Annotated in this window: 53 protein-coding genes and 1 riboswitch (2 of these 54 cut by a window edge); of the genes, 13 read left to right on the top strand and 40 right to left on the bottom strand. The window is 74.3% G+C overall.

Annotated features, from left to right (window positions below):
- A protein-coding gene (locus tag ACFUC1_RS00270; protein WP_379115873.1) for an Hsp70 family protein crosses the window boundary here: on the bottom strand, positions 1-1,090 show its 5' portion. It extends 461 nt beyond the left edge of the window; only the first 1,090 of its 1,551 coding nucleotides appear in the window; the start codon lies at positions 1,088-1,090; its stop codon lies beyond the left edge, outside the window.
- 107 nt (positions 1,091-1,197) lie between these two features.
- Here ACFUC1_RS00270 and ACFUC1_RS00275 point away from each other — a divergent pair, with 107 nt between their 5' ends.
- Positions 1,198-1,665 (top strand): nuclear transport factor 2 family protein, encoded by a 468-nt coding sequence (locus tag ACFUC1_RS00275; protein WP_379115874.1) that lies wholly within the window; start codon positions 1,198-1,200, stop codon positions 1,663-1,665.
- A gap of 62 nt (positions 1,666-1,727) precedes the next feature.
- Here the strand turns inward: ACFUC1_RS00275 and ACFUC1_RS00280 are convergent, their stop codons facing one another.
- The 9 genes from ACFUC1_RS00280 to ACFUC1_RS00320 all read right to left on the bottom strand — a co-directional run bounded on the left by ACFUC1_RS00280 (position 1,728) and on the right by ACFUC1_RS00320 (position 14,747).
- Positions 1,728-2,816, bottom strand: a complete 1,089-nt coding sequence (locus ACFUC1_RS00280; RefSeq protein WP_379115958.1) for a uroporphyrinogen-III synthase — start codon at positions 2,814-2,816, stop codon at positions 1,728-1,730.
- 23 nt (positions 2,817-2,839) lie between these two features.
- On the bottom strand, positions 2,840-4,060 hold the full coding sequence (cobA, locus tag ACFUC1_RS00285; RefSeq protein WP_379115875.1) for a uroporphyrinogen-III C-methyltransferase: 1,221 nt from the start codon (positions 4,058-4,060) through the stop codon (positions 2,840-2,842).
- A complete protein-coding gene (gene nirD, locus ACFUC1_RS00290) occupies positions 4,057-4,440 on the bottom strand; it encodes a nitrite reductase small subunit NirD (RefSeq protein WP_379115959.1) in 384 nt (127 codons plus the stop codon). Before nirD ends, cobA begins: the two co-directional genes overlap by 4 nt.
- A 23-nt stretch (positions 4,441-4,463) precedes the next feature.
- The gene (gene nirB, locus ACFUC1_RS00295) at positions 4,464-7,043 is read right to left on the bottom strand and encodes a nitrite reductase large subunit NirB (protein ID WP_379115876.1); all 2,580 of its coding nucleotides are present in this window, start codon (positions 7,041-7,043) and stop codon (positions 4,464-4,466) included.
- Between the two features lie 57 nt (positions 7,044-7,100).
- The gene (locus ACFUC1_RS00300) at positions 7,101-8,636 is read right to left on the bottom strand and encodes an FAD-dependent oxidoreductase (protein WP_379115877.1); all 1,536 of its coding nucleotides are present in this window, start codon (positions 8,634-8,636) and stop codon (positions 7,101-7,103) included.
- Positions 8,633-10,876: a molybdopterin oxidoreductase family protein gene (locus ACFUC1_RS00305; protein ID WP_379115878.1), complete on the bottom strand. Its 2,244-nt coding sequence runs from the start codon at positions 10,874-10,876 to the stop codon at positions 8,633-8,635. The genes ACFUC1_RS00300 and ACFUC1_RS00305 overlap by 4 nt, the downstream gene beginning before the upstream one ends.
- Before the next feature lie 9 nt (positions 10,877-10,885).
- The gene (locus ACFUC1_RS00310) at positions 10,886-12,292 is read right to left on the bottom strand and encodes an MFS transporter (RefSeq protein ID WP_379115879.1); all 1,407 of its coding nucleotides are present in this window, start codon (positions 12,290-12,292) and stop codon (positions 10,886-10,888) included.
- A gap of 167 nt (positions 12,293-12,459) precedes the next feature.
- Complete coding sequence (gene glpK, locus ACFUC1_RS00315) at positions 12,460-13,980, bottom strand: glycerol kinase GlpK (RefSeq protein WP_379115880.1); 1,521 nt, start codon at positions 13,978-13,980, stop codon at positions 12,460-12,462.
- Positions 13,977-14,747 carry an IclR family transcriptional regulator gene (locus tag ACFUC1_RS00320; RefSeq protein ID WP_379115881.1) on the bottom strand — a complete coding sequence of 257 codons (771 nt, stop codon included), beginning with the start codon at positions 14,745-14,747 and terminating at the stop codon, positions 13,977-13,979. Before ACFUC1_RS00320 ends, glpK (ACFUC1_RS00315) begins: the two co-directional genes overlap by 4 nt.
- Positions 14,748-14,915: 168 nt before the next feature.
- Between ACFUC1_RS00320 and ACFUC1_RS00325 the strand changes: the two genes are divergently transcribed.
- Genes ACFUC1_RS00325 through ACFUC1_RS00335 form a run of 3 tightly spaced genes read left to right on the top strand, consistent with a single transcriptional unit; the run spans position 14,916 to position 19,099 of the window.
- Positions 14,916-15,776: an MIP/aquaporin family protein gene (locus tag ACFUC1_RS00325; protein WP_379115882.1), complete on the top strand. Its 861-nt coding sequence runs from the start codon at positions 14,916-14,918 to the stop codon at positions 15,774-15,776.
- Between the two features lie 51 nt (positions 15,777-15,827).
- Positions 15,828-17,342 carry a glycerol kinase GlpK gene (gene glpK, locus ACFUC1_RS00330; protein ID WP_379115883.1) on the top strand — a complete coding sequence of 505 codons (1,515 nt, stop codon included), beginning with the start codon at positions 15,828-15,830 and terminating at the stop codon, positions 17,340-17,342.
- Between the two features lie 2 nt (positions 17,343-17,344).
- On the top strand, positions 17,345-19,099 hold the full coding sequence (locus tag ACFUC1_RS00335) for a glycerol-3-phosphate dehydrogenase/oxidase (protein WP_379115884.1): 1,755 nt from the start codon (positions 17,345-17,347) through the stop codon (positions 19,097-19,099).
- 38 nt (positions 19,100-19,137) lie between these two features.
- Here the strand turns inward: ACFUC1_RS00335 and ACFUC1_RS00340 are convergent, their stop codons facing one another.
- The 5 genes from ACFUC1_RS00340 to ACFUC1_RS00360 form a co-directional block, all read right to left on the bottom strand.
- Complete coding sequence (locus ACFUC1_RS00340) at positions 19,138-19,644, bottom strand: SRPBCC family protein (protein WP_379115885.1); 507 nt, start codon at positions 19,642-19,644, stop codon at positions 19,138-19,140.
- Positions 19,641-20,129, bottom strand: a complete 489-nt coding sequence (locus ACFUC1_RS00345; protein ID WP_379115886.1) for a heme-degrading domain-containing protein — start codon at positions 20,127-20,129, stop codon at positions 19,641-19,643. Before ACFUC1_RS00345 ends, ACFUC1_RS00340 begins: the two co-directional genes overlap by 4 nt.
- A gap of 150 nt (positions 20,130-20,279) precedes the next feature.
- Complete coding sequence (locus ACFUC1_RS00350; RefSeq protein ID WP_379115887.1) at positions 20,280-21,389, bottom strand: TIGR03118 family protein; 1,110 nt, start codon at positions 21,387-21,389, stop codon at positions 20,280-20,282.
- A gap of 101 nt (positions 21,390-21,490) precedes the next feature.
- Positions 21,491-21,976, bottom strand: coding sequence for a hypothetical protein (locus ACFUC1_RS00355; protein WP_379115888.1), 486 nt, complete (start codon positions 21,974-21,976; stop codon positions 21,491-21,493).
- Positions 21,973-24,063: a CARDB domain-containing protein gene (locus ACFUC1_RS00360; RefSeq protein ID WP_379115889.1), complete on the bottom strand. Its 2,091-nt coding sequence runs from the start codon at positions 24,061-24,063 to the stop codon at positions 21,973-21,975. The genes ACFUC1_RS00355 and ACFUC1_RS00360 overlap by 4 nt, the downstream gene beginning before the upstream one ends.
- 255 nt (positions 24,064-24,318) lie before the next feature.
- Between ACFUC1_RS00360 and ACFUC1_RS00365 the strand changes: the two genes are divergently transcribed.
- The 3 genes from ACFUC1_RS00365 (at position 24,319) to ACFUC1_RS00375 (ending at position 27,188) form a co-directional block, all read left to right on the top strand.
- A complete protein-coding gene (locus tag ACFUC1_RS00365; protein WP_379115890.1) occupies positions 24,319-25,008 on the top strand; it encodes a hypothetical protein in 690 nt (229 codons plus the stop codon).
- Positions 25,009-25,149: 141 nt separating this feature from the next.
- Positions 25,150-25,899 carry a trimeric intracellular cation channel family protein gene (locus ACFUC1_RS00370; RefSeq protein ID WP_379115891.1) on the top strand — a complete coding sequence of 250 codons (750 nt, stop codon included), beginning with the start codon at positions 25,150-25,152 and terminating at the stop codon, positions 25,897-25,899.
- On the top strand, positions 25,896-27,188 hold the full coding sequence (locus tag ACFUC1_RS00375; RefSeq protein ID WP_379115892.1) for an amidohydrolase: 1,293 nt from the start codon (positions 25,896-25,898) through the stop codon (positions 27,186-27,188). The genes ACFUC1_RS00370 and ACFUC1_RS00375 overlap by 4 nt, the downstream gene beginning before the upstream one ends.
- A gap of 91 nt (positions 27,189-27,279) precedes the next feature.
- On the opposite strand, the gene ACFUC1_RS00380 is transcribed toward ACFUC1_RS00375, so the two are convergent.
- The 4 genes from ACFUC1_RS00380 to ACFUC1_RS00395 all read right to left on the bottom strand — a co-directional run bounded on the left by ACFUC1_RS00380 (position 27,280) and on the right by ACFUC1_RS00395 (position 31,974).
- Positions 27,280-27,597: a hypothetical protein gene (locus ACFUC1_RS00380; RefSeq protein ID WP_379115893.1), complete on the bottom strand. Its 318-nt coding sequence runs from the start codon at positions 27,595-27,597 to the stop codon at positions 27,280-27,282.
- Positions 27,598-27,644: 47 nt separating this feature from the next.
- A complete protein-coding gene (locus tag ACFUC1_RS00385; protein WP_379115894.1) occupies positions 27,645-28,172 on the bottom strand; it encodes a hypothetical protein in 528 nt (175 codons plus the stop codon).
- Between the two features lie 197 nt (positions 28,173-28,369).
- Positions 28,370-30,151, bottom strand: a complete 1,782-nt coding sequence (locus ACFUC1_RS00390; protein WP_379115895.1) for an ABC transporter ATP-binding protein — start codon at positions 30,149-30,151, stop codon at positions 28,370-28,372.
- Entirely contained in the window at positions 30,148-31,974 is a 1,827-nt protein-coding gene (locus ACFUC1_RS00395) for an ABC transporter ATP-binding protein (protein WP_379115896.1), read from the bottom strand. The genes ACFUC1_RS00390 and ACFUC1_RS00395 overlap by 4 nt, the downstream gene beginning before the upstream one ends.
- A 68-nt stretch (positions 31,975-32,042) precedes the next feature.
- Here ACFUC1_RS00395 and ACFUC1_RS00400 point away from each other — a divergent pair, with 68 nt between their 5' ends.
- Positions 32,043-32,687 carry a TIGR03085 family metal-binding protein gene (locus ACFUC1_RS00400; protein WP_379115897.1) on the top strand — a complete coding sequence of 215 codons (645 nt, stop codon included), beginning with the start codon at positions 32,043-32,045 and terminating at the stop codon, positions 32,685-32,687.
- 121 nt (positions 32,688-32,808) lie between these two features.
- Here the strand turns inward: ACFUC1_RS00400 and ACFUC1_RS00405 are convergent, their stop codons facing one another.
- The 4 genes from ACFUC1_RS00405 to hisF form a co-directional block, all read right to left on the bottom strand.
- On the bottom strand, positions 32,809-33,423 hold the full coding sequence (locus tag ACFUC1_RS00405) for a maleylpyruvate isomerase family mycothiol-dependent enzyme (RefSeq protein WP_379115898.1): 615 nt from the start codon (positions 33,421-33,423) through the stop codon (positions 32,809-32,811).
- A complete protein-coding gene (locus ACFUC1_RS00410) occupies positions 33,420-33,860 on the bottom strand; it encodes an SRPBCC domain-containing protein (RefSeq protein ID WP_379115899.1) in 441 nt (146 codons plus the stop codon). The genes ACFUC1_RS00405 and ACFUC1_RS00410 overlap by 4 nt, the downstream gene beginning before the upstream one ends.
- On the bottom strand, positions 33,857-34,198 hold the full coding sequence (locus tag ACFUC1_RS00415; RefSeq protein WP_379115900.1) for an ArsR/SmtB family transcription factor: 342 nt from the start codon (positions 34,196-34,198) through the stop codon (positions 33,857-33,859). The genes ACFUC1_RS00410 and ACFUC1_RS00415 overlap by 4 nt, the downstream gene beginning before the upstream one ends.
- Before the next feature lie 110 nt (positions 34,199-34,308).
- The gene (gene hisF, locus ACFUC1_RS00420; protein ID WP_379115901.1) at positions 34,309-35,094 is read right to left on the bottom strand and encodes an imidazole glycerol phosphate synthase subunit HisF; all 786 of its coding nucleotides are present in this window, start codon (positions 35,092-35,094) and stop codon (positions 34,309-34,311) included.
- Between the two features lie 31 nt (positions 35,095-35,125).
- Here hisF and ACFUC1_RS00425 point away from each other — a divergent pair, with 31 nt between their 5' ends.
- From ACFUC1_RS00425 to ACFUC1_RS00445, 5 genes are all read left to right on the top strand, one after another.
- Entirely contained in the window at positions 35,126-35,692 is a 567-nt protein-coding gene (locus ACFUC1_RS00425) for a uridine kinase (RefSeq protein WP_379115902.1), read from the top strand.
- Between the two features lie 48 nt (positions 35,693-35,740).
- Complete coding sequence (locus tag ACFUC1_RS00430; protein ID WP_379115903.1) at positions 35,741-36,214, top strand: hypothetical protein; 474 nt, start codon at positions 35,741-35,743, stop codon at positions 36,212-36,214.
- On the top strand, positions 36,214-37,377 hold the full coding sequence (locus tag ACFUC1_RS00435; RefSeq protein WP_379115904.1) for an aromatic acid exporter family protein: 1,164 nt from the start codon (positions 36,214-36,216) through the stop codon (positions 37,375-37,377). The genes ACFUC1_RS00430 and ACFUC1_RS00435 overlap by 1 nt, the downstream gene beginning before the upstream one ends.
- Before the next feature lie 22 nt (positions 37,378-37,399).
- On the top strand, positions 37,400-38,608 hold the full coding sequence (locus tag ACFUC1_RS00440) for a CynX/NimT family MFS transporter (protein WP_379115905.1): 1,209 nt from the start codon (positions 37,400-37,402) through the stop codon (positions 38,606-38,608).
- A gap of 91 nt (positions 38,609-38,699) precedes the next feature.
- The gene (locus ACFUC1_RS00445; RefSeq protein WP_379115906.1) at positions 38,700-39,032 is read left to right on the top strand and encodes a TfoX/Sxy family protein; all 333 of its coding nucleotides are present in this window, start codon (positions 38,700-38,702) and stop codon (positions 39,030-39,032) included.
- 197 nt (positions 39,033-39,229) lie between these two features.
- On the opposite strand, the gene ACFUC1_RS00450 is transcribed toward ACFUC1_RS00445, so the two are convergent.
- From ACFUC1_RS00450 to ACFUC1_RS00530, 17 genes are all read right to left on the bottom strand, one after another.
- Positions 39,230-39,733: a PH domain-containing protein gene (locus ACFUC1_RS00450; RefSeq protein WP_379115907.1), complete on the bottom strand. Its 504-nt coding sequence runs from the start codon at positions 39,731-39,733 to the stop codon at positions 39,230-39,232.
- A gap of 2 nt (positions 39,734-39,735) precedes the next feature.
- A complete protein-coding gene (hisG, locus tag ACFUC1_RS00455) occupies positions 39,736-40,581 on the bottom strand; it encodes an ATP phosphoribosyltransferase (protein WP_379115908.1) in 846 nt (281 codons plus the stop codon).
- A gap of 27 nt (positions 40,582-40,608) precedes the next feature.
- Positions 40,609-40,872 carry a phosphoribosyl-ATP diphosphatase gene (locus tag ACFUC1_RS00460; RefSeq protein WP_379115909.1) on the bottom strand — a complete coding sequence of 88 codons (264 nt, stop codon included), beginning with the start codon at positions 40,870-40,872 and terminating at the stop codon, positions 40,609-40,611.
- Positions 40,869-41,354: a 6,7-dimethyl-8-ribityllumazine synthase gene (gene ribH / locus ACFUC1_RS00465; protein WP_379115910.1), complete on the bottom strand. Its 486-nt coding sequence runs from the start codon at positions 41,352-41,354 to the stop codon at positions 40,869-40,871. The genes ACFUC1_RS00460 and ribH overlap by 4 nt, the downstream gene beginning before the upstream one ends.
- Positions 41,355-41,364: 10 nt before the next feature.
- Complete coding sequence (gene ribB, locus ACFUC1_RS00470) at positions 41,365-42,591, bottom strand: 3,4-dihydroxy-2-butanone-4-phosphate synthase (protein ID WP_379115911.1); 1,227 nt, start codon at positions 42,589-42,591, stop codon at positions 41,365-41,367.
- Positions 42,588-43,295 carry a nicotinamide riboside transporter PnuC gene (locus ACFUC1_RS00475; RefSeq protein WP_379115912.1) on the bottom strand — a complete coding sequence of 236 codons (708 nt, stop codon included), beginning with the start codon at positions 43,293-43,295 and terminating at the stop codon, positions 42,588-42,590. Before ACFUC1_RS00475 ends, ribB begins: the two co-directional genes overlap by 4 nt.
- Positions 43,292-43,936, bottom strand: a complete 645-nt coding sequence (locus ACFUC1_RS00480; protein ID WP_379115913.1) for a riboflavin synthase — start codon at positions 43,934-43,936, stop codon at positions 43,292-43,294. The genes ACFUC1_RS00475 and ACFUC1_RS00480 overlap by 4 nt, the downstream gene beginning before the upstream one ends.
- Positions 43,936-44,958, bottom strand: coding sequence for a bifunctional diaminohydroxyphosphoribosylaminopyrimidine deaminase/5-amino-6-(5-phosphoribosylamino)uracil reductase RibD (ribD, locus tag ACFUC1_RS00485; RefSeq protein ID WP_379115914.1), 1,023 nt, complete (start codon positions 44,956-44,958; stop codon positions 43,936-43,938). The genes ACFUC1_RS00480 and ribD overlap by 1 nt, the downstream gene beginning before the upstream one ends.
- Positions 44,959-45,075: 117 nt before the next feature.
- Positions 45,076-45,206, bottom strand: a riboswitch (FMN riboswitch).
- 155 nt (positions 45,207-45,361) lie between these two features.
- Positions 45,362-46,024 (bottom strand): ribulose-phosphate 3-epimerase, encoded by a 663-nt coding sequence (rpe, locus tag ACFUC1_RS00490; RefSeq protein WP_379115915.1) that lies wholly within the window; start codon positions 46,022-46,024, stop codon positions 45,362-45,364.
- A gap of 73 nt (positions 46,025-46,097) precedes the next feature.
- On the bottom strand, positions 46,098-47,591 hold the full coding sequence (locus tag ACFUC1_RS00495) for an RsmB/NOP family class I SAM-dependent RNA methyltransferase (protein ID WP_379115916.1): 1,494 nt from the start codon (positions 47,589-47,591) through the stop codon (positions 46,098-46,100).
- Complete coding sequence (gene fmt / locus ACFUC1_RS00500) at positions 47,584-48,519, bottom strand: methionyl-tRNA formyltransferase (RefSeq protein ID WP_379115917.1); 936 nt, start codon at positions 48,517-48,519, stop codon at positions 47,584-47,586. Before fmt ends, ACFUC1_RS00495 begins: the two co-directional genes overlap by 8 nt.
- Positions 48,519-49,064, bottom strand: a complete 546-nt coding sequence (gene def, locus ACFUC1_RS00505; protein ID WP_379115918.1) for a peptide deformylase — start codon at positions 49,062-49,064, stop codon at positions 48,519-48,521. Before def ends, fmt begins: the two co-directional genes overlap by 1 nt.
- Positions 49,065-49,073: 9 nt before the next feature.
- On the bottom strand, positions 49,074-49,742 hold the full coding sequence (locus ACFUC1_RS00510) for an HAD family hydrolase (RefSeq protein WP_379115919.1): 669 nt from the start codon (positions 49,740-49,742) through the stop codon (positions 49,074-49,076).
- Between the two features lie 14 nt (positions 49,743-49,756).
- On the bottom strand, positions 49,757-50,824 hold the full coding sequence (locus ACFUC1_RS00515; protein ID WP_379115920.1) for an alpha/beta fold hydrolase: 1,068 nt from the start codon (positions 50,822-50,824) through the stop codon (positions 49,757-49,759).
- 95 nt (positions 50,825-50,919) lie between these two features.
- A complete protein-coding gene (locus ACFUC1_RS00520; protein WP_379115921.1) occupies positions 50,920-52,983 on the bottom strand; it encodes a primosome assembly protein PriA in 2,064 nt (687 codons plus the stop codon).
- Between the two features lie 81 nt (positions 52,984-53,064).
- Positions 53,065-54,285: a methionine adenosyltransferase gene (metK, locus tag ACFUC1_RS00525; RefSeq protein WP_379115922.1), complete on the bottom strand. Its 1,221-nt coding sequence runs from the start codon at positions 54,283-54,285 to the stop codon at positions 53,065-53,067.
- A gap of 77 nt (positions 54,286-54,362) precedes the next feature.
- Positions 54,363-55,562: the 3' portion of a bifunctional phosphopantothenoylcysteine decarboxylase/phosphopantothenate synthase gene (locus ACFUC1_RS00530; RefSeq protein WP_379115923.1), read on the bottom strand. The gene runs 90 nt beyond the window's last position; 1,200 of the gene's 1,290 nt are visible here — the last part of the coding sequence; its start codon lies beyond the right edge, outside the window; its stop codon occupies positions 54,363-54,365.

Consider the following 55,562-nt stretch of genomic DNA (forward strand, 5'->3'; position numbering starts at 1 on the left):
CGGCGGCGATGGCCAGGCCGACCGCGGACGACGCGCTGGGCAGTGGCGCCCGGTGCACCCGGCGCCCGAACCGCTCGCGCAGCAACCTGGGCACCAGCGGCAGCCCGCTCGCACCGCCCACGAGGTAGATGCCGGCCACGCCCTCGAGCCCCATCGGGTCGTCGCCGGGCGGGAGGGTCGCCACGAGCGGCTCCATGGCCGCCACGGACTGCTCGACCAGGGGTGTGACGGCGGCGTAGTAGTCGGCGACGTCGACGCTGACCAGCCCGGCGTCCGAGCCCGGCACCTCGAGGGGCACGCGCCGCGACTGCGGGGTCAGGCGCTCCTTGGCCTCGCGGCACTGGTCGACGAGGACCGCCCAGTCGCCCGCGTCCAGGTCGCCGCGGCCCACTCCGGCCGCCTCCAGCGCCAGGTCGGCCAGGGCCTCGTCGAAGTCGTCGCCGCCCAGGCGGTTCACCCCGCGGGAGTCGAGGACCTCGTGGGTCGTGCCGTCGAGCTGGACGAGGGAGGTGTCGAACGTGCCGCCGCCGAGGTCGTAGACCACGACGACGTTGCGGCGCGAGGTGATGGAGCGGGCCTGGCGGTGGGCGAACTCGAGGCTGGCCGCGGACGGCTCGTTGACCATGCCGGCGACCGTGAACCCGCCGCGGCGGCAGGCCTCGAGGGTGAGGAACCGCTGGGCGCTGTGGGCCTGCGCGGGGACGCCGAGCACGACCCGGACGTCGTCACCGGACCCCGGCACCGCCTCGACGCTGGAAGCCTCCCGCAGGGCCCGGCGCAGCGCGGCGAAGAAACCGGTCAGGAGGTCGAGGAGGGGCACCTCCCGGCCACCGACCGCGAAGGACGCGCCGGGCGCCGTGCCGGGCTCGGCCAGCGCCCGCTTGAACGACCGCACCACCGGTGCACCCCGGCGACCCGCCGCCAGCGCCTCGAAGCCGAAGACGAGGTCGTCGCCGTCGAGCGCGGCGACCGACGGGAAGTGGTCGTGGGCGTCCCCGTCCGCGTCGAGGAACGACACGACCGGGTAGTTGCCCCGGTCCGCGTGCGCGACGACCGTGTGCGTGGTGCCGAAGTCCAGCCCGAGATCCATGCCGCAAGGCTAGGTGCACCCCGGACCCCCAGCGCGACCCGCGTCCGAGGAGTAGGAAGGACCGCGAGGGCACAGGAGGCCGCGAGGCCACGGGAGAGGATGGAGCCATGACCGAGGGACGTCCGCCGTTCCCGCCGTTCGACGAGCAGAGCGCCCGGCAGAAGGTGCAGGCCGCCGAGGACGCCTGGAACACGAGGGACCCAGATCGCGTGAGCCTGGCGTACACACCCGACTCGGTGTGGCGGAACCGCGACGCCTTCCTGCAGGGGCGCGAGCAGATCGTCGAGTTCCTCACGGCGAAGTGGGAGCGCGAGCTCGACTACGCCCTGCGCAAGAGCCTGTGGGGCTTCACCGGCAACCGCATCGCCGTTCGCTTCCAGTACGAGTGCCACGACCGCGACGGCCAGTGGTTCCGCAGCTACGGCAACGAGCTGTGGGAGTTCGACGACGCCGGGCTGATGCGACGGCGCGAGGCCTCGATCAACGACCTCGCGATCGCCGAGGACGAGCGGCGCATCTTCGGGCCGCGTCCGGAGGACGAGCGCACCCCGGAGCACGACATCCCCCTGCGCTGACGCCTGTGCCCCGGGCGCCGACCCGCATCCGGCGCACCCGGCGTCCGGGACGTCGGCGGGAGTCACGGCACGGCAAGCCGGTACCCCCGCTTGACGACCGTCTGCACGACGGAGCGGCCGCAGACCTCGCGCAGCCGGGCGATCGCCACCTCCGCCGCGTGCGGGTCGGTCGACTCCCCGGGCAGTGCGGCGAGCACCTGGCCCCGGGTCACGATGCCGCCGGCCGCGTCGGCCAGGACCCGAAGCACCTCCAGGCCGCTCGGCGAGACCGGCAGCACGTGGCCGTCGAGCAGGGCCACGGTGCGCCGCACCTGCAGGGGCCCGAGCACCGTGGACACGGCGGAGGTCTGCGCCCGCTCGTAGTGGCCGACCAGCGCGCGCACGAGGGCTCCCAGCCGGCCGCGCTCCGGCACGATGGGTTCGATCCGGCGCTCGCGCAGTGGCGCGGCGGTCACCGGGCCGACGGCCGCCATGACCATGCAGCCGGTCGCGCAGCGGTGCACCACGGAGGCCAGCACCCCCTCCCGGTCGGCTGCGTCGAGCCAGGCACGGACTCCCGGGGCCGACGTGAAGACGACCGCGTCGACCTCGCCGGCCGCCGCGGCGCGGACCGACGCGGCGAGGGCGTCGGGGTCCGGCGGCGGCCCCCAGCGGTAGACCACGAGGCTGGCGACGTCGGCTCCGGCGGCCGCCAGCTCGACGTCCAGGCCGTCGGCGCCGGCGCCGTGGTGCTGCACGGCGACCCGCAGGCCGGCCACGCCCTCGGCGAGCAGCAGGTCGAGGATCTCCGCCGAGGTCTCGGACTCGGCCACCCAGTCGGCCTGCAGCCCCGCGGCCTGGATGGCGCCGCGCGCCTTGGGACCGCGGGCGACGATGCGCGCCTGCGCGAGCACCTCGACCAGGTCGTCGGCGAGGCCGGCCGCGTCGGCCGCCTCCACCCAGCCGCGGAAGCCGATGCCCGTCGTGACGACGACCGTGTCGGGCGGCTCGTCCACCAGCGCCCTGGTCGCGGCGAGCAGCTCCTCGTCGTGCACGTGCGGCACGATCGACAGCGCCGGGGCGTGCCGCACCTGCGCACCCCGCCGGGTCAGCGCGGAGCCGAGCTCGGACGAGCGCCGGTCGGCGGTGACGAGCACGACGCAGCCCGCCATCACCTGTCCCAGGGCCGGTGCGCTCACGCCGGCGCCTCCAGCAGGCCGGGAGCCGCGACGTCGCCGACCACCACGACCGCCGGCGCGGCGACGCCCACCTCCAGGCACCGGTGCACGAGGCCGTCGAGCGGCGCGGTGGTGACCCGCTGGTCCGGCAGGCTCGCCCGCTCCACCACCGCGGCGGGGGTGCCCGGGTCGGCCCCCGCCGCGAGGAGCCGGTCGACGTGCTCGGCGAGGAGTGAGACCCCCATGAGCAGCACGAGGGTGGCGCTCCGCTCGACCACGCAGGCGACGGCGGTGGGCTCGAGCGCGCGGTGGCCGTGCGCCACGTGCACCGAGCCGACGGTGCCGCGATGGGTGAGGGGTATGCCGGCCAGCCCCGGCCCGCTGAGCGCCGAGCTCACGCCGGGCACCACCTCGACGGGTATGCCGTGCGCGCGGCACGCCCGCACCTCCTCGCCCCCGCGCCCGTAGACGAAGGGGTCGCCGCCCTTGAGGCGGACGACCGTGCGGCCAAGCTGCGCCTGCTCGACGAGGATCCGGTTGATCTCCTCCTGCGGCACGGCGTGCAGCCCGGGTGTCTTGCCCACGTCGACCACCTCGACGTCCTGCGGCAGGTTCGCCAGCAGCCCCGTGGGGCCGAGCCGGTCGGTCACGACGACGTCGGCCTCCGACAGGGCACGCCGGCCGCGGACCGTCAGCAGGTCCTCGGCGCCCGGACCGCCCCCGACGAGCACCACCCGGCCCGGCCCCGGCCGGGCCGCACGACGACGAGGTCGCAGGTCGACCGGTCCGCAGGTGAGCTGGGCCGCGAGCGCGTCCCGGACCGCCGCCGCGCGGGCGGGGTCCGGGGAGCCGTCCTGCGAGAGCACCCCGACGACGAGACCGGCATGCGTCGTCGTGGCAGGGGTCCGGGCCGAGCCGGCACCGGCCTCCCCCGCGTTGACGCTGAAGACGCGCCGCTGGTCGGCCCAGCGGCACAGGTCCGCGTTCGCGCGGGGGTCGTCCGTCGCGGCCTGCACGAGCCATGCCCCGTCGACGTCGTGCTCGGCGACGTCGCGCTGCTCCCAGCGCACCGAGCCGGCCGCCACGAGGTCGCTCAGGTCCTCGCACACGTGCGGGGCGACGACGGTGACGACGGCGCCGTCCGCCACCCACGCGGCCGCTCGGCGCGCGGCCACCGGTCCACCACCGGCGACCAGCACGCGGCGACCCCGCAGGTCCAGACCCAGGAGCGTCGTCACGCCGGGCCGTCCTCGTCCGGCGCGCCGACGTGCACGGTGCCGTCGCGCACCTCGACCGGCCAGGTCCGCAGCGCCCGGGGCTCCCTGCCGACGGGGTCGAGGCAGTCTCCGGTCCGCAGGTCGAAGACCTGCTTGTACATGGGTGAGGCCACCGTGGGCACGTCACCACGCGTGCCGACGATCCCCCGGGACATCACGGCCGCGCCGCTGTACGGGTCGTGCTGCTGCACGGCATACAGGGCGTCGTCGTAGGTGCGGAACAGCGCGACCTGGACGCCGGCGACGAGGGCGGCCGTGCCGCGCTCGGGTGGAAGGTCCGCGAGGCGGCACACCGGCACCCAGGTGTCCACGACGGTGCCGCCGCTCACGCCGGCGTCCACGCCCGCGACGTCCACGTGGGCGGTCACCGCCGCACCTCCAGCGTCGTCCCGGCGACGAGCACGCCCTGGCGCCGCTCGTCCGGGGTCGCGGGGCGCGGCTGGCCGCGCTCGGCGACATACGCCAGCGTGTCGTCCACCGCGTCGGGTGCGTTGACGAAGGCGGAGAAGCGCCGCAGCTTCTCGGGGTCGGCGAGGACCGCCGCCCACTCGTCCTCGTAGGACTCGACGTGGCCGGCCATGGCCGCGTCGAGGTCGGCGCAGATGCCGAGGCTGTCGTCGAGGACGACGGCCCGGATCGCCCCGAGGCCGCCCTCGTGGTCCTCGACCCAGGAGGCGGTCCGCTGGAGCCGGTCGGCGGTCCGCACGTAGTAGAGGAGGAACCGGTCGATCGTGCGCACCAGCGTCTCGGTGTCGAGGTCCTCCGCCAGCAGCTGCGCGTGCCGGGGCGTGAACCCGCCGTTGCCGCCGACGTAGAGGTTCCAGCCGTTGTCCGTGGCGATGACGCCGACGTCCTTGCCGCGGGCCTCGGCGCACTCGCGGGCGCAGCCGGAGACCCCCAGCTTGAGCTTGTGCGGGCTGCGCAGGCCGCGGTAGCGCAGCTCGAGGGCGATGGCGAGGCCGACGGAGTCCTGCACGCCGTAGCGGCACCAGGTCGAGCCGACACAGGACTTCACCGTCCGCAGCGACTTGCCGTACGCGTGGCCGGACTCGAAACCCGCGTCCACCAGCCGCTTCCAGATCGCCGGGAGCTGGTCGATGCGCGCCCCGAACAGGTCGATCCGCTGGCCGCCTGTGATCTTGGTGTAGAGGCCGAAGTCCTTGGCCACCTGGCCGATCGCGAGCAGCCCCTCCGGCGTCACCTCGCCCCCGGGGATCCTCGGCACGACCGAGTAGGAGCCGTCCTTCTGCAGGTTCGCCATGACGTGGTCGTTGGTGTCCTGCAGGGTCGCCCGCTCGCCCTCGAGAATGTGCCCGGTGCCGAGCGAGGCGAGGATCGAGCCGATGACCGGCTTGCAGATGTCGCACCCGCGGCCGCGGCCGTGCCGGGCGACGATCTCGCTGAACGTCGTCAGCCCCTGCACACGCACCACGTCGAACAGCTGGGCCCGGGACAGCTCGAAGTGCTCGCAGAGGGCGTTCCCCACGGCCACGCCGGCCCTCTCGAGCTCGGTCGTCACGAGCTTCTTGACCAGTGGCAGGCACGACCCGCAGCTGGTGCCTGCGCGCGTGCACGCCTTGACGCCGCCGAGGTCGGTGCACCCTCCCTCGGTCACGGCGCAGCGGATCGCGCCCGCCGCCACGTTGTTGCACGAGCACACGGGGGCGTCGTCCGGCAGGTCACCCGAGGGTGCGGGCGCGCCGCCCTCGGGGAGCAGGTATGCCGCCGGGTCGCCGCCGAGCTCGCGGCCCACCATCGGGCGCAGGGCGGCATACGCCCCGGCGTCACCGACGAGGATGCCGCCGCGCAGCGTCCGGGCGTCGTCGGACATGACGAGCTTCTTGTAGACCCCGGCCACGGGGTCGGAGACGACGACCTCGAGCGCCCCGGGCTCGGTGGCGAACGCGTCGCCGAAGCTCGCGACGTCGACACCGAGCAGCTTGAGCTTGGTCGACAGGTCGGCCCCGGGGAACGCACCCCGGCCACCGAGCAACCGGTCCACCACGACCTCGGCCATGGTGTACCCGGGTCCCACGAGACCGAGGCAGCGCCCGTCGATGCAGGCCACCTCGCCGACCGCCCACACGTGCGGGTCGGCGGTCCGGCACGACTCGTCCACGACGACCCCGCCGCGCTCCCCCACCTCGAGGCCGGCGTCGCGGGCCAGCTCGTCGCGCGGGCGAACCCCGACGGCGAAGACGACGACGTCGACCGGCAGGGACGGCCCCTCGGTGAACTCCATCCGCGAGACCTGGCCCAGGTGGCCCACGATGCGGGCCGTCGCCGTCGAGGTGCGGACGTCGACCCCGAGGCCGGTGATGAGGCGCTTGAGGGCCTCCCCGCCGCCCTCGTCGACCTGCAGCGGCATCAGCCGCGGTGCGAACTCCACGACGGTCGCCTCGCACTCCAGGGCGCGCAGGGCTCCCGCCGCCTCGAGCCCGAGCAGGCCGCCGCCGACGACGGCGCCCCGCACGGGGCGGTCGAGCTCGTCCCGCAGCCGCTCGACGTGGGCGCGCAGGGCGGCGACGTCGTCGATGGTGCGGTAGACGAACGCACCGCGCAGGTCCCGGCCCGGGACGGGCGGCACCGCGGCATACGAGCCGGTGGCCAGGACGAGGTCGTCGTAGGCGAGCGTGCGCCCGTCGGAGGCGGTGACCGTGCGGGCGGCCCGGTCGACCGCCTCGACGCGCACGCCGCGGCGCAGGGTGACCAGGGGGTCGTCCCAGATCTCCTGGCCTCCGAGCGCCAGGTCCTCGGGGTCGCGGCCGGTGAAGTACGACGTCAGCGCGACGCGGTCGTAGGGCGCCCGCGGCTCCTCGGCGAGGACGGTGACCGCCCAGGCGCCGGCCGCGTCGCGGGAGCGGAGCGCGTCGACGACGCGCCGCGCCACCATCCCGCCGCCGACGACCACGAGGTGTCGGGGGGTCTGCGGTGTGCTCTCCATGGCCGTGAACCTAGGCAGCCGTGGTTTCGGTGCTGTGGAACATGTGTTTCCCCTTCGTTAAACGGTTTTCACCGGCTCGGAACGGACGCGGTGAGGTGCGAGGGCATCGACCAGGGCGCACACGTCGTCGGTGCACCCGCCGCACCCGGTCGTCGCCCGGGTGCCCCGGGCGACCTCGTCGAGCGACTGCGCGCCGTCGCGCACCGCCCTGGTGATGGCGCCCTTGCTGACGCCGTTGCAGCGGCACACCGTGGCGTCGTCGGGCAGCGACGCGGGGTCCGCGGCGGAGGTGTGGCTGCGCGCGGGTGCGAGGGTCGGCAGGAGGAGGTGTGCCGGGTCGGCCGGCAGTGGCGTACGCCGGGTGTACGCCGCGACGAGGTCGGCCGCGACCTGCCCGGCACCGACGCACGTGGCGCCGACCAGCCGGTCGCCGGACACGACGACCTCCACGTGGCGGCCGGCACCGGGGTCGCTCAGGCGCAGGCTGCGCAGCGCCGGGTCGTCGGGTCGGGCACTGCCGCAGACGCCCATGGCGACGACGTCGAGGCCGTGCGCCTTGAGCCGGACGACGTCCGTGCCCGAGGCCGACGTCCCGGCGGTGGGCACAGCGGTGGGCACGGCGGTGGGCACGGCGGGGACCGGTGGGCCGGCCACCGCCTCGCCCGTCCCGGCCGTGAGGGCCGCTGCAAGGCGGCGCGCCTGCTCCCACCCCTGGGCGACGAGCCCGGTCCCGCCCTCCGGGGGCTGGGCGCAGTCCCCGATCGCGAACACCCTGCGGTCCGCGGGGCTGGCCAGGTCGGCCCCGACCAGCACGCCGCGACCGGTCGGGAGGCCGGCGGCCGATGCCAGCGACGTGTCGACGACGGTGCCCGTCGCGACCACCAGGAGGTCGGCGGGCAGGACCTCGCCGCCGGCGAGGTGCACGCCACGGAGACGGCCACGCTCGATGCGGACGCCGTCGGCGCCGACGCCGACCCGGTGGGCGATCCCCAGCCGGCTCATCGCCCCTTCGAGGGCATGGCTGGCCGCGCCGTCGAGCTGGCGCTCCATCATCGCCGGGGCCGGGTGCACGACGGTGACCTCGCAGCCGCGCCGGGCCAGGCCGCACGCGACCTCCAGGCCCAGGACACCGGCACCGAGCACGACGGCGCTCGTCGCGTTGCACGTCGCGGCCACGATCTCGCGGGCGTCGTCGATGGTCCGCAGGGCGTGCACGCCCGGGACGAGCGAGCGGGGGTCCGTGCCGAGCCCGGCGAGCGGCGGGATGCGGGCCACCGCACCGGTCGCCAGCACCAGCTGGTCGTAGCGGTGCCGGAGCCCGTCGGAGTCCACCACCACCCGGTCCTCGCGGTCGAGGGAGACGGCGGCACTTCCGCGTCGCACGGTGAGGCGCGGGTGCGCGGGCGTCGGGAGGGTGAGGGCGGCGAGGTCGTACGCACCCGCGACGACCTCGCTGAGCAGGACACGGTTGTACGGCTCGCACGCCTCCGCGCCCAGCACCGTGACCTCGTACTTGCCGGCGTGGTCGGCCGCGAGCAGGTCCTCGACGAAGCGAGACCCGACCATGCCGTGGCCCACGACGACGAGCCTCATCGCAGCGCTCCCTGGCGGGCGTCCCTGGGGCCGCCCGCTGCAGCCGCACCGTCGCCCTGCGCGGCGGCGGCCCCACCGCCCGCGCCGGCGGCCCCACCGCCCGCGCCGGCGGCCCCGCCGGCCGCGTCGTGGGCGGTCACGTCCACCGCGCACACCTTGAGCTCGGGCATCCCGGACACCGGGTCGGTGGCGGCCGACGTGACGCGGTTGACGCTGCCGGGTCCGCTCCAGTGGAACGGCATGAAGACGGTGTCGGGCCGCACCCTGTCGGTGACCCGTGCCTGCGCGGTGGCGACGCCCCGGGCGCTCGCGACCCGCAGGAGCGCGCCGGGCTCGACGCCGAGCCGCGCGGCGAGGAGCGGGTGCACCTCGACGAACGGATGTGGCACGGCGGAGCGCAGCTCGGGCACCCGGCGGGTCTGGGCCCCGGACTGGTAGTGCTGCAGGACCCGGCCCGTGACCAGGTACACGGGGGCGTCGGGGCGCAGGTCGTCGGAGGGCCCCACGTGGTCGACCGCGACCATGCGCGCCCGCCCGTCCGACGTCGGGAAGCCGTCGAGGAACAGCCTGGGCGTGCCCGGGTGGACCGTGTCCCCACCGGGACCGGTCGGCACCGGCCAGTGCAGCGCCTCCTCGCGGTCGAGCCGCTCGTGGCTCAGGCCGCCGTAGTCCGCTCGGCCCCCGGCGGAGGCCCGGGCCAGCTCGTCGAACACCTCGGCGGCATCCGTGCTCCAGCGTCCCGGCGACCCGAGGCGCCGGGCCAGCTCGGCCCACACCCAGAGCTCTGACCGCACGCCGGGTGGCGGCTCGACAGCCTTGCGCCGGCGCAGCACCCTGCCCTCCAGGGACGTCATGGTCCCCTCCTCCTCGGCCCACTGGGTCACCGGCAGCACGACGTCGGCGAGGCGCGCGGTCTCCGACGGCACGACGTCGCAGACGACCAGCAGGTCGAGGGCCGCCAGCCGCTCGCGCACCCGGGTCGCGTCCGGCGCGCTGACCACCGGGTTGGCACCGTGGACGAGCAGGGCCCGGGGCCCACCGGGACGCCCCAGCGAGTCGAGCAGCTCCACCGCCGCGACGCCCTTGCCGGGCAGCGACGCGGGGTCCACACCCCACACCGCGGCCACGTGGGCGCGCGCGGCGAGGTCCTCGATGCTCCGGTACCCCGGCAGCTGGTCGGCCTTCTGGCCGTGCTCGCGCCCGCCCTGCCCGTTCCCCTGGCCGGTCAGCGCGCCGTACCCGCTGCCGACGCGCCCCGGCAGGCCGAGCGCGAGGGCGAGGTTGAGGGCCGCGGTGACCGTGTCCGTGCCCTGCCGGGACTGCTCCACGCCACGGCCGGTGAGCACGTAGGCGCCCGCCCCGCCCCGCGACGGACTCGCTGCGGCAAGCAGGCGCGCGGTGTGGCGCAGGTGGGCCGCGGGAACGCCGCAGACCTGCTCGGCCCGCTCCGGCCACCACAGGGCGGCGCCGCGCCGCACCCCCTCGAGGCCGGAGACCCGCGAGGCGAGGTATGCCGTGTCGGCGAGTCCCTCGCCGAGGACGACGTGCAGGAGCGCGAGCAGGACGACGAGGTCCGTCCCGGGCAGCGGCTGCAGGTGCAGGCCCTGCCCGTCAGCCGCCAGGTCGGCGGTGGCGCTGCGCCGGGGGTCCACGACGACGAGACCGCCGCGGGACCGGACGCCCGCGAGGTGGCCGACGGCAGGGGGCATGGTCTCGGCGAGGTTGCTGCCGAGCAGCAGCACGGCCTCCGCTCCCCCGAGGTCGGCCAGCGGGAACGGGAGGCCGCGGTCCAGCCCCAGCGACCGGTTGGCGGCCGCCGCGGCGCTGCTCATGCAGAACCTGCCGTTGTAGTCGATGTTCCTCGTCCCGAGGGCCACGCGCGCGAACTTGCCCAGCTGGTAGGCCTTCTCGTTCGTGAGGCCCCCGCCACCGAAGACGGCCACGGCGTCGGGGCCGTCCTCGGCGCGGAGCCGGGCGAGCCGCGCGGCGACGAGGTCGAGCGCCTCGGCCCAGTCGGTGGGGACGAGCTCACCGTCCGCGCCACGCACCAGCGGCGTCACCAGCCGGTCGGGCGCGGTGAGCAGGCTCGCGCTCGTCCAGCCCTTCTGGCACAGCCCGCCCCGGTTGGTGGGGAACTCGCGTCCGGCGACCTCGACGGTGGAACCGGTCGGCGTGAGGGACTGCGCGCACTGCAGGGCGCAGTAGGGGCAGTGGGTGGCGACGGGTGTCGCGGCAGGCACGGCGCTCCCTCAGATCGACTCGCGGGCCAGGGCCGAGCCCCGGCGCTGGTAGACCGCCCACGTGGCGGCGGCCATCACGGCATACGCGGCGACGAAGACCCACAGCGCGGGCACGAGCGAGCCGTAGGCGGCCTTGGCCACGGCGAAGCCGCGCGGGATGAGGAACCCGCCGTAGGCACCCACCGCACCGGCGATGCCGATGCAACCGGCGGCGGCCTTGCGGGCGGCACCGAGCTGCTCCGCACCGTCGGCACCGGCCCGGAACACCGCCGGGATCATCCGGTATGTCGCGCCGTTGCCGACCCCGGCGCCGGCGAACAGCACCATGAAGGCGGCGAAGAACAGGGCGAAGTCGTGCGTGCGAAGCGCGACCACCGCGCCCACGGCACCGGCGGCCAGCACGGCGAACGACGCGATGGTGATGCGCGCACCACCGAGCCGGTCGGCGACGACTCCCCCGAGCGGGCGTGCCAGGGCACCCACGAGCGCCCCGAGGAACGCCAACTGCAGCGGGGCACCCGGGAACTGGGTCTTGAGGAGCGTGGGGAAGGCACCGGCATACCCGATGAAGGAGCCGAACGTCCCGATGTAGAGGAAGGAGATGAGCCAGGTGTGGCGGTTGCGCAGGGCGACGGCGAAGCTGCGGTAGTCGGCGCGGACGCCGGTGAGGTTGTCCATGTACCGCCACGCCCCGACGGCCGCGAGCACGGCCAGCGGCACGAACAGCAGCCCGGCCCGCTCCAGGTGCACCCCTGCCCCGACGGCGACGACTGCAGGGACGACCAGCTGCACCACCCCGGTCCCGAGGTTGCCGCCGGCGGCGTTGAGCCCCAACGCCTTTCCCTTCTCCGCCTCGGGGAAGAAGAACGAGATGTTCGTCATCGACGAGGCGAAGTTGCCACCGCCGAATCCGGCGAGCGCGGCGCAGGCGAGCAGCACGCCGAACGGCGTCCCCGGCTGGGTGACGACCCAGGCCAAGGTGCTCGCGGGGACCAGCAGGAGCAGCGCGCTGGCGACCGTCCAGTTGCGGCCGCCGAAGGCGGGCACGGCGAAGGTGTAGGGGATGCGCAGCGTCGCGCCGACCAGGCTGGGCACGGCGATCAGCCAGAACTGCTGGTCCAGGCTGAGGTCGAAGCCGGCCGCCGGCAGCAGGGGCACGACCACGCTCCACAGCGCCCAGACGCAGAACCCCAGGAGCTCCGCGAGCACCGAGAAGGCCAGGTTCCGCCGGGCGATGCGGCGACCGCCGCCACGCCAGAAGGTGGCGTCCTCGGGGTCCCAGTGGTCGATCCACCGACCGGCCCGGTGGACCGGCTGCGGGGTCCGGCTCACGTCGGGCCCGGGGGCGCCGGGCAGGACCTCGACGGCCGCCGGGACCTGCGGCGCGTTGAGGTGCTCGCTGGTGGGAGAGGACATCGGTGCCTCCTTGTCGGGAGGGCCGGAGGTCTCCGGCCGACTGTCCCGCCAGGATGGGGAGCCGGTGTTTCACGTCTCGCCGGACGCCGTAAAGCATCCGTAACAAGTCCCTCTCAGCGCGGCGCCGTGGCTGTGAGGAGCGGGCGTCCGCCGATGGCCCGGATGGGTCAGTTGTCGTCGTGGGTGCCCGAGCGACCCCACTGGAGGGCGAGCTGCACGGCCTCGCACCAGCGCCGGTACTCGCGGTCGACGGCGTGGCGGTCCATCTGGGCCCGCCACTCCGCCGCCTGGTGCCAGTTGGACCGCAGGACCCGCTTGTCCGGCCAGAACCCCACCGCCAGGCCGGCGGCATAAGCGGCACCCAGCGCCACGGTCTCGGCCATCATGGGACGCACGACCGGGACGTCCAGCACGTCGCTGACGTACTGCATGAGCAGGTTGTTCGCTGTCATGCCCCCGTCGACGGCCAGTGAGGTCAGCGGCACCTCGGCATCACTGTTCATGGCGTCGACGACCTCACGCGTCTGCCAGGCCGTCGCCTCCAGCACCGCACGCGCGAGGTGACCCTTGGTCGCGTACGACGTCAGGCCGACCACGAGCCCACGGGCCCGTGCCTCCCAGTGTGGCGCGAACAGACCCGAGAACGCCGGCACCAGGTAACAGCCGCCGTTGTCCGGCACCGAGAGGGCGAGTGTCTCGATCTCGGCCGGCGAGCGGATGAGCCCCAGGTTGTCGCGACACCACTGCACGAGCGCGCCCGCCACCGCCACGGCGCCCTCCAGCGCGTAGACGACTGGTTCGCCGTCGATCTTGTGGGCGACGGTGCTGATGAGGCCGTGGCGCGACCGCACCAGCTCCGTGCCGGTGTTGAGCAGCAGGAAGCTACCCGTGCCGAAGGTGCACTTGGCCTCGCCGGGGTCGAAGGCCGTCTGCCCGAACAGGGAGGCCTGCTGGTCGCCGATGACCGCCGCCACAGGGATTCCTGCCACGGGGTCGACCGTGTCCCCGAGCACCCCCAACGAAGGGACGATCCGTGGCAGTGCGGCCCGGGGCACGCCCATGACGGCGAGGAGCTCGTCGTCCCAGTCGAGGGTGGTGAGGTTCATCAGCATGGTCCGGCTGGCGTTGGTCACGTCGGTGACGTGCACCCCGCCGGACGTCCCCCCGGTGAGGTTCCACAGGATCCAGGTGTCCATCGTCCCCACGAGCACCTGTCCCGCGTCCATCTGCTCGCGCAGCCCTGGGACCTCCTGCGCCAGCCAGCGCAGCTTGGAGCCGGAGAAGTACGTGACGAGGGGCAGGCCGGAGCGGGCGACGATCTCCGACTCGGGCAGCTCGTCCCGGATCTGCGCCAGCAGCCCGGCGGTCCGGGTGTCCTGCCACACGATCGCGCGGTGGAGTGGCTGCCCTGTGTGCCTGTCCCAGACCACGACGGTCTCGCGCTGGTTCGTGACGCCGAGGGCGACGACGTCGTGGGGGTCGGCGCCGGCCTGCTGCAGCGCCTCCGGCACGACGGCGCGGGTGATGTCCCATATCTCCGCCGCGTCGTGCTCGACCCACCCCGGGTGCGGGTAGTACTGGTGGTGCGGCCGTTGCGCCACCGCCACGAGGCGCCCCTGACGGTCGTAGAGGATGCAGCGCGTGGAGGTCGTTCCCTGGTCGATGGCGGCGACGTAGCGCGCGGTCACGGCTCGCGCCCGTGGCCGAGCTCCCGGGAGATGGAGCGGCCCGCCGCGAGCACCTCGTCCACAAGCTCCTGCCGGGGTCGCAGCAGTCCGTCGCAGACGGAGTCGACCCGGCCGACCACGCCCACGGCGGCGACGGCGTAGCCACCCCGGTCGCGCACCACCGCGGCCACCTCCGCCACCCCCGGCACGTGCTCGTCGACGGTTGCCGACCAGCCGGTGTCCCGGACGTCGGCGAGCTGCCGCAGCAACGCGGAGCGGTCGGTGCCTGTGCGGTACGTGTACGCCTCGAGGTCACGTCCCGGCAGCGCACGGACGGCGCTGGGGTCGAACGCGAGCAGCACCTTCCCGAGGGCCGTGGCGTGCAACGGCAGACGTGCCCCCGTCTCGATGACCTGACCGGGGGTGTCGGCCCGGAAGACGTGGTGCACCACCAGCACCGAGCTGCGTGACAGTGCCCCGAGGCGGACGGCCTCACCGGTCCGTGCAGCCAGCGCGTCGGTCCAGTTGAGGGCGCGCGAGCGCAGCTCGTTCGGGTCGATACGCTGCGACCCCATCAGGACGACCTCCGGGCTCAGTGTGTAGCCGCCCGTGGACTCGTCCTGCTCCACCAGCCCCGACGAGCACAGCGTGCGCAGCAGCCCGTGCGTCGTGGGCTTGGGAAGGTCCACGGCGAGCGCGACCTCCGACAGCGCCGCGGGCTCGGCCTCCATGGCCAGTGCCCGCAGGATGGCGGCGGCTCGTTCCACCGACTGGATGGTGCCCGACACAATCGGCAGGTTACGTCCGCCCGGACATGTCCGACACAGGACGACGTTCGGCGATATCGAACGGCTTGCCGTTCGACGATGCCGAACGTCCGCAATTGTCCGGCTGCTCTCCCGCTCCTACCGTCCCGACCCATCCGAACCCGGGATGGACCCGATCAAGGAGTGGACATGGACCTCAAGGACGAGGCTTCGATCACCGGCGAGCTTTTCGCCGAGTTCGCCGGAACCTGCATTCTCATTCTCTTCGGTGTGGGCGTCGTCGCCCAGGTCGTGACGGGCCATGGCGCCCTCGGCGACCACGACTCGATCGCGTGGGCCTGGGGCCTGGGCGTGACCTTCGGCGTCTACACCGCCGCGCGGATCAGCGGGGCCCACCTCAACCCGGCGGTCACGGTTGCCCTCGCCGCCTTCGCTGGCTTCAGCTGGCGCAAGGTGCTTCCCTACTCCATCGCCCAGGTCGCGGGCGCCTTCGTCGCGGCGCTCGTCGTGCGGTTCGTGTATGCCGACGCCATCTCGGCCGTGGACCCCGGCTTCACCCTCAAGACCCAGGGCATCTTCTCGACCCTGCCCGGCAACGGCGCGCTCGACGTGAGCCTGCAGACCGCCCTCATCGACCAGGTCGTCGGAACGGCGATCCTGCTCTTCCTCATCATGGCCGTCACCGACGCCCGCAACGACGCACCCGTGTCCTGGATCGCGCCGGTGGTCGTCGGACTGCTCGTCGTGGGGATCGGCATGGCCTGGGGCACCAATGCCGGCTACGCCATCAACCCGGCCCGTGACTTCGGGCCCCGACTCGCGTCGTTCCTGACCGGCTACGGCACGGCGTTCTCCGACCAGCGTGGCGAGCTCTACTTCTGGGTGCCCATCGTCGGCCCGCTCGTCGGCGGCCTGCTCGGCGCGGGCGCGTACCGCCTGCTCATCGGCCGCTTCCTCCCCGTCGAGGGCCCGCAGGAGCCGGGCGAGATCCCCGCCGAGGCGACCGCTCCCCAGCCGGCCGTCGCTGCCGGCTCGCAGAGGCTGTCCTGACCCCGGCTCTCAGAGCCCAAACCCACATCCCAGCGTTCAAAGGAGAACACCATGGCTGACTTCGTCGGAGCCGTCGACCAGGGCACCACCAGCACCCGCTTCATGATCTTCGACCACTCGGGCAACGAGGTGGGGCGCCACCAGCTCGAGCACGAGCAGATCATGCCGAAGCCGGGCTGGGTCGAGCACAACCCCGTGGAGATCTGGGACCGGACGGCGTCGGTGATCCAGACCGCCCTCGGCCGGCACGGGCTCTGTGCCGGGGACCTCGCTGCCCTCGGCATCACCAACCAGCGTGAGACCACGGTCGTGTGGAACCGCCGAACCGGGCGGCCTTACTACAACGCGATCGTGTGGCAGGACACGCGCACCGACCACATCGCTGCCGCGCTCGACCGCGACGGCCGTGGCGACGTCATCCGGCGCAAGGCCGGACTGCCCCCGGCCACCTACTTCTCCGGCGGCAAGATCCAGTGGATCCTCGAGAACGTCCCCGGGGTTCGCGAGGCCGCCGAGAAGGGGGATGCCCTCTTCGGCACCACCGATTGCTGGCTCATGTGGAACCTCACGGGTGGTACCCGCGGAGGCGTCCACGTGACCGACGTGACCAACGCGAGCCGGACCATGCTGATGGACCTCGAGACACTCGACTGGGACGACGAGCTGCTCGAGATGTTCGGCATCCCCCGGCAGATGCTGCCCGAGATCCGGCCGTCGTCGGACCCGGACCTCTACGGCCGGACCGTCGAGGCGGGCCCCCTGGGCGGGGCCGTACCGCTCTCGGCCATTCTCGGCGACCAGCAGGCTGCGATGGTCGGCCAGGTCTGCCTGCGGGCCGGCGAGGCGAAGAACACCTACGGCACCGGCAACTTCCTGCTCCTCAACACCGGCCACGAGCTGGTGCGGTCCCGGAACGGCCTGCTGACCACGGTCTGCTACCAGTTCGGCAAGGAGCGCCCCGTCTACGCGCTGGAGGGCTCGATCGCAGTCACCGGCTCCGCCGTGCAGTGGCTTCGTGACCAGCTGGGCATCATCTCCGGCGCAGCCCAGAGCGAGATGCTCGCCCGGGAGGTCGAGGACAACGGCGGTATGTACTTCGTGCCCGCGTTCTCCGGGCTGTTCGCGCCGTACTGGCGCAGCGACGCCCGCGGCGCGATCGTCGGCCTCTCCCGCTACAACACCAACGCGCACCTGGCGCGGGCCACGCTCGAGTCGATCTGCTACCAGAGCCGCGACGTCGCCGACGCCATGGAGAAGGACTCGGGGGTCAAGCTCGAGGTCCTCAAGGTCGACGGCGGCGTGACCGCGAACAACCTCTGCATGCAGATCCAGGCCGACGTGCTGGGCGTGCCGGTCAGCCGTCCTGTGGTCGCCGAGACGACCGCGCTCGGCGCGGCGTACGGCGCCGGCCTCGCGGTCGGGTTCTGGAAGGACCCCGAGGAGCTGCGCAAGAACTGGAACGAGAGCCGTCGATGGACGCCACAGTGGTCGGAAGAGCAGCGCGAGGAGGGGTACCGCGGCTGGCGCAAGGCCGTCACCCGGACCTTCGACTGGGTGGAGGTCTGACGATGGCCTCGGTCGCACGACTCTCGCCGGACCGGCGGGCCCACGACCTGGAGGCCATGGCCTCCGAGGAGCTCGACGTCCTGGTCATCGGCGGTGGCGTGGTCGGGGCGGGCGCCGCCCTCGACGCCACGACCAGGGGCCTTCGGGTCGGACTGGTCGAGGCCCGCGACTACGCCGCCGGGACGTCGAGCCGGTCGAGCAAGCTGGTCCACGGCGGCCTGCGCTACCTCGAGCAGCTGGACTTCGGGCTGGTGCGCGAGGCGTTGCGGGAGCGCGCCCTGATCCTGCACCACCTCGCGCCGCACCTCGCCCGACCCGTGCCGTTCCTCTACCCGTTGCGGCACCGGGTCTGGGAACGCCTGTACGTCGGCGTGGGGGTCGCCCTGTACGACACCCTCGGCGGGAGGCACGGTGTCCCGGCTCATCGGCACCTGACCCGCCGGGGGGCGCTGGCACTGTTCCCGTCGCTGAAGCGCGACTCGCTGATCGGTGCGGTGCAGTACCACGACGGACAGGTCGACGACGCGCGCCACACGATGATGCTGGCCCGGACGGCGGCCGAGCACGGCGCCCTGCTGGCGACGAGTGCGCGGGTCACGGGCTTCCTGCGGGAGGGTGACCGGGTCGTGGGCGCCGTCGTGACCGACCTGGAGACCGGCCGGGAGCACCAGGTCCGTGCCCGGCGGACCATCAACGCCGCCGGCGTCTGGAGCTCCGAGCTCCAGACGCTGGCGGGCACCACATCCGGCCTGACGGTCCGGGCCTCCAAGGGCGTGCACCTCGTCGTCCCGAGGGACCGCATCCGGGCGGAGAGCGGCATCATCACCCGCACTGCCACCTCGGTGCTGTTCATCATCCCGTGGGACGACCACTGGGTGATCGGGACGACCGACACGGACTGGTCGCTCGACCGGGCGCACCCGGCTGCGAGCCGGTCGGACATCGACTACCTCCTGGAGCAGGCGAACCGCGTGCTCTCGTCGCCGCTGCGCCTCGAGGACGTCGTGGGCGTGTATGCCGGTCTGCGGCCCCTGCTCTCCGGCGAGTCCGACGAGACCAGCAAGCTGTCCCGGGAGCACGCGGTCGTCTCCCCGGTTCCCGGCCTGGTCATGGTCGCGGGCGGCAAGTACACCACCTACCGCGTGATGGCGAGGGACGCGGTGGACGCCGCCGTCGACGGTCTCGGTACCCCGGTCCCGCCGTCGTGCACCGAGCGCGTCCCGCTCATCGGAGCCGACGGCTTCGAGGCGGCGTGGAACAGACGACACGTCACCGCGCGCGAGCTCGGGCTCGAGGTCGCGCGGGTGGAGCACCTGCTCCGCCGTTACGGCACGCTGCTCACCGAGCTCGCGGCGGCGCTGCGGGAGCACCCCGAGCTGGGCGAACCGGTCGACGGCGCGCCGTCGTACCTCCGCGTGGAGGCCTGGTACGCAGCGGCGGCCGAGGGCGCGCTGCACCTCGACGACATCCTCACCCGACGCACGCGCATCTCGATCCTGACCGAGGACCGGGGGGTCGCCGCGGCCCGGGACGTCGCCCGGGTCGTCGGGCCCGTCCTCGGCTGGGACGGCGCGGACGCGGAACGGGAGGTGCTGCACTACCGCGCGCGGGTGGAGGCCGAGAGGCAGTCCCAGGCCGAGCCGGACGACCTGACGGCGGACGCGGCGCGGCTCGGGGCGGCCGACGTCCGTGGCGGGGCACGACAGCCGCTGGCCGAGGCAGGACTGGAGGACGGACAGGTCGCCCAAGCTTCGTGAGCCTGAGCCGAGGACGCAGGGCGGGTGGTCGCGGGCGCTCAGGACGAGGCGCCGGCCTCCGCTCGGGCCTTGAGGTTGATCAGCTGCCGCCGCGCCATGACGAGGTCCCCGGCGGACAGGAGCGGCGCCAGCACGGGGCTCGTGTCCATGACGACCTTGAGCAGGAGCCGGGTGCCACGCTCCCCCACCGGGACCAGCAGGTAGGAGAGGTATGCGCCGAGGACCTCACCGGTCAGCTGGCGACCCGGGTCCACCGCGACCACGCGCCCGAGCGGCCGGCCGCCGGACCGGGTGAACGGTTCCCCGACCCGTGGCTCCGGCAGTCCCGCGAGGTGGCGCGGGGACCGGCGGCCGAGGTTGTCCAGCCAGTCGTAGGAGTACCGCGCGACACGGACCTGCCCCACCCAGGGCCACACCACCGCCGGCGGTGCGTCGACGGTGACGCCGCGCCACGCCTCGAGCGCGGGACGGCGGCCGACCAGGTCGTCGCAGGCGAAGGGCAGCCGCGCCTCGGCCTCGGTGACGCCCCACCGGGCGCCGATCACGCGGACGGGCCGCCGGACAGGTGCTCGAGCAGGACCTGGACCACAAACCGGTGGTCCTCCACCTGCGGCAGTCCCGACGCCCCCATCCAGCCGACGACCCCGGCGCCCCGGACGCGCAGCGGCACCGCGCCACCGGCCGCAGCATACCGGGACGCGGGCAGGGCGAACTTCTCGGCGAGGGTGGTCCCCTGCTCACGCACCAGGCGCGACAGGTGCAGCGAGGATCGCTCGAAGTGCATCACGACCCGCCCCTTGCGCCGCAGCCACGCGTCGTTGTCGCCGGTCGAGCCGGGCAGGCCGCAGTGGAACAGCTGGTGCCGGCCACGCCAGATGCCGATGGCGACGGGCAGCGACCGCTCGCGGGCCGCGTCCACGGCGCGGCACCCGAGGGCCCAGGCGTCGTCCTCGGTCAGCGAGGGCAGGACGAGTCGCTCCTCCTCCTGCACCAGCTCGTCCAGGGTCGGCCAGGAGTCGTGTGCCGGCATGCCGTGCCTTCCCGTCGTCGCGTCGCGGGCCGGCTGCCGGTCGAGGCGCGTGTGTGCGCCACCGGGTGCCGCGGCCCCGCTCGCGGAGCGTAACCACCCGGTGCCCCACGGGCAACGGGCCGCGGCACCCGCGAACGGGGCCTGGGCAGGTCAGGGCATGGCGTGCAGCAGGCCGAGCAGGCCGTGCGCCTCGTCCTGCGGGCCGGCCGTGAACAGCACGTCGTGCGTCGACGCCTCGGTGCCGTTCCCCGGCAGGAGCGCCCACAACCCGTCGATGGTGACCGCGTGGCCTGCGGCGTCGCGGACGGTCCCGGCGAAGGTGAGCGTCGCGGGGTCGAAGGCGTGGATCCGGCCGTCGCCGAAGTTGCCCACGAGCAGGTCACCGGAGAGCGACCCGAACCCCTCGGGCGCGATCGTCAGGCCCCACGGGGCGTCGAGCACCCCGTGCCCGGGCAGCCTGTGCAGGAGCACGCCGTCGAGGCTGAAGACGTCCACGCGCCCACGGCCCTGGCCTGCCACCTCGTCGTGCCGCGCGCTGTCCTGCTTCGCGAAGGACACGTAGACCCTGTCCCCCGCGACCATGACGTTGAACGGGCCGTAACCGCTCGGCAGCTGGGGGTCGGCGAAGCCACCGGTGGTGGCGACGCGCTGGAAGGTCCCGTCGTAGACGTCGACGGTGCCGGCGGAGAAGTCGGCCACGTACAGCCGCGGCCCCTGCGCCGTCTGGCCCATGGCCATCCCCTTGTCGACCGCCCCGGGCGTGACCACGGCGTCGACGGCATGGGTCGACGGCGGTGCCCCGGTGCCGCCGACGGCCGGGTTCCACCCGCTCAGGTGGCCGGTCTCGCCGACGAAGAGGAACCGGGCCGGCGCCGAGTGCCCGGCCGCGTCGTGGACGACGAAGGACGTGGTCGGGTTCGACACCTGCCCGGTCGGGGCGCCGCCGGGGACGCTGACGACCAGGGGTGCGACCACCTGCGGGCTGCCGTCGACCCCGCCGGTGTAGAGCGTGGTGAGGTCGGCTCCGTTGTCGGAGACCCACAGCGGGCTGGCGCCGAGGTACGAGGCGCCCCAGGCGTTGACGAGGTGCGGGTCGGTGACCTGCGCCAGGCCCGGGACGTCCGAGACGAGGTTCACCTGCTGGTATGCCGTGGGCGCGCCGGCGTCGGCGGGGGCGCCGGCGGCGAGCAGCCCGACCGCGGCACCGACGGCGGCGCCGAGGGCGAGCAGGGGGGTGGGACGACGGACGATGCGTGGCATGGGCTACCTCCCGGGTCGGTGGCGCCCCACGGGACGCGGGGCGCCACCCGGTACACGAGGCCCGCTACCGCCCGGTTCACCGGTCCCGGTGAGCCATCGGGCTACGTGCCGATCAGCACGCTCACGGCGGTGTTCGACGGGCACGCCGGGATCTCCCGGATGGCCCAGCGACCCCGCAGCCCGTTGCCGGCGAAGTTCGACTCGGCGTCGCGCGCCTCGACCTCACCCTCCGACGGCCTCCAGCCGCGGCTGGAGTAGGCCTGCTGCATCTCGGCCAGGGTCTGCTTGAACGGCTTGGGCGACACCGCGGTGACGACCGTGCGGCCGGCGCTGCGTGCCTCGGTCCCGGTCACCACGTAGCCGTCCGGGACCCTCGCCTCGGCCGGGAAGCTCGACGGGAGGTCCACCCCCTTCGCGTCCTTCGCGCAGACGGGAGCGGCCTTCGTGCTGCCGCTGGCAGCCGGCTCCTTCATCGCGACGTCCATCTCGTCCGTCCCGCAGGCCGCGACGCCGAGCACCGCCACCACGGCCAGCGCGGCGGCTGCGGGACGGTGACCCGACCGCAGCCGCCGCACCGGCTCGGTCATCGCGTGACCTGCGTCTGCCGGCTGTTGTCGGTCTCGTCGGACTCCTTGACGACGTTCGCGGGGTCGACGACGACCTCGACGGTGTGGGTCCCCTTGCCCAGCCGCACGCCCGGGAAGGCCACCGTGGTCGACTGCCCTGCGGCCAGGTCGACCGCGGACGACGTCGCCACGTTGACCCCGTCGACCAGCAGCCGGGTCGTGACACCCGACGCAGCCGCCTTGCCCGTGTTCGCGACGGTCGTCGTCGCGGCATAGAGCCCCGAGACCTTGGCCACCGACAGCGTGGTCGGGGTCAGGTTCGGCAGGGCGTCGTACGCGGCGTACAGGGTGTTGCCGGACTGCTGGCGCGCGATGGTGGCGTACGCGTCGAAGTTCTGCGTCCCTCCGGGCTGGGCGCAGGCGCCGGTGCACCCGTCGGCGTAGCCGACCTCGACGCGCCCGGTCCGGTCCACCGTGGCGTCGATGAAGTCGAGCAGGTTGCGGTCGTTGCCGCAGGTCGTGCCGCCGGTGCAGATGGAACCGCGCTGCACCGGGTCGTCCGGCGTCGTGTCGACCGTGACCCAGCTCTTGCCACCGTCGTAGGTGGTGGCGACGTAGAGGTGCCAGACGCCCTTGAAGTTGGTGGCGTCCTGGTAGTTGCCGCCGGTCGTCGTGCCGATGAAGGCGAACGAGGCGCGGTCGTCGTCCCCGGCCACGACCGCCGGGAAGACGGTGTTGTGGATGCCGAGGCTCGCGCCGACGTTCTGGTCGTCGGTCCAGGTCTTGCCCTTGTCGCGGCTCACGGCGACACGCGGGGTGCCGTCGGCGGCCTGGTACCCCATGTAGACCGTGCCCTTGGAGCCGATGCCGACGCTGGGGTCGGAGTCGCCGGCGGTGCTGGCCGGGTCCTTGCGGACCGACCACGTGGTGCCGCCGTCCTCGGAGACGGCAACGGCCTGGTTGCCGCCACACGACTTGTTCGGGACGTAGACCGTGCCGTCGGGGGCGACCTTGACGTGGCCGTGCAGTCCACCGCAGTCGAGCAGGGAGTACATCGGGACGGCCGGCCCGAAGGTGGTGCCGCCGTCGTGGCTCGAGGCACAGCTCGCGTCGGCGATGTCCTGGCTGCAGTAGTAGACCGCGTTGGGGTACGTGGAGGTCGGCAGGGCGCCGACCCCGTTGGGCGAGTAGGGGCCCCCGCCGACCGTCTGGTGGTCGACACCCGAGTTGATGCCGCCGCCCTGGCTCGGCGACCACGTCTTGCCCTCGTCGTCGGAGTAGCACATCAGCGAGGTCTTGCCGGCCAGCTGGCTCTCGAAGACGCGACCCGTCGTGGGGTCGGTGAACCCGATCGGGTCGAGGGAGGTCGAGCCGCCGGTCAGGCAGCCGTTGGTGGGCGTGGCCGACACGTCCGTCCAGGTGACCTTCGACGGGGTGGTGCTGTCGTCCCACGTCGCCTTGTACGTGTCGTAGAGCGCCTGGTAGAAGGTCGAGCCGGTCTTGTGGCTGCTGCCGATCGACGGCTCACCCGCGTTGTGGGCCTGGGCGAAGGACTGGGGCGCCCCGTACTGGCTGTAGGTCGGCGGCGTGGCCGTGCTCGGCGCCGGGTTCGGCGCGATGTCGGTGAGCGTGGCGGTCCCGGTGACCGACTCCCCCAGCGGGGCGTACGGGACGACGCGCACGGTGTAGTCGCCGCTCGTCGGCGGGACCACCATGACCTCGGGGTCGGCACTCGACGCGGACGACGCGACGACGGCCCCGCTGGAGTCGAGCAGGTAGATGTCGAAGTCGGCGGCGGCGTTGGCCCAGCCCACCTTGACCGTCAGCTGGTGGCTGTCGCCGTACCCGCTGGGGGTCGAGACGTGCAGGGCGAAGTCGTCACAGAGCTGCGGGCCGCAGGTCACCGAGCCCGTCGTCCCGGCGACGTTCGCCAGTGCGAACGGGCCGGCGGTCCACTGGGTGCTGGTGCTCGTGTCCGAGACGGTCCCCGAGGCGGGGGTCGCGGCGAGCGCCGGCGCGGCGGCGACGAGGCCACCCACGACGCAAGCGACGGCCAGGGCCGCGAGCCGTGGGCGTGGGCGGAGGCGGGCGAAGACGGATGACACCATGCGTGCGGCTCCTCGGTCTTGGGGGACGAGCCCCGGGGGGTGGGCTCGCGCGTGGGTGCGACGCCGGGGACACACAGCTCCGTGGCCTCACCCGACCGCTCAACGAGGCAGCCCCCCTCCGGGGTACGGGTCTGCCGGCAGCGAAGTTGGGGGGCACACGTTTCGCCCTGGCCCCGAGCGGGCAGGTACACCGGTGACGCGGCGCTCGCGGCATACGTCCGACGACCGTCCGCGCCCCCACGGGAGGTGCACGGCATGAGCGACATTCGGGACGAGAGGAGCGGCGTGCGCGACGAGCGGCTCGCGCGCCGCGAGGACGTAGTGGACGACGGGCGGTACGCCCGCCGCGACGAGGTGGTGCGGGACGACCGGGGGTATGCCGTCGACGACGGGCTCGCGCCAGGCGCCAGCCGGTACGGCGGCGTCAAGGCGGGCTCGGCCTTCTTCGGCTGGCTCAGCGCGATGGGCCTGGCGGTGCTCCTCACCGCGGTGCTGGCCGCCGCGGGCACCGCCGTCGGGCTCGAGACGGGCACGAACGCGACGACGGCGGCCGACCAGGCTGCAGGCAACGCCAGGACGGTGGGCATCGCCGGCGCGGTCGCCATTGCTGTCATCCTGCTCGTGAGCTACTACTGCGGCGGATACGTGGCCGGTCGCATGGCCCGCTTCAACGGAGCACGTCAGGGAGTTGCCGTCTGGCTGTGGTCGGTCGTGGTCGCCGTGGTCGTGGGTGTCATCGGTGCGGTGGCTGGGAGCAGGTACGACGTCCTCGGGCGGCTCAACAGCTTCCCGCGGCTGCCCATGCACGTCAGCACCCTGACGACCGCCGGTGCCGTGGCACTGGTGGTGGCCCTGCTGATCGCCCTCGTCGGTGCCGTCCTCGGCGGCATCGCCGGCATGCGGTTCCACCGCCGGGTGGACCGCGTCGTCCGCGAGCCGTACTGACGCACCCACCCGCAGCGCGTCTCCGCCCGGGGCTCGTCGCACAGGGCGGGGTGAGTCGTCGCGCACGGATCGGCGCCCGGGTGCAGGATGAGGGCATGCGGAGCGGGACGGCGCCCCGGTGAGCAGCGCGGGCGGCTAGCGGTGCCGCTCGAGGGGGTCGACGACGTCTTCCGCGTGCTGGACCTCGCGGGCGTCTTCGCCAACGCCGTCCTCGGCGGGGTCATCGCCCGTCGTGAGCGCCTCGACCCCATCGGCTTCGCCACCCTGGCCGTCCTGTCCGGGCTCGGGGGCGGGATCATCCGCGACGTCCTGCTCCAGCACGGGCCGCCCGTGGCCCTCACCGACTACGCCTACCTGGCGACGGCGTTCGCGGGGGCGGCGGCGACCTACCTCGTCACGGTGGAGGGCCGCCTGTGGGACCGCGCGTGGCCGGTGGTCGACGCCGTCGCCCTCGGCTGCTGGGCCAGCGCGGGCGCGACCAAGACCCTCGCGGTCGGCCTGGGCTGGCTGCCCGCGGTCCTGCTCGGGGTGGTGACCGCCGTCGGCGGCGGTGCGGTGCGGGACATCGTGCTGCGCCGGGTCCCGGGCGTCCTGGGTGGCAACACGCTGTATGCCACGGCCGCCCTCGCCGGTGCTGGTGTGCTCGTCCTCCTGCGGCAGGCGGGGCTCCCGACCGCGGGCTCCCTCGCCGGGCTCGCTGTCGGTGCCGGCGTGTGCCTGCTCGCCCGGTGGCGCGGGTGGATCCTGCCCAGCGCCGACGCCTGGTCGCCCGCACGGGTCGTCCCCCAGCGCTACCGCGGGCGGCTGCGGCGCAGGGGCGTGGGTCGGGGACGTCCCCGGTCCCGGCACGCCGAGGCCACCACCCCATCCCACCCCACGGAGGAGCCATGACCGAACAGCCGGCCACAGGCACGACCGCGGCGACCGTCCTCGCCGACCTGCCACGGACCCGCGGGTGGCAGGAGGACTTCTACCGCGACGTGCACCGGCACCCCGAGCTGTCCCACCAGGAGCAGCGCACCGCCGCGGCGGGGGCCGCCCGTCTCCGCGACGCCGGGTACGCCGTCACCGAGGGCGTCGGCGGGACCGGGGTGGTGGGCGTGCTGGAGCACGGCGACGGCCCGACGGTGCTGCTCCGTGCGGACATGGACGCCCTGCCCGTGCGTGAGGCGACCGGTCTGGCATACGCGAGCACGGTGACCGCAACCGACCCCACCGGCGTCGAGGTCCCGGTCATGCACGCCTGCGGGCACGACGTCCACGTCACGTGCCTGCTCGGGGCGGCCGACCTGCTCGCCACCCACCGCGACCGCTGGTCGGGGCGCCTCGTCGTGGTCCTGCAGCCCGCGGAGGAGCTCGGTGACGGCGCACGGCGGATGGTCGAGGACTCCCTCTCCGCGATCGCCGGGCACGTGGACGTGGCCCTCGCCCAGCACGTCCTCCCGATGCCGGCGGGCACCGTCGGGACCCGTGCGGGCGCGGTGCTGTCCGCAGCCGACAGCATGCGTGTCACGGTCCACGGCCGCGGCGCCCACGGGTCGATGCCGCAGGCGTCGGTCGACCCGGTCGTCCTGGCCGCGATGATCGTCGTCCGGCTGCAGACCGTCGTGTCGCGGGAGGTGGCGCCGACGGATCCCGCGGTCCTCACGGTCGGGAGCATCCGCTCGGGCAGCAAGAGCAACGTCATCGACGACGTGGCGGTCCTCGAGCTCAACGTGCGCACCTACGACGAGGCGACCCGCACGACGGTGCTCGACGCCATCCGGCGCATCGTGGTCGCCGAGTGCCAGGCCTCCGGGTCGCCCCGCGAGCCGGAGTTCGAGCTCTTCGACCGGTTCCCGCCGACGGTCAACGACGCCGAGGTCACCGAGCGGGTGCGCTCTGCCTTCGCGACGCACTTCGGCGATGCAGCTGGCGAGCTGCCCCTGCAGAGCGCCAGCGAGGACTTCAGCGACCTGCCGGTCGCGCTGGGGGCGCCGTACAGCTACTGGGGCATCGGTGGGGTGGAGCCGCAGGCGTATGCCGCGGCGCAGGCCGCCGGGCGCGTCGCCTCGGACATCCCCGTCAACCACTCCCCCTACTTCGCCCCGGTGCTGCAACCGACCCTCGACACCGGCACGAGCGCCCTGGTCGTCGCCGCCCTCGAGTGGCTCGCTCCCCACGGCAGTTCCCGCTCCTGAGGGCAGGCCACCCAGGACCCGCACCGGTCGCGGAGGCGGGCGCGCCACGAGCAGCCGCCCCGGGCCCGCCGGGCAACCCCGGCGTGGCACCTCACCGCACCGGGTTGAACTCCAGGGCTCGGGCGCGCGCCGCGAGCACCGAGCCGTGGCAGTCGAGGCGGACACCCAGGGCCTCGACGGGCGGCAGCTCTGCAGGCAACGGACCGCACGGAGAGCGCGCCGGCAGGTGGGCCGACCACACGGCGCTGGCAGCATCGCCGACGCTCGGCACCGTGAGGTCGGACGGCTGCACGGGCGCCGCGACCACGACCGCGGCGAGGGCGACGGGCACCAGGACGAGCAGCACCGCGCGTGAGGGACCACGGACGGTGGCGGTGCGTGGTGCCGTGGCGACGGTCAGCGCGTGCACCGGGTCCCCCTTCCTGTCGGCACCGGACGGTCAGCCGCCGGGTGCGCTCAGAGCCCCAGCTCCGCGCACACGTCGGTGGCCGTGCTGGGGATCCGGACCGGGGTCATCGACCCGTCCGGGTGCGTGACGAAGTCGATCAGCCCGGTCGTGCCGAAGATCTGCGGGAGCCCGAGCTGTGCCGCCTGGTCGGGGCTCACGGCGAACGAGTAGTGGCCGCTGCTGCGGGTCTCGACGTCCCCGTTGGCGTAGGTGATCGTGAGCCCCGGCCCGCCGGTGTTGAGGCGGACCGAGCGGTCCGCCGTGCTGAACTGGATCGTCAGCGAACCGGTGAACTGCTGGATGTCGACCGTCCCGGGCCGCAGCGGCAGCTCACGGACGTACTCCTTGGAGTAGGGGAACGACAGGTCGACCGGCGTCGACCCGCAGGCCACCACGATGCCCACCGGTGGCTGCCACGGGGTCCACCCCGACCCGCGGGCCGACGCGGCTGTTGCGGGGAGGAGGAGCAGGGCCGTGGCGGCCAGCCCGGCAGACCACCGTCGAACGGCTGGTCGTGACATTGCTGACGCAGTCATGTGGGTCCACCTCCGGCTCGTGCGGGACCGCAACCACCCCTGCGCACCACCAGCGTCCTCGCGCACGCCCGCGCGGCAACGCCATTCCGCCGTAGGACGCCGGGCCGTACGTCCTAGGACACATGGGGTGGGTCGAGCGCCTCCTCACCCCCTCCGGCCGTCCCGGGGTCGTCGTGGCCGTCCGGGACGGAGCGCGGTCAGCCGCGTTGCTGGGCGGCCCAGGAGGCGTGCAGTGCCGAGTAGACGCCGCCCCGGCCGACGAGCTCGCGGTGTGGGCCGCGCTCGACGATGCGGCCCTTGTCGACCACGACGACCTCGTCGGCGGCCTCGGCGGTGGAGAGCCGGTGGGCGATCGCGATCGAGGTGCGACCACGGGTCAGGCCCTCCAGCGCGCGCTGGATGCGCACCTCGGTGGACGGGTCGACCGCCGATGTCGCCTCGTCGAGCACCAGCAGGTCCGGGTCGGCGAGGTAGGCCCGCGCCAGCGCCACGAGCTGCCGCTCCCCTGCGGACAGCGACTCCCCGCGCTGCCCGACCTCGGTGGCCAGGCCCTGGGGCAGTCCGGAGAGCCAGTGGTCCAGCCCCAGCTCGGTGATGGCGAGCCGCACGTCGTCGTCGCTGGCATCGGGCCGGCCGAAGCGCACGTTCTCCAGCAGGGTCGCGTCGAACAGGAACCCCTCCTGCGGCACGAGGACGACGCGGTCGCGCAGGGAGGAGAACCGCACCCGGCGCAGGTCCGCGCCGTCGATGCGCACGGTGCCCTCGGTCGGGTCCATGAGTCGCGTGAGCAGCTTGGCCAGGGTCGACTTGCCCGACCCCGTCTCCCCCACGATCGCAACCCGGGAGCGCGGCGCGATGCTCAGCTCGACGTCGTGCAGGACCGTCTCGCCGCCGGGGTAGGCGAACGACACGTGGTCGAAGTCGACGCTGATCGGCCCGCGCGGCAGCACCACCCCGTCGTCGCCCGGGTCGGCCACGTCGGCCGGGGTGTCGACCACGCCGATGACCCGCCGCCACCCGGCGACGGCGTTCTGCAGCTCGTTGAGGATCTCGGTCGCCTGCTGCACGGGCTGGGTGAACAGGTTGACGAGGAAGAGGAACGCCAGCAGCTGGCCGAGGGTCAGGTGGCCGCGCGTCGCCTGCACCGTGCCGACCACGAGCACGACGGCCAGCGTCAGCCCGGCGACCAGCTGGCCGGACGAGAACGCGACGACCGACCGGACCTGGGCGCGGATCGAGGCCGCACGGTGGGCCTCGATCGCGGCGTCGATGCGCTCGGCGGTGCGCTCCTCCACCCCGTACGCGCGGATCGTCGAGGCACCGACGACCGACTCGGACACCGCCGCCAGCAGGTCGCCGACCCGCTCGCGCACCTGCGTGTACGCCCGTCCCACGACCCGCTGGAACCGGCGGATCACCAGCAGCAGCGGCACGAAGCAGAGCCACACGACGGCGGCCAGCAGGGGGCTGTAGTAGACCATCAGGCCGGTCGCCACGACGATCTGCCCGAGGCTGAGGATGAGGATGATCCCGCCGAACTGCACGAACTGGCTGATCGTGTCGACGTCGGAGGTCACGCGGCTGACCATCGACCCGCGGCGCTCGGTGTTCTGGGTGAGCATCGACAGGTCGTGGATGTGCCGGAACGCCTTGAGCCGCAACGTCGCCAGCCCCGCCTCGGACGCACGGTAGAGGCGCACGTTCACGGCATACGCGCTGAGGGCGGTGGCCACGACGGCGACCAGCGCGAGCAGGACGTACCGGGTGACGAGGGCGGGGTCGGGGCCACCCTTGCCGAGCAGGCCGTGGTCGGTGGTCTGCTGCACGACGAACGGCACCACGATGCGTCCCACGGTGGTGACGGCGGCCAGGCCCAGCGTGACGCCGATGCCCTTGCGCAGCTCGGGTGACAGGTCCAGGCCGCGCCGCAGCGTGTCGACCGTGCCGAGCGAGGAGGTGGCGTCGATGGACGTGCTCACGCGCTGACCTCCTCGTCGGACGCGACGGCGGCGCGTTCGGCCGCCTCCCGGGCGTATGCCGTGACGAGCCGCTCGTACCCGGCGCACCGCCCCAGCAGCTCGGCGTGCGTGCCGTGGTCGAGGACCCTGCCGTTCTCGACGTAGACGATCTCGTCGGCGAGGGTGATCGTCGACATCCGGTAGGCGACGACGAGCACGGTCGTGCCCTCGCTCGAGCGGCGCAGGGCGCCGAGGATCGCCTGCTCCACCGACGGGTCGACGGCACTCGTCGCGTCGTCGAGGACGAGCAGCCGCGGTGAGCGGATCACCGCGCGGGCCAAGGCGATCCGCTGTCGCTGGCCACCGGACAGCGACGCGCCCCGCTCCCCCACGTGCGTGTCCAGACCAGCCGGCAGCGCGCGGACGAAGCCGGCGGCCTGCGACACCTCGAGGGCGTGCCACACCTCCTCGTCGGTGCGCTCCACACCGAGGGTGACGTTGCCGCGGACGCTGTCGTCGAACATGAAGGTCTGCTGCGGCACGAGCGCGGCCGCGGCCGGCACCCCGCCGCGGGCCACCTCGCGCAGGTCGACCCCGTCGATGCTGACCGTGCCGCGCTCGGGGTCGACGAGCCGCAGGGTGAGGTTGGTGAGGGTGGACTTGCCGGAGCCGGTCGGGCCGACCAGTGCCACCGTCGAGCCGGCGGGGACGTCGATGGTGACGTCGTGGATCGCCCGGAACTGCGAGGCGTTCCCCTCCTCGTCCACGACCTCGTAGGAGTAGTCCACGCCGGTGAGGGTCGAGCGGGCCGAGCTCCCCTGCGGCAGGGTGGCCTCGCCGTGCGTCAGCGCGCCGCGGGCGCGCAGCACGCCGTCGACGCGGTCCCAGCCGACGACCGTGCGGGGCAGCTCGCCGAGCACCCAGCCGAGGGCGCGCACCGGGAAGGCGAGGACCGAGATGAGGTAGGCGATCTGGACGACCTCGGCCGGCTGGAGGGCGCCCGAGGCGACCTGGTGCGTGCCGACCGCGAGGACGGCGAGCGTGCCGAGCGTGGGGATTGCCTCGATGACGGGGTCGAACGTGCCGCGCGTGCGCCCGACCTCCACGTTGGCGGACTGGAGGCGGCGGGTGACCTCCTCGAACCGGTCGGCCTCCTGCTGCTCGCGACCCATCGCCTTGACGACCAGGGCCGCCTCGAACGACTCGTGCGCGACCTCGCTCACCTCGGCCCGCAGCTGCTGGGCCCGGGCGATCCGCGGCGACATCGCCCGCTGGAACACCATGTTCGCGAGGAACAGCGCCGGGAAGACGGTGAGGCCGATGATGGCCATGACGGGGTCGACCAGGACCATCTGGACGATCCCGGCGACGAGCATGACGATGACGCCGAGCGCCATCGGCAGCGGCGCGAAGACGTTCCACGTGGCCTCGACGTCGGCATTGGCGTTCGACAGCAGCTGGCCGGACGGGTGCCGGTGGTGCCACGACAGCGGCAGGCGCAGGTACTGGCGGGTGACGTCGCGGCGGAACTGGGCGGCGACGTTGTACATCGTGTAGCCGGCGGCGATCCGGCGGATGACCACGCCGACCACGTTGAGGCAGACCACCCCGGCGACCCACCCGAAGGTCGCCCACAGCTGGTGGGCGGTCGCGTGCCCGGCCGCGACCGCCGGCTGCACCTGCTCGCGGGTGACCTTGCCGATGGCCCACGCCGTGAGCACGGTCATCACGCCGTAGAGGGTGCTGCCGGCCACGGCGAACGCGAACCAGCGCGGCTCCCGGCGCACCCCGACCCACACAATCCGGAGGGCACGACGCAGCGACGGGGCGGCGTCGACGGGCACAGCGAACCTCCGGCAGGGTGGTGGTGGGCGAGACGGCAAGCGTATGCCGCGACAGGCATGATGATCGCATGACCTCCCTGGCCCGCCGCGAGCGGTTTTCCCTCTGCGACACCTTCCTCGAGAAGGGCCCGGACGCCCCGACCCTGTGCTCGCCCTGGACGACCGCCGACCTCGCCGCGCACCTCGTCATCCGCGACCGCAGGCCGGACCTCGGCGTGGGGATCGTGCTGCCGCCGCTGGCCGGGCGTCTCGAGGACGGCATGAAGGAGTACGCGGCGAAACCGTGGCCGGACCTGGTGGACCTGGTGCGCAGCGGTCCGCCGGTCTGGTCGCCGTTGCGCGTCCCCAAGCTGGACGACCTGGCCAACCTGTCCGAGTACTTCGTCCACCACGAGGACGTCCTGCGCGGTGACGAGACGCCCGGTCCCCGCCGGCAGGTGTCGACGGAGCTGTCCGACGCCCTGTGGTCCCAGCTCTCGCGCGTCGCGCGGCTGTGCTTCCGCCGCAGCCCGGTCGGGGTCGTGCTGTCCACGCCGGACGGCCGCCGCATCCACGCCCGCGGCACGACCGAGCTCGGGACGGTCGTCCTCGAGGCGCGGCCGGAGGAGCTGCTGCTCGCCGCGTTCGGGCGGCACCGGGTCGCCGAGCTGGAGGTGACCGGCGGCGACGACGCGGTCGCCGCGCTCTGGGCCGCTCCCGTCGGCTTGGGCTGAGCCGCAAAACGGCAGTTGCGTACACGAAACGGCGGTTCCGGAACCCCGTTTCGTGCCAGCAACTGCCGTGTTGCGCCCCCGGCCGCCGGCGCCCCGTCGTCGCGCCGTGGGGGGGCTCCCGTCAGCGGCGGGGCAGCGAGCGGCCGTCGGGCAGGGTGCGCCCGGACACGAGCGAGACCAGCTCGCCGAGGGGGGCACGGAGCGGCTCCCCGCTCCCCCAGGACCAGTCGGCGTCGCTGGCCTCGAGCCGCACGCCGGACAGGTCGACGCCGAACCACGACCCGCCCGTGGCGACGACAGCATCCAGCACCGCCACGACCGCGTCCTGCGGCGCCACCGTCGGCACGCCGAGGGCGACCGTCACGTCGAGGGAGTGGATCACCGCGTGGCTCAGCGCACCGGCCGCTCCCCCGCCCGGTGGCTGCCACGCGTGCAGCCGGGCCGAGCGCAGCTGCTCGAGGAGCTCCGCCCGGGGCAGGGCCGAGTCGCGCGCCGCCACCGTGTTCGACAGGACGCCGAAGTCCCCGCCGGCCGCGGCCATCTCCGCGCCCCACTGCTCGGGCGTGAGGCGCGCCGGCATCGTGACGTGGGCGACCACGTGCGCCACGGTCCATCCCTCGCACAGCGACGGGTGGCCCCACGCGTCGGCGGGGTCCGTTCCGGCGGCGCCCTCGGTGTCGAGGAGGTCCGCCAGCCGGGTGAGGGTGGGCGGCACCCTTTCCTGCAGGTCGGTCATGACAGCTCCTCCTGGACGAGTGCGGCGAGGTGGCGCTCGAGCTTGTCGAGCGAGGTGAGGAAGCCGGCGCGGGCCTGCGGGCGGCGCATGCCCTCCGGCACGTTGCGCTGGGTGATGGTGACGGCGGTGTGCCCGTCGCCGAGGTCTTCCAGCGTGTTGGTCGTGCTCAGCCCCGAGGCCGGCTCGACCCAGCTGAGCCGCTCGGGCGGGACGACCTCGGTGAACGTCGCGACCATGCGGTGGCTGCCGTGCGCCCCGACCATGAGCGTCTCGAACCGGCCGCCCGGGCGCAGCTCGACCACGATGCCGTCGACCGGGGTCTGCATGCCCTCCGGCCCCCAGAAGGCGGCCAGCTCGGCGGGCTCGGTGAGGCAGCGCCAGACGAGCTCCCGCGGCGCCCGGAACACTCGCTCGTGGACGAGGTGGTCCTCGTTCATGCCTGCCCCCGCTCCTGGACCGCGGCGAGGTGCGCCTCGAGCCGGTCCATCCGCGCGGACCAGGTGCGTCGGCTCTCCTCGAGCCACGACTCGGCCTCGCGGAGCACCCCCGGCTCGAGCCGGCACGGCCTGGCCTGCCGGTCCCGGCCGCGGCTCACCAGCCCGCACCGCTCGAGCACGCGGATGTGCTGGGACACGGCCTGAAGGCTCATCGCGTACGGCTCGGCCAGCTCGGTCACCGTCGCGTCACCGCGGCTCAGCCGCGCCACGATGTCGCGGCGGGTGGGGTCGCCGAGCGCGGTGAACACCGCGTCGAGCTGGGCGGTTCCGGTCGTCATGCGGTTATTCAAGCACCCACTTGATCAAGCGTCCACTGGAATACGAGAAGGCGCGCAGGCGCGGCGCCGGTTGCTCGCCCGGTGCCGCACCGGCCCCGCCGTCCCCCGGTTCAGCGGACCGGCAGCCGGACCGGTATGCCGTCCTGCGCCAGCGCCGCCTTGACGTCGCCGACGGTGAGCTCGCCGAAGTGGAAGACGCTCGCGGCGAGCACCGCGTCCGCCCCCGCGTGCACCGCCGGGGCGAAGTGCTCGACCCTGCCCGCGCCACCGCTGGCGATGAGCGGGATGCGCAGCTCCGCCCGCACCAGCCGGATCAGCTCGAGGTCGAACCCGTCCTTGGTGCCGTCGGCGTCCATCGAGTTGAGCAGCACCTCGCCGGCGCCCAGCTCCTGGGCCCGCACGCACCACTCGACGGCGTCGATGCCGGTGCGCTGCCGACCGCCGTGGGTCGTCACCTCGAACCCGCCGAGCAGCGACCCGTCCTCGCCCCGCCGTCGGCGGACGTCGGCGGACAGCACGAGCACCTGCGAGCCGAACCGCTCGGCCACCTCGGACACGAGCTCGGGCCGGGCGATCGCGGCCGTGTTGACCCCGACCTTGTCGGCCCCGGCCCGCAGCAGCCGGTCCACGTCGTCGACGGTGCGAACTCCCCCGCCGACGGTCAGCGGGATGAAGACCTGCTCGGCAGTGCGGCGCACCACGTCGTACGTCGTCTCGCGGTCGCCGCTGCTGGCCGTCACGTCGAGGAAGGTCAGCTCGTCGGCGCCCTGCTGGCCGTACGCCTTCGCCAGCTCGACGGGGTCCCCGGCGTCGCGCAGGTTCTCGAACTGCACTCCCTTGACCACACGGCCCGCGTCGACGTCGAGGCAGGGGATGACGCGGGTGGCGAGGCTCACCCCCGAAGGGTATCCACCTAGGGTGAGCGCCATGCCCGTCGACCGCAGCACGGACCACGTGAGCCGGATCGTGGCGCTCGTGGACGCCACCCCGGCGCGCTGCGGCGGCACCCACCTCGTGGCGGTCGACGGCCCCAGCGGCTCCGGCAAGACCACGCTCGCCCGGCAGGTGGCCGAGGTCCTCGCGGCGCCCACGGTGCACATGGACGACCTCTACCCGGGGTGGGACGGACTGCGGGCGGGCACCCACCGGGCGGACGAGTGGATCGTGCGACCGCTGCGCGAGGGTCGCGCCGCCCGCTACCAGCGTTGGGACTGGCACGCCGACCGGTATGCCGAGTGGGTGCAGCTCCCGGCCACCGACGTCGTGGTGCTCGAGGGCTGCGGGTCGGGCGCCCTCCCGGGTGGGGCGTTCGCCTCCGTGCTCGTCTGGGTGGAGGCGGCCGAGGACGTCCGGTACGCCCGGGCCCTGGCCCGCGACCCCGGGTTCGCCCCGTTCTGGGACCAGTGGGCCGCCCAGGAGCGGCGCCTCTACGACGCCGACCGCACCTGGGAGCGGGCCGACCTCGTCGTCGACACGACCTCCGGCCGGGCCTGACCGCGCGTGGTCGGGCGCGCCGGTGCCGCGTGCTGCCAGAATCGCCACATGGAGCCCGTCGAGGACACCGAGGCCGCAGCGGCGGCGCCCACCGGCGACGTCGGCACCGGGCCCGACGACCTCGACCCCGGGACGGACGGCCTCTACCCCGCCGACGACACGGGGCTGCGCTCGGTGCACGACGCGGTCGTGATGCTCGCCGAGGGTCTCGGCGAGGACACGCGCCGGGTCGCCGCCCGGTCCGGCGAGGCCGTCGTCGACGGGGCCGCCGACGACGGGGCTGCCGAGCCCTGGGTGAAGGTCGCCCGACGGACGGAGTTCGCCGCCGTCGGACCCGGCCCCGACGGCACCGTCCGGGTCGGCCTGGTCTTCGCCGGTGAGGTGCCGGACGACGAGCGCCTCGCCCCCGCCACGGGGTTCGGCGCCTCGACCCACCACCTCGACCTGCCGGCCGACTGCGACGAGGACGACATCCGCGCGCTCGAGCCGCTCCTCGAGGCGGCCTACCTCCAGAACGGCTGATGGCAGCCACCGGAGCGCGGGGCGGCCGCGCGCTGCCGCGGGTCCCCACCTCGGCCGACCTGGTCCGCGCCGCCGCCCGCTCGCGTCGCGAGGCCAGGACGCGGACCCGGCGGATGCTGGCCCGGCTGGCCTTCGTCGTGCAGTGCGGGCTCGGCGCCGCGACCGCGTGGTGGGTCGCCTCCCACGTCCTGGGCCACCAGCGCCCGTTCTTCGCCCCGGTGACGGCGATCGTCTCGCTCGGCCTGTCCTACGGCCAGCGACTGCGCCGGGTCGTCGAGGTGATGATCGGCGTCGCCGTCGGGGTCTTCGTCGGGGACGCCTTCGTGCACTTCTTCGGGTCCGGCACGTGGCAGATCGTCGTCGTCGTGGTCCTGGCCATGAGCATCGCCGCCCTGCTGGGTGCCGGGCCCCTGCTCACGACGCAGGCAGGGGTGCAGTCGGTCATCGTCACGACCCTGACCGCTGCGCCGGGCTACGCGTTCACCCGCTGGCTCGACGCCGTCGTGGGCGGGGTGGTCGCCCTGCTGTTCACGGTCCTCGCGCCCACCGCCCCCATCCGCAGGCCGCGGCAGCAGGCGTCGGTCGTCGTGCAGGAGATCGGCGAGATCCTCTCCGAAACGGTGCGGGCCGTCCGGGACCGCGACTCCGACCTCGCCACGGCGACCCTGGCCCGGGCCCGCTCCTCGGAGTCGATGCTCGACGAGCTGCGGTCGCTGTCGGCGGAGGGCATCGCCGTCGTCCGGCTCTCGCCGTTCCGCCGGCGCCACCTGCCCGGGGTGCAGGCCATCGCCGACCTGCTCGAGCCGCTCGACCGTGCCATCCGCAACCTGCGGGTCCTCGTGCGTCGTGCCGCAGTCGCGACCTGGCGCGACGAACCGGTGCCCCCGGCATACCTGCGGCTCGTCGAGGCGCTGGCCGAGGTGACCGGCGACATCGCCCGTGAGCTCGGCGAGCGGCGGCTGCCCACCAACGCGCGGGCCGGCCTGTACCAGGTGGCCGAGCTCAGCGCCGTCCTCGACCCGATGTCGGGGCTGTCGGCCGAGGTGATGCGGGCGCAGATCCGCTCGATGGTGGTCGACCTGCTCATGCTCACCGGCCTGTCGGCGGACGAGGCGCGCGACCACGTCCCCGAGTCGATGACCACCGGTCCCGAGGACGGCTGAGCGGCCTGCAAGACTGGCCCCGATGTCGCAGGCCACCGTCCGTCCCGCACCCACCGCCGCCCCGCCCACCTGGCTGGTCGCGGTCGGTCTCGTCGCCGTCGCCGTCAACCTGCGCACGGTCATGGCCAGCGTTCCCCCGCTCGTGCAGGACATCGGGCACGACCTGCACCTCGGCAACGCCGCCCTCGGCACCCTCACCACCCTGCCGGTCCTCTGCATGGGGCTGTTCGCACCGGTGGCGCAGCGCGTGGCGGCCCGGGTCGGTGCCGCGACCGGCGTTCAGGCGGCGGTCGTGTGCGTCCTGCTCGGCCTGCTCTCCCGCTTCGGCGGCGGGAACGTGTGGCTGCTGTATGCCGGGACGTTCGTGGCCGGGGTCGGCATCGCCCTCGGCGGGACCCTGCTGCCCGGGCTGGTCAAGGAGCTGTTCCCGCCGGAGCGCTCCGGACTGGTCACGGGCCTCTACATGCTCGCGATGATGGGGGGTGCCGGCGCGTCGTCCGCGCTGTCCGTGCCGCTGCGCGAGCGCCTCGGGTCGTGGCAGGGCTCGCTCGGGTCGTGGTCGGTCCTGGCCGTCGTCGGCGCACTGGCCTGGCTGCCCATCTGGCGCGGGCACACGCGGCTGCGGGCCGAGGACCCCGTCGTCGTGGTCCCGACGCGGCTGCCGTGGCGGCACGCGACGGCCTGGCTGGTCGCCGGCTACCTCACGATCCAGTCCGTCGAGTTCTACTCGTCCCTGGCATGGCTCGCCCCGACGTATGCCGCGCGCGGCTGGGACCCGACCCACGCCGGGTACCTCCTCAGCGTCTTCACCGCGCTGCAGCTGGTCTCCGGGCTGCTCGGGCCCGCGCTGGCCGACCGCGTCCACGACCACCGCGCCCTGCTGCTCGCCGCCTCGGTGCTCGGGCTCCTCGGCCAGGCCGGGCTCTGGCTGGCGCCCGGCGCATCGCCCTGGATGTGGGCGGGGGTCCTCGGGTTCGGGCAGGGCGCCTCCTTCGCGCTCGGCCTCGTGCTCATGGTCGACTACGCCTCGACCCCGGCGGCGAGTGCGCGGCTCGCGGGCATGGCGTTCTTCTTCAGCTACACGATCGCCTCCCTCGGACCCGCGACGCTGGGCGCGCTGCGCGATGCCACCGGCGGCTTCGACGCCGTCTGGATGGTGCTGACGCTCCTGATGGTGGGGCAGGTGGGCTTCGCGGCCGTGCTCCGGCCGGGACTGGCGCGCATCCCCTGACCGGCGGCGGGGCCGCCTCCCCGCGTCCGCGCCCGTGGCGCCCCGGGGCCGTTTCGGCCCGGGTGTCGGCGCCCGGTGGGATGCTGCCGCCATGGCGTACGACCACGAGCTCGCCGACCGCCTGCGCACCGCGCTGCAGGACGTCGACGACGTGCAGGAGAAGGCGATGTTCGGCGGCCTGGCGTTCCTCGTCGGCGGCCACATGGCGGTCGCAGCGAGCGGCCAGGGCGGCCTCATGGTCCGGTGCGACCCGGCCCGCACGGGCGAGCTGCTCGACGGCGGCGAGGCCGAGCCGATGGTCATGCGGGGCCGCGAGATGGACGGCTGGCTGCGGGTCGCCACCGACCGGGTGGACTCCGACGAGGCACTCCAGCGGTGGGTCGACACCGGCGTGGCGAGTGCCGCGTCCCTCCCCCCGAAGTAGGCAGAGGGTTTGGGGGGCGCCACCAGCGGGCACACACCGTCCAGCCGTGGCCCGGCGTGTGGTCGCGAGGGGACGCTCGGCGGCCAGGCCGGGCCACGGCCCAACCCGCACCCGGTGCCCCGGCGGGGCACCGTCGGTGCAACGTCACTGCTCTGCGTTGCCCCACGCCCGGGGGCAACGCACAGTGCGGGCGACCGTCAGTCGGGGGTGACGTCGGGGCTGGGTACCGACGGCCCCAGGGCCTGGACCAGCGCGGCGAGGCGACCGGCCTCTGCCCGGCCGAAGCCGGCGTCCGCCTTCTGGATCGCCATGACCGCAACGGTGTCCGTGTCGCTGAGCTCGATCGTGACCCACGGGTCCCCCTCGACGAACCGCACGTCGACGACCTCCCGCCACGAGACCGTCCGGCTGAGGAACAGGTTGCGGATCGTCAGGGACTCCCTCGTCGGGACCGCGCGGATGCTCGCGAAGCGCCACAGCAGCAGGGCGATCGCGACACCCACCCCGGCGAAGAACACGCGGTCACCGGCGCGCCAGTTGCCGCCCTCGGCCGGACCCGGCAGGACCACGGCGACGACGGCGAAGAGCAGGACGGTCGCCACGGCCGACACCGTCGCGACCGCGCGGCCGCGACGGGGCCGGAACGGCGCGAAGGCCGCCTGCTCGTCCGTGCCGGATCCTCTCCCCCGGGCCCGTGCCATCGTCACAACCGGCAGGCGGCGATGTCGGTGACCAGGATCGCCCGGGCCCCCAGGTCGTACAGCTCGTCCATGATCGCGTTCGTCCGCGCCCGCGGGACCATGGCGCGGACCGCGGCCCACTCCTTGTTCTGCAGGGCGGACACGGTCGGCGACTCGAGCCCGGGCGTCACGGCACACGCCGTCTCGACCAGGTGCACCGGGACGTCGTAGTCGAGCATCACGTAGTGGCGGGCCGTGATGACGCCGGTGAGGCGGCGGCGAAGGACCTCGACGCCCGCGGACTCCCCCGTTCCCTCGCGGCGGATGAGGACTGCCTCGCTGCGCAGGATCGCGTCCCCGAAGACCTCGAGCCCCTGCTGGCGCAGGGTGGTCCCGGTCTCGACGACGTCGGCGATCACGTCAGCGACCCCGAGGGTGATCGCGGTCTCCACGGCGCCGTCCAGCCGCACGACCCGGGCGCTGACCCCGGCCTCGGCCAGGTGCTTCTCGACGAGGCCGGCGTAGCTCGTCGCCACGCGGCGACCGGCGATGCCGGCGACGTCCGCGCACGTGCCCGGGCGGGCGGCATACCGGAACGTGGAGCCGCCGAAGCCCAGCGTCATGACCTCGATCGCGGCACTGCCCGAGTCGAGCAGCAGGTCGCGGCCGGTGATGCCGCAGTCCACGGTGCCGGACCCGACGTAGACCGCGATGTCACGGGGACGCAGGTAGAAGAACTCGACCTCGTTGTCGTGGTCGGTGACGACGAGCTCCTTGGAGTCGCGCCGGACGCGGTAGCCGGCCTCGCGGAGCATGTCGACCGCGGGCTCGGAGAGGGACCCCTTGTTGGGGACGGCGATGCGCAGCATGGTGCGGGCTTTCCTGGGAGTGGTGGCCTAGAGGTGGGCGTAGACGTCGTCGAGGGAGATGTCCGAGGCGACCATGAGCACCTGGAGGTGGTACAGCAGCTGGCTGATCTCCTCCGCGGCGCGGTCCTTGCCCTCGTGCTCGGCGGCCATCCACACCTCGGCGGCCTCCTCCACGATCTTCTTGCCGATGGCATGCACGCCGGCGTCGAGCGCGCGCACCGTCCCCGAGCCCTCGGGGCGGCTCACCGCCTTCTCGGCCAGCTCGGCGTACAGGTCGTCGAAGGTCTTCACGAGCCCAGCGTACGGGGGGCCGGACCGGCCAGGGTCACCGCGGTGGCCACGGCGGCGACGGCGGCCTCGTGCCCCTTGTCCTCGGTCGAGCCGGGCAGACCCGCGCGGTCGAGCGCCTGCTGGTCGTCGTCGCACGTGAGCACGCCGAACCCGATCGGGATGCCGGTGCGGGTGCTGACGTCCGTCAGGCCGTGGGTGACCCCGCTGCACACGTAGTCGAAGTGCGGTGTGCCGCCACGGATCACGACACCCAGCGCGACGAGGGCGTCGAACGACGGCGCGAGCCGGGCGCAGGCCACGCTGAGCTCGACAGTGCCGGGCACGCGCACGAGGGGGACGTCCTGCACCCCGCACTCGGCGAGCCCGCGCTGCGCGCCGGCGACGAGGCCGTCCATCACCTCGGTGTGCCACGACGCGGCGACGATCGCCACCCGCAGCCCGCTGCCGTCGGCCGTGACCGACGGAGCACCCTTGCCGCTCATGCCTTCCCCTTCATGCCGTCTCCCCGTTGTCCGCTGCGTCCACGACGAGGTCGTGGCCCATCCGGTCCCGCTTGGTCCGCAGGTACCCGCGGTTGGCCGTCGTCGGGGCGACCTGGAGCCGCTCGACCGAGTCCACGGCGACCCCCAGCTCCCGCAGCGCCTCGACCTTGAGCGGGTTGTTCGTCAGCAGCCGCACGTGGTCGACCCCGAGGGCCGTGAGCACCGCGGCGCCGGCGGCGTACTCGCGCGCGTCCACCGGCAGGTCCAGCGCGGTCTGCGCGTCGACGGTGTCGAGGCCGTCGTCCTGCAGGGCGTACGCCTGCAGCTTCGCGAGCAGTCCCACACCCCGGCCCTCGTGGCCGCGCAGGTAGACGACGACGCCGCCCTCGGCCGCCACCCGCTCGAGCGAGCGCTCGAGCTGAGGGCCGCAGTCGCAGCGCAGCGACCCGAACGCGTCACCGGTCAGGCACTCGGAGTGCAGGCGCACCAGCGCGCGTCGCTCCGGGACCCCCCGCGGGCTCACCAGCGCGACGTGCTCGTCACCCGTGACGGCGTCGCGGAACCCGACGGCGCGGAACTCCCCGTGCCGCGTCGGCACGACCGTCTCGGCCACCCGGGCGACGCGGTCGTACCGCTGCCGGTGGGCGACGAGCTGGGCGATGGTGATGACGGGCAGGTCGTGCACGGCACCCATGGCCTGCACGTCCGGCAGCCGCATCATCGTGCCGTCGTCGTGGACGAGCTCGCCGATCGCCGCCGCGGGCGCGAGGCCCGCGAGCCGGCACAGGTCGACGGCCGCCTCGGTGTGCCCGGGGCGCACCAGCACCCCGCCCTCGCGGGCGCGCAGCGGCACCACGTGCCCCGGCCGGACGAAGGTGTCGGCCGTGGACAGCGGGTCGGCCAGCAGCCGGACGGTGTGGGCCCGGTCCGCGGCGGAGATGCCGGTGGTGACGCCCTCGGCCGCGTCCACCGTGACCGTGTATGCCGTGCGGCGCGGGTCGCGGTTGTCCGCCACCATGAGCGGCAGGCCCAGCCGGTCGGCCACCTCGGGCGTGACCGGGGCGCAGACGTAGCCGCTGGTGTGCCGGATCGCCCACGCCATCCACTCGTCGGTGAGCGTCTCGGCGGCCAGGACGACGTCGCCCTCGTTCTCGCGGTCCTCGTCGTCGGTGACCAGCACCGGGCGGCCGGCGCGCAGGGCGCTGAGCGCCTGCTCGATGGTCGACAGGGTCCTCATGCCGCAACCACCGCCTCCGGCTCGCGGTCGGGCTCCTCGACGCGGGACGCCTTCAGCCAGACGAAGAAGCCGTAGAGCACCAGGCCCGCGTACACGGCATACAGCACCGCCGACGGGTAGAACTTCGAGTGCACGAGCAGCGGCACCCCGACCAGGTCGACGCCGATCCAGGCGAGCCAGAAGTCGTTCCAGCCGCGCGCCATCGCGTAGGTCGCGACGATCGAGCCGACGAAGATCCAGGCGTCGCACCAGAAGTACCAGCGCGGGGCGGGGAAGCCGGCGCCGATGAGCGAGAACACCCACTGCAGCACGACCACACCGCCGACCCAGAAGCCGAGGTAGCCCAGTCGCTCGCGGACGGTCGCCCAGCGCGGGGTGATGACCGGCGCGTCCTCGTCCGAGGTGTTGAGGCGGCGCACGGCGTTCCAGCGGTACCAGCCGTAGATGCTCGTGATGATGAAGAAGACCTGGCGGCCGGCCTGGCCGAGCAGCGTCTCGTGCTGCGGGTTGGAGAACGCGACCCCGAAGAACACCGTGAAGAGCAGCACGTTGCCGAGGATGCCGACGGGCCACGCCCAGATGCGGCGCCGCATGCCACCGATGGCGGAGGCGAAGCCGAAGACGTTCCCGACCACCTCGCGCCACAGGATGTGCTGCGAGCCGATGGTCAGCTGCGCCTCGAAGAGCTTCTCGAGCCAGTTCATGCGGGGATCTCCTGGGAGTCGGTGGTGCTGGGGGGGTTGGGGGTGGTGACGAGCAGGCGCTCGACGTACTTGGCGAGGACGTCGACCTCGAGGTTCACGGGGTCGCCGACGACCTTGTGCCCCAACGTCGTCAGCGCCAGGGTGGTGGGGATCAGCGACACCTCGAACCAGTCGCCGGCGTCGTCGGCGCCGATGGCCGACACGGTGAGGCTGACGCCGTCGACCGTGATCGAGCCCTTCTCGACGACGTAGCGGGCCAGGTCGGCGCCGAGGCTGAACCGCACGACCTCCCAGCGGTCGCCCGGGGTCCGCTGGAGGATCCGCGCGGTGCCGTCGACGTGGCCCTGGACGACGTGGCCGCCGAACCGGCCGCCGGCCGCCATCGCACGCTCGAGGTTGACCCGGTCGCCGGGCGAGAGCGCGCCGAGGCTGGTGCGCGCCAGGCTCTCGGCCATGACGTCGACGGTGAACTGCTCGGCGTCGTGCTCGACCACGGTGAGGCAGACACCGTTGACGGAGATCGACGCGCCGTGGACGGCGTCGGACACGACCAGCGGGCCGGCGACGGTGAGCCGGGCGGAGTCGGCGCCGCGCTCGAGCGCCACGACGTGGCCGAGCTCCTCGACGATGCCGGTGAACATCAGCGGGTCTCCTTCAGGCAGGCGGTGATCCGCACGTCGGTGCCGATCAGGGTGATGTCGGTGGGGTCGAGGCGCAGCGCCTCGTCGATCGTGGTGATGCCGAGGTCGCTGACCGACGGCCGGCCGCGGCCGAGCAGCACCGGCGCGACGTAGGCCACGACCTCGTCGACGAGCCGGTCGTACATGAACGCCGCCGCGACGGTCGGGCCGCCCTCGAGCCAGACGTGGTGCACGCCCGCCCGGGCCAGCGCCTCGAGGACCTCCTTGGGGCTGCGGGTGCGCAGGTGCCAGGTCTCTGCGGCGTCGTCGAGCACGCGAGCGTGCGGCGGGAGGTCGCGCTCCCCCATGACGACCCGGAGCGGTTGGGCGTCCCTGAGGGTGCCGTCGGGGTGCCGGGCGGTGAGGTGCGGGTCGTCGGTGAGCGCCGTGCCGGTGCCGACGAGGACGGCCCCGCAGCGGGCGCGCTGCTCGTGCACGTCGGCCCGGGCGGCCGGGCCGGTGATCCACTGGCTCGTGCCGTCGGCCGCAGCGCTGCGCCCGTCGAGGGTGGTGGCGAGCTTCCACGTCACCCAGGGCCGGCCGGTGCGGACCAGGTGCGTCCACGTGCGGTTCAGCGCCTCGGCCTCCTGCGCGAGGACCCCGCCGACGACCTCGACGCCGTGCTCGCGCAGCCAGGCCGCGCCCCCGGCTGCGACCGGGTTGGGGTCGGCCTGCGCGTGGACCACGCGGCGCACGCCCGCGGCGTGCAGGGCCTGCGCGCACGGCGGGGTGCGGCCGGTGTGGTTGCACGGCTCGAGGGTCACGTATGCCGTGGTGCCGGCGGCGCGCTCGCCCGCGGCGGCCAGGGCGTCGGCCTCGGCGTGGGCCGTGCCGGCGCCGCGGTGCCAGCCCTCGGCGACGACCTCGCCGTCGCCGGTGACCAGCACGCAGCCCACGCGCGGGTTGGGGTCGGCCTCCGGTCCGTGCGCGGCCAGGGCGAGGGCACGACGCATCAGCGCCTCGGTGCCGGGCTGCTCGCCCATCGTCCCGCCTCCTGCTCCAGACCGTTCGGTCGAGCTCCGGGGGACGTGCGGTCGAGGGACCTCAGGGCAGGCGGCGGGTCACGAGGGACCCGGCCGCGCGACCTGGGGGTCCCGCGTCCACGTGCTGCCTACCATCCGGACTTTCACCGTCGGTCCAGGAGTTCCACCTGGTCAACCGGCCGCTGGCTGCGGTCGGGTCGCGGACTGTCACCGCCGGTTCGGACTTGCACCGACCCCGGAGCACGTGTGTCGCCGTCCAGTATGCCAGCGGGTGCCACGGTCGACGCACGCGGTCCGGGTGACGGTCCTCACGAGGCACCTGGGGCCCGGGAGCGCAGCCCGACGACCTCATCCCGCTGGCTTCAGCCCAGTCGCCTCAGCCGACAGGCTCGTGCGCCTGGCCTCAGGCCGGGTGGACGTGCGCCGTCGCGAGCGCGCGCAGCTCGTCGACCGCGGCGGCCGCGTCCTGCGCGCCGTAGACCGCGGACCCCGCCACGAAGACGTCGGCCCCGGCCTCGGCGCACTGCTCGATGGTCGATGCGGACACGCCGCCGTCGACCTGCACCCAGACCTCCCCGCCGCGGCGACGGACCGCCTCGCGGACCTGCGCGACCTTCGGCATCTGGTCGGCCATGAACGACTGCCCGCCGAAACCGGGCTCGACCGTCATGACCAGCACCATGTCGAGGACGTCGAGCAGCTCCTCGTAGGGCGCGAACGCGGTGCCCGGCTTGACGGCCATGCCGGCGCGGGCGCCGGCCGCACGCAGGTCTTTGGCCAGGGCACGCGGGTCGCGCGCCGCCTCGACGTGGAACGTCACCGACGACCCGCCGGCCTCGGCATACATCGGCGCCCAGCGGTCGGGGTCCTCGATCATGAGGTGGCAGTCCAGCGGGATCGGGCTGACCTTGGCCAGGGCCTCGACCACGGGGAGCCCGAGGGTCAGGTTCGGCACGAAGTGTCCGTCCATCACGTCGACGTGGGCCCAGTCGGCGTTGCTGATCCGCTCCAGCTCGCGCTGCAGGTTGGCGAAGTCGGCGGACAGGATGCTGGGCGAGATCTGCACGCGCACACCCTAGCGACGGTCCGGCGGACGTCCCCGAGGCGGTACCGACAGGTCTCGGACGTCCCGGACCGACTCAGCGGCGCTTGCGCAGCAGCGCCAGGAACATCCCGTCGGTGCCGTGCAGGTGCGGCCACAGCTGGGCGCTCGGCCCGTCCCCGGGCACCTCGACGGGCTCGCCCGCAGCGTCGCGCAGGTACTCCCGGACCGGCAGCTGCTCGACGTCGTCGCGCCGCTTGAGCACGTCGCCGACGACGAACTGCGTCTCCGCGAGGTGTGGGCTGCACGTGGCGTAGGCGACGACCCCACCCGGCGCCGTGGCGTCGATGGCGGAGGCCAGCAGCTCGCGCTGCAGCGAACCGAGCCCGGCGAGGTCGGCCGGCGTCCGGCGCCAGCGCGCCTCGGGACGACGGCGCAGCGCGCCGAGGCCGGTGCAGGGCGCGTCGACGAGGACCCGGGTGTAGCCGCCCGGCTCGTCCTCCCCGACCGTGCGGCCGTCACCGGTGCGGACCTCCAGGACCCGGCCTGCGGCAGAGGCGCGCTCGAGCCCGGGGCGCAGCGTCTGGCGCACGAGGTCGGCCCGGTGCGGGCTGACCTCGTTCGCGACGAGGTCGGCACCCGCCTCTGCCGCGAGGGCGGCCAGCAGGCCGGCCTTGCCACCCGGGCCGGCGCACAGGTCCAGCCAGCGCTCGGTGCCGGTGGCCTCCACGGGCACCGCGGCGAGCGCCAGCGCGAGCAGCTGCGACCCCTCGTCCTGCACGGCCGCGCGCCCCTCGCGGACCGCGGCGATGGCGCCCGGGTCGCCCGCCGGGAGCACGGCACCGACAGGTGAGAGCGGCGACGCCTCGGCGCCGGCCTCGACGAGCTCGGCCACGCTGCACAGGCCGGGGCGTGCCACGAGCGACACCTTGGGCGGGTCGTTGTCGGCGGCCACGAGGGCGGTCAGCTGGTCGTCGACGGTCTCGGGCGTCGCGGCGCCGTGGCCCAGCAGCGCCGCGCGCATGGCCTTGACCACCCACTCCGGGTGGGACTGCTCGACCGCGAGCCGGGCCGTGAGGTCGCCCTGCGGCACGACCTCGGCGAGCCACGCCTCGCGGTCGCGCTCGCTGACCCGGCGCAGCACGGCGTTGACGAAGCCGGCTGCCCCGGCGCCGTTGACCTTGCGCGCCAGCGCGACCGTCTCGGCCACCGCGGCGTGCGCCGGGACGCGCATCCCCAGGATCTGGTGCACCCCGAGGCGCAGCGTGTCGAGCACCTTCGGGTCGACCTGGCTGAGCGGGCGCCCGGCGGCCACCGCGACCACCGGGTCGTAGAACCCGTGCATCCGCACCGCGCCGTAGACGAGCTCGGTGGTGAAGGCCGCGTCGCGGCCGGTGATCCGCCGGTCGCGCAGGACCGCGGGCAGCTCGAGGTTCGCGTAGGCGCCGTCCGCGACCGCGCGCAGCACCGTGTATGCCGCGAGGCGCTGTGGGTCGCTCGTGCGCCCCCGCTCGCTCGGCCGCTGACGTGAACGCTGCGGGCGCTGCGGCCGACCGCCGCCCGAGGAGCCCCTCGGCCGCTGCTCAGCCACCGAGCCGCTCCCCCGCCTCGATGCGGACGCCGCGGGCCCAGTCGGCCGCCGCCATCTCCTTCTTGCCGTGGGGGCGGACCGCGCCGAGGCGCACCACCCCCGATCCGGTGCCCACGTGCACCTCGCGCTTCCCGGCGGCGAGCTGCCCCGGCGCCAGCGGCTCCCCGGCATACGTGCCGTCGACGGTGAGGGGCGACAGCTTGAGGCGCTCGCCGCGGAAGGTCGTCCACGCCCCCGGCGCGGGCGTGCAGCCGCGCACCAGCCTGTCGACTGCGGTGGCCGGGTGCTCCCACCGGACCTCGGCGTCCGCCACCTCGATCTTGGGGGCGAGCGAGACGCCGTCGGCCGGCTGCGGCACGGGCGTCAACGAGCCGTCGGCGATGCCGTCCATGGTGGCGACCAGGAGCCCGGCCCCGCCCTGGGCGAGGCGCCCGAGCAGGTCGCCCGCCGTGTCGGTCGGGCGGACCCTCTCGGTCATGACGCCATAGACCGGGCCGGTGTCGAGCCCGGCCTCGAGCCGGAACGTCGAGGCGCCGGTCACCTCGTCGCCGGCCATGACAGCGTGCTGGACGGGCGCGGCACCGCGCCACGCGGGCAGCAGCGAGAAGTGGAGGTTGACCCAGCCGTGGACCGGGATGTCGAGGGCGACCTGCGGCACGAGCGCGCCGTACGCGACGACGGGGCAGGCGTCCGGCGCGATCTCGCGCAGCCGCGCGAGGAAGCCCTCGTCCCGCGGCCGCTCGGGGGTGAGGACCTCGATGCCGTGCTCCTCGGCACGCCGCCGCACCGGCGACGGGTGGAGCGTGCGTCCACGGCCGGAGCGCGCGTCGGGGCGGGTGACGACGGCGACCACCTCGTGGGAGGAGGCGACCAGCGCGTCGAGGGACGGCAGCGCCACCTCGGGCGTGCCGGCGAAGACCAGCCGCATCAGAGCGCCCGGCCGAAGGTGGCGTGCGGGCTGGCCTTGACGACGGGAGCGGGACCCTCGCCCCACTCGGCCTCGCGGATGGCCTTCATCGCGGCCTTGCGCTGCTCGCGGTCCATCCGGTCGATGAACAGGATGCCGTCGAGGTGGTCGGTCTCGTGCTGCAGGCACCGCGCCATGAGCTCGGTGCCCTCGACGACCACGGGCTCGCCGAACTGGTTGAACCCCTTGGCCACCGTGCGCAGCGCCCTGGGCGTCTCGAACCGCAGGCCGGGGAAGGACAGGCAGCCCTCGTCCCCCTCCTGCAGCTCCTCGGACAGGTCGAGGTCGGGGTTGACCAGGTGGCCGAGCTCGCCGTCGACCCAGTACGTGAACACCCGCAGCCCCACACCGATCTGGGGCGCCGCGAGACCGGCACCGGGCGCGTCCAGCATCGTGTCGGTGAGGTCCTTGACCAGCTGGCGCAGCTCGCGGTCGAAGTCGACGACGGGCGCGGCCGGCGTGCGCAGCACCGGGTCCCCGAAGAGGCGGATGTTCTGGATCGGCACCCGAGCAGTCTAGGTGCGCGGCTCGCCCAGCTCGGCCGGGGTGGGCACCGGCAGCCCGCGCAGCGCCAGCTCCCGTGCCAGCTGGCCGGGCGTGGTGAAGGTGATCGCGTCCATGCCGACCGAGGACGCCGCCTCGACGTTGGCGGGGCTGTCGTCGACGAAGACCGTGCCGAGCAGGTCGACCGGGGCGTCGGCGGCGAGCCGGTGGAAGACCTCGGGGTCCGGCTTGGCCAGCGAGATGCGTCCCGAGACGGTGATGTGCTCGAACAGCGAGAGGAAGTCGAACCGCTCGACCGCCCGCGGGAACAGCTCGGCCGACCAGTTGGTGAGCGCGAGCAGGCGCACCCCGTGGGCGGCGAGGGTACGCAGGATGGTCACGGACCCCTCGACCGGGCCGACCATGGAGAGGTCGAAGTGCTGGCGGTAGGCGCGGATCTCGTCCGCGAGGTGGGGGTGCGTCTCGAGCGCGGCCGCCTCGCCGTCGTCCCACGAGCGACCGGCGTCCTGGGCGTGGTTCCACGCTGCGAAGCCGAAGTCGCCGGTGAGGAACGCGCGCGCCCGGTCCGGTCCCACGGCTGCGGCGATGGCCGGGTGCGGGTCCCACGTGATGAGGACGTTGCCGAGGTCGAAGACGACGGTGGCCGGGAGGTCACCGGCCCACCGTAACCACGGCGGCACGGTATGCCGGGCAGTCAGCGCAGGCGCGCCGCCGTGGCCAGCCGCTCGAGCGCAGCAAGCACCTCAGCGGGCCGTTCGACGTGCGGGGAGTGGCCGCAGCCGTCGAGCGCGGTCTCGGTGAAGGAGCCGCCGGCAGCGGCGTACCGCTCGAGCACCGCCCGGGTCTGCCCCACCATCGGCTGCGGGGGGCAGTCCTGCTCCCCCGGCCAGCCGGGGACGGCACCCAGCTGTCCCAGGTACGCGAGGTCGAACAGCGAGGTGTCGGACACGATGACGTCGGCCGTGCCGCGGACCCACTCGACCGGCGGCTTGGGGTCCAGCGCCACCAGGTCGTCGGCGACGGAGAACCACCGCGGCGACATCGCGTTGGTCACCCCCCGGGTGCCGGGGCCGGTGTTCGGCCAGGAGGTGCTGCTGCCGGCGTCGCCGGGGTAGTTGTCCTCCCCCACCGCGGTCGACAGCACGGTGTCGAGCATCGCCTCCTCGTCGGCGCCGAACGCCGACGGGTCCGCCACGTAGGTCGAGCGCATGACCGCGCGCGGGCTCGTCGGCTCGTCGCCGGACCGGTCCTTGGCGGCCAGCCGGGCCACGAAGTCCGAGTTCACCGCACCGGCCCCGGTGCCCGCGAAGTCCTCGGTCGTGGGCGTCCCGTCCAGGTCGCGCGTGCCCCCGAACCCGTAGGGCGACAGCGGCGACTCGAGCAGCAGGCCAGCGACACGTCCGGGGTGGTCGACCGCGAGCTGCATCACGACGCCGCAGCCCATCGAGTGGGCCGCGACCACCGGGGTGCTGCCCATCGCGAACAGGCCCTCGACGTCGAACAGCGCCGCGACGTCGTCGGCGAAGTCGCGCAGGCCCCGGGTCGCGTCGACGGGCGCGGTCTGGGTGTCGCCGTAGCCGCGCAGGTCCGGCGCCACCACGCGCCACGGCCCCTCGTCCCCGCCGAGCTGTCGGCGGACGAACGGCTCCCAGAAGGCCGCCGAGGAGCAGTTGCCGTGGACCAGCAGCAGCGGGATGCCGTCCTGCGGGCCCCACACGAGGACGTTCTGGTCGATGCCGTTCGCGACGGTGCGCACGCTCATGCCCGCACGCTAGGCACTGGCTGCCCCCGCCACCATGTGACCCGCGGACACCTCCCGCGGTCGGGAGTGTGGGCGGGACCGTGCGGCAGGACTCCTCAGCCAGCGAGGTCGGGCGGGTCCATCCGCAGCTGCACCCCGGCGGCCTCCTTGCGGGCACTGCGTGAGGCGCGCACGTCCGCGAGCGCCTCGGCCAGGGCGGGTGCTGCCTCCAGCGGCGCGCGCAGCAGCACCCGGGCCTCGTCCTCACCCACCGACAGCGGGCCCAGCTGCTCGACCACGTCCTGCAGCCCGAACCGGGCGAGGTCGGCCTGGTCGACGGTGGCCCGCACCGCCCGGCGCTCCCCGGTCACGGCCGCCAGGGCGACCGTCGGCGGCAGGTGGAGCGCGGCCCGGTCGGCGAGCTCCCGGCCGGCGAACCAGGCGGGGTCCCAGCGGACGAGCGCCTCGACCACCGGCAGGGTCGTGTGGGTCGGGGCCCCGCACAGCACCACCTGGCCACCGTCGGCGGCGCCGCGGGTCAGGCCCGCAGCCCCGAGCCACCGGCGCAGGGCCTCCTCGCCGGCGTCCAGGGTGGCCCGGTCGAGCGAGGCCCACGCGTCGAGGAGCAGGGACGCGGCATACCCGCCGTCGGCCACGGGCTCGGCACCCGGGGTGGCGATGACGAGGGCGGGCGTCGCGGCGACGGTGTCGAGCACCGCGCCCGCGCCCGAGGTGTGGACGGGCACGCCGGGGAAGGCACGGCCGAGCTCCTCGGCGGTGCGCCGCGCACCGACCACCGACGAGCGCAGCTCCCGGCCACCGCACTCCCGGCACTCGAACCGGCCGACGCCCTTGCCGCACCAGCGGCAGGCGGGCTCGGCCCCGCGGGCGGACTGGGCCACCGGGCCGCCGCAGTGGCGGCACCGGACGGGGGCACGGCACGTCTGGCAGGCGAGCGACGGCAGGTACCCACGGCGCGGCACCTGGACGAGCACCGGACCGGACTCCAGCGCGGCCTTGGCGGTGCGCCACGCCGCCGACGGCAGGTGGGCGCTGGCCGCTGCCGGGTCCCGCTCGGCGTCGAGGCCCTCGCCGGCGACCCGGACCCGGGGCACGACCCCGCGCACCGACGGCGCCGCGACGGTGCGCAGCTCGTCGGCCTCGACGAGGCGCTGCACCGGCACGCTGCGGGTGAAGCCCGCGCTGAGGACCGCCGCCCCCTCGATCCGGGCACGGGCCAGCAGGACCTCGCGCACGTGGGGGTAGGGGGCTCGCGGCTCGTCCAGCAGGTCGTCGCCGTCGTCCCACCACGCGACCAGGCCCGGGGAGCGCACCGGGGCGAACGCCGCGGCCCGGGTGCCGACGACGACCGACACGTGGCCGCGCAGCAGCTTCAGCCACGCGGTGTAGCGCGCCTGCGGCCCCTGGTCGGCGGCGAGGCGGACGTGCCGCCCCTTGCCGAGCGCGGCGGTCAGCGCAGCGTCGACGCGCCGGACGTCACGGTGGTCGGGGACCACGATGACGCTGCCGCGGCCCCCGGCCAGGGCAGCCGCCGCCGCGGCCGCGAGGGCCGCGGGCCAGTCCTCCTCAGGCGTGCGAGCGGGCAGCGCGAGCAGGGACGCGGCCGGGGACTCCCCGGCTGCGAGGCGGGCGAGGAAGGCCGGGCCCCCGGCATACCGGCCCCAGGAGGGCACCCGGTCGGGCGGCGCGGGCAACGGGTCGGGTTGCGGCGCCTGCTCGGCGAGGGCCTTCTCCGCCGCCGCGTGCCGCGGCGGCACGGCCAGCCGGAGCACATCGCCGAGGGTCCCGGCGTAGCGGGCGGCGACGGCACGGCACAGGGCCAGCAGCGACGGCGTCAGCACCGGCTCGGGCGACACCACCCGGCGCAGCGGCGCCAGCCGCCCGGTGTGCTCGGGCTCCGGCCGGCGCTCGACGACGAAGCCGTCGAGGTCCTGGCCGGCGAAGCGGACCTTGACCCTCGCGCCGGGCACGGCGGTCTGCGCCATCGCCTCGGGGACGAGGTACTCGAACGGCCGGTCGAGGTGGGCCAGGCCGGTGTCGACGACCACGGCGGCGACGGGGTCGGTGGCCGCGGGCTCCTGCTCGGGGCGCACGCGCGGCGCCTTGGGCAGGGCGGAGCGGATCAGCGCCAGCTGCTCGCCTGCTCCCGGTTCGGACACAGCGGAAAACTAGTCGACCCGGCCGACAGCCCCGCAGGGCAGGGTGTCGGCCGGGTCGGTGGTGCGGGGTGCCGCGCGGGCTCAGCCCTTGACGGCGCGCTGGAGGGCCTCGACTCGGTCGGTGCGCTCCCAGGTGAAGGCGTTCTCGACACCCGCGGCCTCGGTCCGGCCGAAGTGGCCGTAGGCGGCGGTCGCCTTGTAGATCGGGCGGAGGAGGTCGAGCTGGTCGACGAGCGCGCCGGGGCGCAGGTCGAAGACCGAGGTGATGGCGGCCTGGATCTTGTCGACCGGCTCCGTCTCGGTGCCGAACGTCTCGACGTAGAGGCCGACGGGCTGCGCCTTGCCGATGGCGTAGGCGACCTGGACCTCGCAGCGGCGGGCGAGCCCGGCGGCGACGACGTTCTTGGCCACCCAGCGCATGGCGTAGGCCGCGGAGCGGTCGACCTTCGACGGGTCCTTGCCCGAGAAGGCGCCACCACCGTGGCGGGCCATGCCGCCGTAGGTGTCGACGATGATCTTGCGTCCGGTCAGGCCGGCGTCGCCCATCGGGCCACCGATCTCGAAGCGACCGGTCGGGTTGATGAGCGAGCGGTACGACGAGGTGTCGAGCTCGGTGCCCTCCTCGGCCAGCTGGACCAGGACCGGCTTGATGACGTGCTGCTCGATGTCGGGCGTGAGCAGGTCGTCGAGCGAGACGTCGGCGGCGTGCTGGGTGGAGAGCACCACGGTGTCGAGCTTGACCGCGCGGTCGCCGTCGTAGGCGATGGTGACCTGGGTCTTGCCGTCGGGGCGCAGGTAGGCGACGTCGCCGCTCTTGCGGACCGCGCTCAGGCGCTCGGAGAGGCGGTGCGCGAGGAAGATCGGCAGCGGCATGAGCTCGGCGGTGTCGTCGCAGGCGTACCCGAACATCAGGCCCTGGTCGCCGGCGCCCTGCTTGTCCAGCGGGTCCACGCCACCGGTGCGGCTCTCGTAAGCCGTGTCGACACCCTGGGCGATGTCGGGGCTCTGCTGGCCGATCGACACCTCGACACCGCAGGACGCGCCGTCGAAGCCCTTGGTGGAGGAGTCGTACCCGATGCCGAGGACCGTCTCGCGGACGATGCTGGGGATCTCGACGTACGCCTCGGTCGTCACCTCGCCGGCCACGTGGACCAGCCCGGTGGTGACCATGGTCTCCACCGCGACGCGGCTGCGCGGGTCCTGGTCGAGCATCGCGTCGAGGATCGAGTCGGAGATCTGGTCACAGATCTTGTCCGGGTGACCCTCCGTGACCGACTCGGACGTGAACAGGCGTGCGGACACTCAGGTCTCCTTCGCGCGACGACGTTTCGGGGCGCGCCGGCCCGGTGGGGCCGACGACCTCGCGAGTGTAACCGCGGCTACAGGATCTCCTGCACGGCGTCCCAGACTGCGGCGGCGACCTCGTCCTTGGAGGCAGGCCCCGCGTCGACGACGTGGCTGCTGCCCTGTCGCAGGATGTGCACGGTGTTGTCGTCGTGGCCGAACGTCTTGTCGGCGCCGACCTCGTTCACGACGAGCAGGTCGCAGCCCTTGCGGACGAGCTTGTCCCGGCCGTGGTCGAGCACGCTTCCGTCCGCGTCGCCGGTCTCCGCGGCGAAGCCGACCACCACCGGGCTGGCGTCGTCGCCGCGCTCCTGCACGAGGCGGGCGAGGATGTCGGGGTTGCGGACCAGCTCGATCGTCGGGGCCGCGTCGGGGTCGGCGGGGTCGTGCGTCTTCTTGATCTTGGCGTCGGCGTAGCGGGCCGGACGGAAGTCGGCCACGGCCGCGGCCATCACGACGACGTCGGCCTCGCGCGAGGCGTCGAGCACGGCGTCCTGCAGCTCCAGGGCCGTCTGCACCGGCACGACGGTGACGCCGTCGGGTGCCGGCAGGGAGGTGTTGGCGGCGACGAGGACGACCTCGGCACCGCGCCGGGCCGCCACCCGAGCGAGGGCGTAGCCCTGCTTGCCCGAGCTGCGGTTGCCCAGGAACCGCACGGGGTCCAGCGGCTCTCTGGTGCCGCCGGCGCTCACGACGACCCGCCGGCCCTCGAGGCCGTGCTCGTCGGCCGGCGTGGCCGCCGAGCGGCTGGTGTGGGCCGCGTCGACCCTCGTGGGCGAGGCGACGCCGGGGTGGCCGTGCTCGAGGATCCGCGCGCACACGGCATACAGGTCCTCGGGCTCGGGCAGCCGGCCGGGACCGGTGTCCGCGCCGGTGAGCCGGCCGCTGGCCGGCGGCACGACGTGCACGCCGCGCTCGGTGAGGGTCTCGACGTTGGCCTGCGTGGCCGGGTGCTCCCACATCTCGGTGTGCATGGCCGGGGCCATGACGACCGGGCAGCGCGCGGTGAGCAGCACGTTGGTGAGCAGGTCACCGGCCAGGCCGTGGGCGGCCTTGGCCAGCAGGTCCGCCGTCGCGGGGGCGACGACGACGAGGTCCGCCTGCTTGCCCAGGCGCACGTGTGGGACCTCGTGGACGCCGGACCACACGTCGGTGTGGACCGGCTTGCCCGACAGCGCCTCCCAGGTGGGGGCGCCGACGAACTGCAGGGCCGACGCGGTCGGGACCACGGTCAC

Source organism: Pedococcus sp. NPDC057267 (assembly GCF_042668795.1).
In the GTDB taxonomy this organism is placed as follows: domain Bacteria; phylum Actinomycetota; class Actinomycetes; order Actinomycetales; family Dermatophilaceae; genus Pedococcus.

What these genes read in the sequence shown, in the direction of transcription:
- ACFUC1_RS00450 (WP_379115907.1), bottom strand. Translation starts at nt 39,733, where the DNA reads ATGGCACGGGCCCGGGGGAGAGGATCCGGCACGGACGAGCAGGCGGCC.
- ACFUC1_RS00275 (WP_379115874.1), top strand. Translation starts at nt 1,198, where the DNA reads ATGACCGAGGGACGTCCGCCGTTCCCGCCGTTCGACGAGCAGAGCGCC.
- nirB (WP_379115876.1), bottom strand. Translation starts at nt 7,043, where the DNA reads ATGGAGAGCACACCGCAGACCCCCCGACACCTCGTGGTCGTCGGCGGC.
- ACFUC1_RS00385 (WP_379115894.1), bottom strand. Translation starts at nt 28,172, where the DNA reads ATGACTGCGTCAGCAATGTCACGACCAGCCGTTCGACGGTGGTCTGCC.
- ACFUC1_RS00365 (WP_379115890.1), top strand. Translation starts at nt 24,319, where the DNA reads ATGAGCGACATTCGGGACGAGAGGAGCGGCGTGCGCGACGAGCGGCTC.
- ACFUC1_RS00425 (WP_379115902.1), top strand. Translation starts at nt 35,126, where the DNA reads ATGCCCGTCGACCGCAGCACGGACCACGTGAGCCGGATCGTGGCGCTC.
- ACFUC1_RS00515 (WP_379115920.1), bottom strand. Translation starts at nt 50,824, where the DNA reads ATGAGCGTGCGCACCGTCGCGAACGGCATCGACCAGAACGTCCTCGTG.
- fmt (WP_379115917.1), bottom strand. Translation starts at nt 48,519, where the DNA reads ATGCGGCTGGTCTTCGCCGGCACGCCCGAGGTGGCGCTGCCGTCCCTC.
- ACFUC1_RS00310 (WP_379115879.1), bottom strand. Translation starts at nt 12,292, where the DNA reads ATGTCCTCTCCCACCAGCGAGCACCTCAACGCGCCGCAGGTCCCGGCG.
- ACFUC1_RS00435 (WP_379115904.1), top strand. Translation starts at nt 36,214, where the DNA reads ATGGCAGCCACCGGAGCGCGGGGCGGCCGCGCGCTGCCGCGGGTCCCC.
- ACFUC1_RS00445 (WP_379115906.1), top strand. Translation starts at nt 38,700, where the DNA reads ATGGCGTACGACCACGAGCTCGCCGACCGCCTGCGCACCGCGCTGCAG.
- ACFUC1_RS00345 (WP_379115886.1), bottom strand. Translation starts at nt 20,129, where the DNA reads ATGCCGGCACACGACTCCTGGCCGACCCTGGACGAGCTGGTGCAGGAG.
- ACFUC1_RS00410 (WP_379115899.1), bottom strand. Translation starts at nt 33,860, where the DNA reads ATGAACGAGGACCACCTCGTCCACGAGCGAGTGTTCCGGGCGCCGCGG.
- ACFUC1_RS00280 (WP_379115958.1), bottom strand. Translation starts at nt 2,816, where the DNA reads ATGGCGGGCTGCGTCGTGCTCGTCACCGCCGACCGGCGCTCGTCCGAG.
- ACFUC1_RS00325 (WP_379115882.1), top strand. Translation starts at nt 14,916, where the DNA reads ATGGACCTCAAGGACGAGGCTTCGATCACCGGCGAGCTTTTCGCCGAG.
- ACFUC1_RS00400 (WP_379115897.1), top strand. Translation starts at nt 32,043, where the DNA reads ATGACCTCCCTGGCCCGCCGCGAGCGGTTTTCCCTCTGCGACACCTTC.
- ribH (WP_379115910.1), bottom strand. Translation starts at nt 41,354, where the DNA reads ATGAGCGGCAAGGGTGCTCCGTCGGTCACGGCCGACGGCAGCGGGCTG.
- ACFUC1_RS00475 (WP_379115912.1), bottom strand. Translation starts at nt 43,295, where the DNA reads ATGAACTGGCTCGAGAAGCTCTTCGAGGCGCAGCTGACCATCGGCTCG.
- ACFUC1_RS00415 (WP_379115900.1), bottom strand. Translation starts at nt 34,198, where the DNA reads ATGACGACCGGAACCGCCCAGCTCGACGCGGTGTTCACCGCGCTCGGC.
- ACFUC1_RS00405 (WP_379115898.1), bottom strand. Translation starts at nt 33,423, where the DNA reads ATGACCGACCTGCAGGAAAGGGTGCCGCCCACCCTCACCCGGCTGGCG.
- ACFUC1_RS00355 (WP_379115888.1), bottom strand. Translation starts at nt 21,976, where the DNA reads ATGACCGAGCCGGTGCGGCGGCTGCGGTCGGGTCACCGTCCCGCAGCC.
- ACFUC1_RS00360 (WP_379115889.1), bottom strand. Translation starts at nt 24,063, where the DNA reads ATGGTGTCATCCGTCTTCGCCCGCCTCCGCCCACGCCCACGGCTCGCG.
- ACFUC1_RS00300 (WP_379115877.1), bottom strand. Translation starts at nt 8,636, where the DNA reads ATGAGGCTCGTCGTCGTGGGCCACGGCATGGTCGGGTCTCGCTTCGTC.
- ribB (WP_379115911.1), bottom strand. Translation starts at nt 42,591, where the DNA reads ATGAGGACCCTGTCGACCATCGAGCAGGCGCTCAGCGCCCTGCGCGCC.
- ACFUC1_RS00350 (WP_379115887.1), bottom strand. Translation starts at nt 21,389, where the DNA reads ATGCCACGCATCGTCCGTCGTCCCACCCCCCTGCTCGCCCTCGGCGCC.
- glpK (WP_379115883.1), top strand. Translation starts at nt 15,828, where the DNA reads ATGGCTGACTTCGTCGGAGCCGTCGACCAGGGCACCACCAGCACCCGC.
- hisG (WP_379115908.1), bottom strand. Translation starts at nt 40,581, where the DNA reads ATGCTGCGCATCGCCGTCCCCAACAAGGGGTCCCTCTCCGAGCCCGCG.
- ACFUC1_RS00430 (WP_379115903.1), top strand. Translation starts at nt 35,741, where the DNA reads ATGGAGCCCGTCGAGGACACCGAGGCCGCAGCGGCGGCGCCCACCGGC.
- ACFUC1_RS00335 (WP_379115884.1), top strand. Translation starts at nt 17,345, where the DNA reads ATGGCCTCGGTCGCACGACTCTCGCCGGACCGGCGGGCCCACGACCTG.
- ribD (WP_379115914.1), bottom strand. Translation starts at nt 44,958, where the DNA reads ATGGGCGAGCAGCCCGGCACCGAGGCGCTGATGCGTCGTGCCCTCGCC.
- ACFUC1_RS00480 (WP_379115913.1), bottom strand. Translation starts at nt 43,936, where the DNA reads ATGTTCACCGGCATCGTCGAGGAGCTCGGCCACGTCGTGGCGCTCGAG.
- ACFUC1_RS00440 (WP_379115905.1), top strand. Translation starts at nt 37,400, where the DNA reads ATGTCGCAGGCCACCGTCCGTCCCGCACCCACCGCCGCCCCGCCCACC.
- ACFUC1_RS00375 (WP_379115892.1), top strand. Translation starts at nt 25,896, where the DNA reads ATGACCGAACAGCCGGCCACAGGCACGACCGCGGCGACCGTCCTCGCC.